Raw genomic sequence first — 57671 nt, forward strand, 5'->3', positions numbered from 1 at the left:
TTGGTGTAACCTTTGGTGTAAATTTCATATTGTTGTTCCAGGAATGTTTTGAATTCCGGGATATCAGACCATTTTTTCTTATTGCTGTTCAACTCATCAAAAAAAGTCGGTTCATTTTTGGCTACAAAATCGGCAAAAGCTGCAGCAGGCCAGATGTTGGCAGCCCAGGCATCTTTGTAAGGCATGAATACGGGAGTAATGCCACTTGCTTTAATTTTTTCACAGAGCGCCAGAAATTCTTCGTAGTTGGTTGGAATCGACAACCCGAATTCTTCAAAGATTTGTTTGTTATACACGACCCCTTGCATTCCCGTATCTTGGCTAACATGGAAACTGTAGAGGTGACCACCAGATGAGAGGACGTCTTTGTTCACGATTCTGCTCGCCCAAGGTTCGTTATCGAGAATCTCGAAGTTACGTTCAAGGTTCAGGTCCGTGACTGCGCTCGCCAGATTATATTGAATAATGTCAGGTGTTTCATCTACAGCCAGTTTGGTTTGCAGTACCGTCGTTGTTTGTTCCGCTGGAATCAGCTGCAAATTCACGCGGATATTCGTTTGTTTTTCGAATGCATCGAGAATGTCCTGCTGGATGAAAGCAGAGTCCTGAGAACTTTTAGAGATGGCCAGCTCCAATGTGACTTTGCCACTCTTGCTGTCCCCGCCAGCAGCTGTGCCGGAATCGGTACCTCCTGATCCACAAGCCGTTAACGAGACCGATAATAAACTGGCCAGAATAATAGAAAGCGCTTTTTTTCTTTTTATTGTTTTCAATGCAAATCCCCCTCTAAAACGTTTGATGAATCCGTTTACAAATCCGATTATAGATTCTTTTATCGCCCCGGTACATGTCTGTGCTTGAACGTTGATGTGTAAAATCCTGAACTTGAAATCGCTATCATTTCATGAAGTACCGTGATACAGTAGGACATAAATCTAAGGGATTTCACATCATGTCAGAACAGGAGGGTAACTCTGAGAATGGCAAAGCTCATACATAAGGCAACTCAATTCAGTTTGCAGACAAAGGTGTTTTTGACATTTCTGGCTCTACTTTTGTTCGTGCTGGGCTGTTTTATCGTGTATGTCAATGTGATCGTTGTCCGCCCGCTCAAACTGAAAACAGAGCAGGATACGCTCGTTACAGCTACGAAGGTAAGAGAGCAAGTTGATCTCTACGTAGAACAACAGAACCAGATGTCACAGCGAATATTATCCAGTAAAAATATATTTGCAGCCATGGACAAGAGCTCCTCAGCGCATAGTAATTATGAAAGGCTGAAACAGATTCGGATCATCAAAGATATCATGTTTCAGGCCATCGGGCCGAGTATGAATATCAAAGACATGTCCATCTACGACAATCACGGGATTCTCCTGACAACATATCTGGGCTCAGGCAACCCTCCCGCAATCCTGAACACCATGATGGAGAGTAGTCAGATCGGACGAGATTGGACGGAAAGTGGTTTTGTTCTGCTGCGTCAAGATGATACGATCTCCTTTGTGCGCACGATCAATGATCAGAACGGCAAGGTGTACGGTTACCTTAGCATCCAGATGGAACAGGCCTATATACAGAACCTAACGGAGGGCATTACCGCTGGTGATGTCTATATTCTGAATACGCAAGGGGAGCAGATGACGGGCTCGGAAGCAGGTGTGACATTTGCCAATTGGACAAAGCCTGCATCAGACGAGGGACTGGATGTGGACAAAAACGACAATTATATCACACATTCCACTTCACCCAGTACAGGTTGGATCACGTATATCATAACGCCCAAAAAATCTGTTCTTGGCTCGATCCATTCGGTTCAGACGATGTCCATTCTGCTGATTACGGCACTGATGCTGGTTTCATTTGTGTATATCTTCCTGTCGACACGTAACCTGCTGCTGCCTATCCGCAAGCTGCGCGGTCAGATCTGGCGCATGAACTACAGCAATATGAATCTGAAGGTGGATGAAACGCCGAAGAATAACGATCTCTTATTGCTGAATGAAGCCTTTCAGGATCTGATGGAGAGGCTGCAACAGTCAATTGACCGGGAAAAATCGGCGCTTCATGAAGAAGTAAAGGCGCGTAATTCGGCGCTGCAAGCCCAGATTGCACCTCATTTTATTCATAATGTTCTATACCTGATCAGTATTGCCGCCCAAGAGGGGAAGACCAAAGTTGTATCGGATATGTGCAAACATCTTTCGGACAGTCTGCGTTATATTGTCTCTTCACCCTACGCGCATGTGACTTTGGCTGAGGAGCTTCAACATACGAGACATTATCTGTCCCTTGTACAACAAAAGTACGAAGAGGATCTGGAGTGGGACATCCGTGCAGACGAGCTGGCGAACGAAATCCGGTTGCCGCGCTTGGTCATTCAGCCATTTGTGGAAAACTGCATTGAACATGCCTTTGCCAACACCGCGCCGCCTTGGCGTATCCAGATTACCGTGAAGCAATATAACGGATTATGGGCTTTGGAGATCAAAGATAACGGTGAGGGCTTTCCACCGGATAAGATCCAGGAGATTTTAACCAATATTCAGGCATCGGGTTCTGGAATGAACCAGACTGCCGATGGTGGGACAGCCCTTGGTAACATGGGAATTATCAACAGTGTCAATCGACTCAAACTAATGTATAACAACCGGCTCTTTATTAATATATTTAACAATCATGCGGAAGAGCAACATGGAGCAACGATTCAAATCATCGGCTCACTGACGAGAGATTTTTACTAGCGAGGAGGGACAGGCGATGTATAACGTTATGATCGTTGAGGATAGCAAACCGATATTACGTAATATTAAAATGCTCTTGGAGACGCTGAGCTTCCCGATTCGTGTAGCGGCTACGGCAACGAATGGAGAAGAAGCCTTGGCAGCGATCAAGCAGTCACCGATTGATCTGCTGTTGACCGATATACGAATGCCGAAAATGGATGGGCTGTCCCTGATTGAGCAAGCCAAAATTGCCAACCCGGATCTGAAGGTCATCTTGATTAGCGGTTATAGCGATTTTGAATACACAAGAAAAGCATTGAACCTGCAAGTGTTTGACTATTTGTTAAAACCTGTCGAGCGAGAGGCGCTTGAAGAAGTCATGGGTCGGGTAATTGACCAACTTGATCAACAGATGTCCAAGGAACTGCTGGATTTGCAGGAAATCATTCATCCCCAATGTGAGACTACGCCGAAACAGGGGGAGGCGTTTCCGCCTTTATTCAGCCAGATGATGATCATTATGAGCAAACAGCCTTTTACCGCAGGGCATGAACGATGGGTGCAGGTGAAACTTGAGGGTATAGTGCAGGATTTTTTTGCATTCCATCCTTGTCGTGTTTACACTAGTCAAACCCCATATCAATTTGTTGCTTTTATCAACAAGAGTGCACTTGAGGTGTACTCTTCCGTACATGAATGTCTTGAGTCGTTGCGACGGCATTTGGTTGCGCATGACATCGATGCGATCATTGGAGGACAACTTCTATTCACTGAGTCTGGTAATCTGCCTGAGCTCTATCACCGCGTGTCGACCATTTTGTCGGAGCAGCAACGGTTGAAACAAGGAATGGTGTTGGATACCGGGAGTCCGGTGTCGATGGCCAGATCCGAGACAGGTTGTCTGGATCCGGTGCAGGAATCTGCTTTTGTACAGATGATACAGGCTCGGCAGAAAGAACGGTTTGCTCTTAAATTATCCGAATTACTGAATCGATGGGCAGAGGAAAATGTACATATGACCGAGGTGGAGCGGTTTATCGGATTGATCGTAGACACGTTTGCTCATCTGTACGAGGAACAAGGGGCGGGCATGAGATTGGGTCTGGAGCTTCGGTCAAGACAATTCGCCCAAGCACAGTCCTATGCCGATTTTTGCCGAGAACTGACGGAATGGACGGAACAGTGCTTCGATATGCTGCAATCCCACGTTAGAAAAAGCAAGGCGATTCTGTTCGAACAGATCGACGATTACGTAAAACTAAATAAATACTCTCAATTATCTATCAACGACATTGCTTTGAAGTTTCACGTTAGCCCGTCGTATGTCAGCAGAGTGATCAAAAATGCAACGCAAATTACGTTTGTTCAGTATTACACCCGGCTTCGCATTCAGGAGGCCTGCAGACTGATGGAAAGTCAACCCGACATGAAGTTTAAGGAAGTATCCGATTTGTTGTCATTTAGCGACCAGCACTATTTCTCGAAGGTGTTCAAAGAGTATACGGGGCTAAGTCCTACGGATTATAAACAACAGATGTCTGGTATAAAGACCCAATCATAGTTAACAAACCCTTTTTATTTATGTTATAATACTAAACAAATACGGCTTGTTACTGAATTCATTCAGGCAATACCTATGTATATACATGCTCAAAGTTTCTTTGGGTGTGCATATATATGGGTTTTTTTGCGTTTACTGGCCGATTAGTTCTACCAAAAATGAATAAAGAGAGGAAGATTGAACTTGAAAAAGGAAAGTGAAAAAAGGTCATTTTATAAGAAAGGAGGAGCCGTTTTACGATTAATGAGTACTCGACTCATTGCAGCTTTCCTTGCGGTACTTATTATCCCCACTGCACTTATCGGATATTTCTCGTATCATAGTGCCAAAGATCAAGTACAACAAAAAATGACAGAGCCCATCAATACAATATTAACGATGACAGGACAACATATTAACAATCTGGTGGGGGAAAAAGCAGCATTATTGAGTTACATAGACAGCATGTATGGTTCCAATCCCAGTCAGGCGAACAACGAAGCAGTACAATTAGGAATCGACCAGTTAGCTGATACATATCCTGATATTCTTGCCATAACCGTAGGCAACGACCAAGGCAGTGTTATATCTTCTCCAGCAATTGAGGATGCAACATATGATCCACGCAGCACAGAATGGTACACCAATGGTATAAGTAACAATGGATCACTCTATTTTTCGAGTATTATGAATGATCCGGCATCCGGGAAGATTTACGTAGAGATTTCAAAAGCTCTTTCAGATGAACATGGTGTAGCAAGTATTAAACTTGATCTGGAGCGATTAGCAAATGAAATATCGCTTGTGGATGTCGGAGGGAATGGAAGTCTGATTGTGGTTGACTCCAATCGAACGATTGCGGCTTGGTCCGGTGCGATTGCAAAAGGTGGAGGAGGAGAGCTCGGCGGAGCACTTATTGAGGGAATTCCAGTCCATCCTAATACGGCTTCAAGTTCCGATGAACCGATGGCATTTTCCCAATTTGTTAGAACGGATCTGGCGTATGATCTGGAAGTGTATAACGGTATTAACGCTTTGACGGGTTGGAATGTCATTGCTTTGATGGGCCATGAAGATTTTATCGCCGCAGCGAAACCCATTATGGTATCGAGTCTAACGGTCATTGTTATATCTGTATTGATTGCCAGTGTAATTATTTTCTTCATTCTGAGATCTTTTATCGTACCTATGCAAAAACTGCGAAAGGCCACCCGTAGCGTAAGCGAAGGGAATCTGTCTGAACGGGTGAATCTGAAAACCGAAAACGAATTTGGTATATTGGCAAATGATTTTGACCAAATGACCATCTCCCTTCAATCGGTGGTTGCTGAACTTCATCAGACGTCATCGTTGTTAAGCCACTCTTCCCAAATGATTCAGGAAAGTACAGAACAAACCACCCAGTCGGTTCAACATGTAGCTGAAACCATGCACCAGACTGCTGAATCAGCTATTGTTGGGGCGGAGAATTCGGAACAAACCGCGAATGCCGTAGAAGAGATGGCGAGAGGCATCAGTACAATTGCAGAATCTGCGAGTGCGATTGTGGATTCGGCTGAAGAGACGGAGCGCGCTGTTGCTAATGGTGGGAAAACGATAAACCAGGTCGGAGAACAAATGGAACATATTCTCGGAGCTGTTGAAGAAACCTCGGCATTGATTAATGAGCTGTCCAGTCTATCCGCTGAAGCCAATCGAATGAATGAAGCGATTGCGGATATCTCTCGGCAAACCAATCTTCTATCACTGAATGCCTCTATTGAAGCATCAAGAGCAGGAGAACACGGAAAAGGTTTTGCTGTTGTTGCAGGCGAAGTACGAACGCTATCGATGCAATCCAAACAAAGTGCGGACGAGATTGGCGCTACCATTGGCAAAATGCTTGATCTGATTGCCAAATCCACGTCTCTTATGAATGATAAAGTTCGTAATCAAGTTGGTGAAGGAATGCGGATCAGCCAAGAAGCTTCAGCAACCATATCAAACATCGAACAATATACAACGCATATCGTGGATCAAATTCAGGACATTTCCGCTGTCTCAGAACAGTTGTCTGCCAGTACGGAAGAAGTCTCGGCTACCGTTGCCGCGATGAGTCACATCTCTAAAGTGTCGGCTGATAGTGCTCAGACAACTTCAGCAGCAGCCCAACAGCAAATGGCGGCGATGCAGGAGATATCAGCATCATCTGCACAGCTATCCAAAACAGCTGAGAATATGCAAGAACTGGTTCGCCGGTTTAAACTCTAGAGTAGATGTATGTAAGTGTATAAGGAAACGTAAATAGCCAAGGCGCTCCCCAAATTGGAGCGCCTTTTTGGGTTTAGAGAGATTGGTGAAATTAGTAAGAATGTGACACCTCATCCCCGAACATATCCTTTTGATTCTTTTTCCGGAAACTTCGAGGTGATTCACCAACCGTTTTGGTAAATAAAATTGTAAAGTAATTGGGGTTATCGTACCCGACCAGTTTGGCAATTTCCCATATTTTTTTGTTGGTTGAGACTAATAATCGGGTGGCTTCACCCATTCTTCGTTGGATCAGGTAATGATAAGGAGAAGTGCCATAGTGATTTTTGTACATATGAATTAAGTAATAAAAATCGATATGAAATTGATCTGCCAATTCTTTGAGTTTAATATTTTGCCGATAGTTGGTATCCAAATAGTCTTTAATGCTCTCAGCAAGGGTATTACTCCCAACGATCTCCCCACTAGGAAGCTGTTGACGGGACTGCCGATCGATGATCAGAAGTATTGCTTTCAGGACATGCCCAGAGATCAACTCGTATCCAGGTTCCCGGATTGAAAATTCATTGAAGAGAGTCTGCATTAACGAATGGAGCTCATCGGAATATCGGTTTGCTCGAATGATCGGATTGTTAGAGGGAGGAATGACCCAATCCTCAAGGGTCTGGGTTCCTTCTGTAAAACGAAAGCCGCAATAAAAGGTGGATAACGGGAATTCAGGATTGGACTTCTCCTCGTGAAGAGTACCCTTGTTATAAATGAGCATGTCCCCTTTTTGAGCCCAGTGTTTGGTGCCGTCAATGGTGAACAATCCTTTGCCTTCAGTTACGTAGATAATCTCATGCAGATCGTCATGTTTATGCGTCGGAAAGCTCCAATGCGGATTGTCGGCCAGTTTTCCTACATAAATAATGGTGCAATCTCGATTTGGATGCAGTTGGCCGAATTCGTGGTGTGTATTCATCTATGTCTTCCCTTCAGAATTAGTAATGAAAGTCTGTGTTGAAATGACAACATATATAATGTTTTGCAATAAAACCACAACAACCTTGATTGTCGCCATGGCGTATCTGACAGTACAATTTCACTATCCAAAATGTAACTATATATCGAAAGTGAAGGGATGGGAAAGCAGAAAATACATGATTACGGATCGTCAAAAGAATTGAAGCGCTTGCAACAATAGAAAGGATTAGTGAGTATTGATTTTATGACTAGAAATAGAGAGAACCTACTTATTTTAACGCTTACGCTCGTTAGTTTTGTACTGGGAACAACCGAGTATGTCATCGTAGGTGTGTTAAAGGAAATTGAAAGTTACATGAAAGTATCCCTTGCTGCCGCGGGGATGCTTGTCTCCGGTTTTGCGATTGCATACGCAGTGGGTACACCATTTGCTGTGGCCTTCTTAGCCAAAATATCCAGAAGAAGTTCCATATTGATTGGATTTGCAATCGTGTTGGCATTAAATCTATTGACCGTGTTCTCAACAACGTTCTCTTCGTTGATGGCCATTCGCATCGTGTCAGCCGTTGCTTGTGGACTTACGATATCGCTTTCGATCTCGATTGTAAGCGACGCAGTGAACCGGGAGCGAAGAGGGGAAGCTATCGCCTGGATTTTGGGCGGATTTTCAATCGCAAATGTGCTAGGTGTTCCGCTCGGTACATTTATCGGACAACATCTGAGCTGGTCCATGACGTTTGTTGTTACGGCATGCATAGGTGTTGTGCCGTTGATGTTCATGTTCCGTATTCTGCCACGCCAAACAACAACGATTGCAGGTTCGTTCAGTGATCAGATGTCTCTATTTGTGAAGCCAAGGATATTGCTGGCCTGTCTGATCCCGGTACTTGGAAACAGCTGTATTTTCGTCGTTTTTACGTACATTACGCCACTCCTCAGTGAGACTATGGGTGTGCCAGTGAAATGGATTAGTGCCGTACTCCTGATCTATGGGGCCTGCAGCATCCTGAGTAACTGGATTGGTGCCAAAATAGCCAAGGGTGACTTCCTGCCCAAGCTAAAGCGGCTTTTCGTCATCCAGGCGATCCTCTTCCTGGGCATGAGTTTTGCCGTTTCCAATCTGTGGCTCGGCTTGGCGTTTCTGTTCCTGATTGGATGTCTGTCATCCTCCATGAGCGCGGCATCCCAGTTATATTTGTTTGATGTGTCAGGATCGATCTCACCGGGGTCCAAAGCATTTGCATCTACACTCCTGCCTGTGGCGGCCAATGTAGGTATAGCGTTAGGCTCCGGCGTTGGAGGAATTGCTGTTAATATGGGTGGTGTCCAGTGGGTTCCTCCAGTTGCTGTGATGCTTGCCTTGCTGGCTTATGTCATTACCCTGATATGCCAGCGTTCCATTCAAGTGAATTCAGACGAAGTAACCACTGTAAAAGCAGCTTAGATGAGATGCTGTTTAAACTAAACGAATGAATGAATATATGGGATTGGAACTACAAACAAAGTCGCTGTTATGCGGCTTTGTTTGTTTTTTTTAGTTTTCCAGCATTCCGGATGAAACGGGTTCGCAGATAATAGAGGTAGGATAATGCAATAATTCAGTGAATTTATATATGAAGAGATCTGATAAAATGAATGAAAAGCTTGGAGGTAAAGCCATGAAAAAGCCCATGATCGGTGTACTGCCTTTGTATGATACGGACAAAAAAAGTTACTGGATGCTTCCTGAATATATGAACGCCATAGAAGGAGCAGGTGGGATTCCAATTATGCTGCCTTTGACAACGGATACCGAGATCATAGCAACGCTGGCTAATCAGTTCGATGGTTTCCTGTTCACCGGGGGACATGATCTCAATCCTGAGCTGTATCATGAGCTTGCAGAGGTTACCTGTGGAGAGTTATGTATTGAACGCGATATGATGGAGTCGATATTATTACAAAAAGTAATTGAGATTGATAAGCCTGCTTTTGGCATATGCCGTGGACTACAACTATTTAACGTTATGTTGGGTGGAACGTTATATCAAGACATTCCGACTAGCCTTCAACTTCATGGGAACAAGATCGTTAATCACAAGCAAAGTCCGCCGTATACGAATCTTGTACATGATGTACATATTGAGGAAAATAATATCCTATACGATATTTTGCAAACAGATACGATAAAAGTGAACAGTTATCACCATCAGGGAATCAAGATGTTATCGGATAAGTTAACTGCTGTGGCAGTCGCTGAAGATGGACTCGTTGAATCCGCGGTAATGCCGAACCGCTCGTTTGTTTTGGCTGTGCAGTGGCATCCAGAGTACAGCTACAAAGTAGATGACTACAGTCAGAAGTTATTTGCGGCGTTTGTTAATGCTGCTAAATCCCCACGCTATAGTACCCATATTGAAGACATAACCGCATAATATGAAAAAGAAAAAAGACCTCCTATTTATAAAAACAGAGGAGGTCTTTGTATTGGTGAATGTAGTCGTAATAGTAATCATGGTATTACCATTACGATTGTTGTGGAATGATTATTTTAATCCAGACTTCGTGTTGGCATGCTCTTCAGCATTCAGGGAAGCAATCAGCTTCTCGCCTTCAACATCCAGGTTTGGCAGAATGCGATCTAGCCATTTCGGAAGTGCCCAAGCTTTGTCTCCGAAAATAGCCATGATGGCTGGAACCAAGCCCATACGGATGATGAAAGCATCAATCAGAATGCCTACCGCCAAGGTGAAACCAATCTGTTTGATCATGACATCATCCGTGAAGATAAATCCTGCAAATACAGAGACCATAATCACTGCTGCGGCAACAACCACGCGACTTACCTGATTGTATCCATGAACGACGGATTCGGTCCCGCGATGACCATGAACATAGGATTCCCGCATGGAGCTGACCAGGAAGACCTGATAGTCCATCGCAAGGCCATACAGAATACCTGTCACGATGATCGGCATAAAGCTAAGCAGCGGACCGCCGGTATCGAAACCAAAGAGCGAATGCAGCCAGCCCCATTGGAATACAGCAGTCGTGATCCCGAATGTAGCGAGGATACTAAGCAGGAAGCCAATCGTTGCTTTGATAGGAACGATGATTGAACGGAATACGAGCAACAGGATAATCAGCGAGAGCAGGATGATGATGCCTACATAAATAGGGAATACCTGCGCCAGTTTGGCTGACATATCAATGTTAACAGCTGTAAGTCCCGTAACTCCAAGTTTCACATCATAGGTCTGTGCGATGCTGGAATCAGCCGCGCGCAGATCAGTGACCAGTGTTTTAGTGAGATTATCGTTAGGACCTGTTTTTGGAATGAGACTGAAAATAGCCAAATCTTCTGTCATACCAAGCGGTGTGACTTGTGCAACGTTATTCTGACCTTGGAGTTCCATCACCAGACCGCCCAAGAGTTCCGGTGTAACTTTTGCGGAAGACTGATTAGGCTCTGCGACCAGAATAAGGGGTCCATTGAATCCTTCTCCGAAGCCTTCGGAGATGGCATCATAACTTTGTCTTGCAGTTGTATCCAGATTCGCTGAGGAAGCTCCAGGGATACCCATTTCCATTTTGGTGATCGGCGTCGCGGCAAAACCAAGAATGACGATGATGGCAATAATGGAAGCCCAACGATTCTTGATAACGAGTTTCACCCATCTGTCCGCGACTCCGTGGTTAGTGGCTTTAGGATGTTTCGCGCTTTTCTCACGAGCTTTGGCGGAACAGATGCGTTCTCCTACCAATCCGAGTAAAGCCGGCAACAGGGTTAAAGCAACGAATACGTTGATGAGTACGGTGGCAGCTGCGACCAAAGCCATCGTAGACAAGAATGTGAGACCGATGACAAGCATACCGCACAGTGCAATAATGACGGTTAATCCGGCAAAAAATACTGCGCTGCCCGATGTACCAATGGCTCTGGCTGTTGCTTCTTTTGCGCTCAAGCCTTGATCAATAATCATTCGACGCTGGCGATTAACAATGAATAGAGCATAGTCGATTCCAACAGCCAATCCAACCATGAGAGCCAGGACGGAAGTGACACTAGGCATTTCAATGAATTTGGAGATGGAGAACGCACCACCAACCCCAATGGCAACTCCGAGCAGTGCAGTGATCAGAGGCAGACCTGCTGCAACAACAGAGCCAAGGGTGATCAGTAATACAATGACAGCAATGACCAATCCGACAATCTCTGCCGAGCCGACCCCAATGGATACCGTTTTGAGCGTTTCGCCGGGCAAGACCGTAATGTTGGTTCCTTGCTCTACCGTCATAACAGATTGAATAACGGAATCAAACACATCTTGGGTTATGGCAGATTGCTCAACTGTAAATTGGAATTGGAACAGTGCAATGCTTCCATCCGAAGAGATCAACATGCCTGGCACTGGAACACCATCCACCATCAAAGGTCCATAAGGTGGAGGAGTGGTTGCTGCAGATTGCGCCATATCGGTAGACTGTGCATTCTGAGCCATCTCAGCGGCAGCACCCGAATTGCCTGCTTCAGCTGCATAGTCCGCAGGATTAATGACTTTGTCTAATCCGTAAACTTCAGTAACACCTTTCATCATGGCAGCCATATTTTCAGGCGTATCCAAACGCTCGTTGTCCGGTGCCTTGAACACAACACTTCCTTGACCGCCGGAAGCGGCTGGCAGTTCTTTTGCCAATTGATCCAGAACCTTCTGTGACTCGGTGCCTTCAATCTTCATTTCAGAACTGATGTGAATACCATTGATGCTGATCATGGAAATGACAATTCCCAGAATTAAAACCCAGCCAATGATGAATGTTGCAGGTTTGCTAAAAGCGGTTTTCCCCATTTTGTATAATAATGTAGACATTTCTCTATTTTACACTCCTCTATGATGAATGTGGATGGTTGGCATGTTCGAACCCTGCCCGCAAATGATTAAACGTAATTTCCAAAAATTGATCGAAGGTTAAAGCACCGGGCTTGGTATCTTCAGTAATGACTTGTCCGGGCAGTAACACGTTGAGTCTTCCATCAATTAATGGCAGTATCGATCCATATAGTGCGTTAATCAGAAGATAAGTATAGATCTCGTCATATTTCCCGTTAGATAAGTCTAATAAGGTATCTTGTGCCTGCGTTTGCATCCGGTGCATGGCTCCAAGATAATGTGGTTCTAACACGGGATAGGTCTGAGATAGTGATACTAGTTGATGAAGCCTTCCTAAGAGTTCTGTTGTAAGCTGCATCTTGATCAGGTTATACAGTACGTCAAGCAAAGAGGCATTGTCGGGCATTTGGGTAAGTAACTCTTCGAGTTCGGTTGTATTCTGAACGGATATGGCGCCTCTTGCTACGGCTTCTTCTTTACATGTGAAGTAGTTTGCAAATGTTCTACGTGAACAACCCACCTGATGCACGATATCTTCGACCGTAAAACCATCGAGTCCGTGTTCAAGAGTCAGTTCAAAAGCAGTACCAGCAAGTGCTTTTTCAGTCGCTTCTTTTTTCAAATGTCGCAAGTTTCGTTTAATCATTATTCTCCGCTTATGCGTTCACCTCCAATACCAATGAATATGGTTTAATACATTTTAAGAAGAGCAGACTTACTAAATATGCACTTTGTGAGGTTTATCATAACAATTAGTTGCCCATTGTGCAAATTTACTCATTGTGCAATTTTATAACGCATCTATACTGCGAATCAATACTTCAACTCCTGAGGAATGAATGTTAAAATCAGAGAAAAACTTGGGGCGATGACGGGACATGAGTAGTCGTAAACAAAGTTTATTGGAAACAGCACTTGCACTATTTTTAGAGCATAACTATGCAAATACAACAATCCAGATGATCCTGGATCAATCAGGTGTTTCCAAAGGCACATTCTACAAATTTTTCAGTTCCAAAGAAGACTGTTTATATTCGATTATTGATCAGCGTATGCAAGAGGATGTTTTCATTCGTAAAGAACTTGAACAAAACCACTATACATCGGATTATGATTTGCTCGTAGATCAGATTGCGATTCCTATGTCTGTGCCTAATAAAGAGCGAGTATGGGAATTATATTGGACGGGTTTTTATTCCGGGGAGATCAACTCAGCCAAACTGGCTACATTTCACCTAAAATGGCTGTCCACACGCTTGATTCAGGTATACGGGAACGACATTAGCCTATATGCCAACGAAGGGGCAATATTGTGCTACGGCATATTACATCAGATTGCCAACACATCAAGAAGTCTAAATACGCAAAAACCGGTATGGAGCGAAGTGGTTCCAAAAGTACTAACGTACATTGAAGTGATCCTGAGAACAATGCACCAGAGAAATGAACATATTTTCGACTTTCAGTCTCTCTATTTCCTGAATGCCGATCAGCGTAACCATGATATGGGTCTGGACATTGATAATGTATTGATCGAATTGGATGAGTTCAACAACCGTGTTCAAAAATCCAGGGAATCTGCATCATTGAAGCAACTTTCGAAGGGGCTTTTAGCGCTATTACAGGATCAAGAGGATCTAAATATTCCTGTTATCGAAGTGGTGCTTCAAGCGTTTCACAAAGAGTACAAATCCAGTGCGTTTCAATCTGAAGCCAATAGACTGACCGAAGCCTGTTGGTGGTACTTGGAACTGGTGAAGTAACGTAATTAATATGGGGGTTGGCTCATAGCCGACCTCTTTTTTGTTTTTTTTTTGTTTGTAGTTATTATTAATATACTATTAGTATATTAATAAATTGTTGTTATAACAGTTGTTTTGTACTGTTTAAACTATGATATTTGAAATTAAATATACGAGTAGTATATAATCGGAATGAACATATATTTCCATAGATTTGAAGCACTTCACTTCGAAAGGAAGATTTATATGAATAATTCGAATAACCAGACCTCAGAAAAAGTAGAATTTAATTTGTTTAGCGAAGAAAATAGTAAAGATCCATTTGCCATGTTTGCACAGATGCGTGCCAAAGGTTCCGTTGTCCCTATTCCTAATCCAATGGGTGGAGCAGGGCAAACCTGGATTGTAACTCGGATGGACGTTGCCATGGAAGTGCTGAAAGATCACTCTCGATTTACGGTAGATATGAACGCTATTGATCGTGGCAATGATATTCGAAAGAATCTCTCAGACGAGCTTGGTTCATCGGAACCCCAGACTTTTTTTACCGGAAAGTCGATGCTCTTTGTTGATGAACCGGATCATCGTAGACTCCGTAGCCTGGTTTCCAAAGCGTTCACTCCAAGATATATGGAAAGCCTGCGTCCACGCGTCCAGGAAATTGCCGATGAGTTGATTGACCAATTCGAAGGAAAAGGAGAGATGGATCTTGTCAAAGACTATGCCTATCCTTTCCCAATCAACGTTATTTCCGAGATGTTGGGTATACCTCAGGAAGACCGACCTCAGATCCATGTATGGTCTGAAGCCATTGCAAAAGGTCTTGGTTTTGGTAAACAAGACCCTGCAGTAGCGCAGCACTTGCGATCATTCGCAGAGTACACCTCACAGCTTGTGGCGAACAAACGAATAGAACCTTCAGATGACCTCATCAGTCAATTGATTGCGATTGAGGAGGAGGGAGATCGACTGAATGAAGATGAATTAATATCCATGATTACGTTATTAATATTTGCTGGACATGAGACAACTTCCAATCTAATTGCAACCGGTTCTTATCTTCTTCTGACACATCCTGAACAACTGGAACAACTGAAACAAGATCTGAATCTGGTTCCTTCTGCAGTGGAGGAGTTGCTACGATATAACGGCCCCGCGACTTCTTCAGGTCCTCGTTATGCAACACAGGACACGGAGTTGGATGGACAATTGATTCAAAAGGGAGATGTTGTGATTCCCCTTCTGAAATCAGCGAATAGGGACGAGCAGCAGTTCACCGATCCGGAAGAATTGGATATTGAACGCAAAATAAAACGGCATTTGGCCTTTGGACACGGCATCCATATGTGTCTTGGCGCTCCACTTGCTCGGGTGGAAGGGGACGTAGCGTTTACTACGCTTTTACGTCGGCTACCCGATCTTCAGCTCCGTGTTCCTCAGGAAGAGATTCAATGGCACTCCGCTTTGTCTTCACAGGGATTGGCATCGTTGCCCGTAAAATTCTAATCGTTTATATAAATGTGACTCACTTGAGTATGACGAATTGTCGTCATACTCTTTATTTATAATGATGATAGAATGGGATGAACAAGAAGCATTCCAATGGCGTGAACATGCTTAATGCAAAACATAAAATTGAGTACATAAATTTTGTTGTTGAGGTACACATTATGAATAAAGATGAATTTTTAATGCATAAGCGGCACATGATCAATTAGCGGGAATTGCTGGCAGCAACATTATGATCACGTATGAAGAAGTAATTGAGAAAAGTCCTCAAAAGCCTGAAATAGTGGGGGAATTACTGGGCGCAGAAGGCGTGAAAGTATTCGAAGGATATCATTTTTAATCTTGGTCCTCGTTCGGACAAAAAAATAAAATTTTTAATTATTGCTTGATTTTTTTTTCAACGTCTGATAGTGTAAGACCTGTGATTTTGGGAAGTTTATTTATCAATATGAATTAGAGCTTTCCAGCAGATAATTTTGACCACTTCACCAGGAAGTTAAGGCCATACGGACAGCCGGGTCAAACGCCGATTGGCAACTTACGTTGCTTTATTGATTGAGTTCAAAGCTCAAATTTTATAAGTTGGTTACTTTACAACCAGTGCAATTGCACATCAACTTGTGAAACGGTCAATAAGAGTGGTAAAGGCGAATTATTTGCTATATAGACTCTGATCCAATATTGATATACATGAAGGAGCTTTCCGCCAAAGGAGTTCTTGTGAACTTTTTTGGTCATGGAGACTTCACGTCTTTTTTATGATGTATATCGATAAGCAAGTGTGATGATGCGCGATTGCGGGCATTTTTCACCTTGCTTTTTTTGTTGTCTTGTTGTCATCGTATTAAACCAATTAAAAAAAATACATATTGGGATAGGAGAATGTAAAATGGGAAAAGCACTAATCATCGGCGCCGGCGGCGTTGCTTCCGTGGCAGTACACAAATGCGTTCAAAACAGCGAAGTTTTTGAGGAAATCTGCATCGCGAGTCGTACAAAATCCAAATGTGATGAACTCAAAGCCAAGCTGGACGGCGGAAAAACAAAAATTACTACAGCACAAGTTGATGCTGACAATGTTGACGAACTGATCGCTTTGATCAACGAAGTTAAACCGGATATCGTTATGAACCTTGCTTTGCCGTATCAAGATCTGACTATTATGGATGCTTGTCTTGCAACTAAAACAAATTACATGGACACCGCTAACTATGAGCCACATGATACAGCGAAGTTTGAATACAGCTGGCAATGGGATTACAAAGAGCGTTTTGAACAAGCAGGCATCACTGCATTGCTCGGTAGTGGATTTGACCCAGGCGTAACTGGCGTATTCTCCGCTTATGCCCTGAAGCACTACTTTGACGAAATTGAATACATCGATATTCTGGACTGCAATGGCGGCGACCATGGCTATCCGTTTGCAACCAACTTCAACCCTGAGATCAACATTCGCGAAGTATCTGCGAACGGAAAATATTGGGAGAATGGTGAATGGATCGAGACGAAGCCAATGGAAATCAAACGTGTCTACGACTTCAAAGAAGTTGGCGAGAAAGACATGTACCTGTTGTACCATGAGGAACTGGAATCTTTGGCAAAAAATATGCCAGGTCTGAAACGTATCCGTTTCTTCATGACATTTGGTCAAAGCTACCTGACTCACTTGAAAGCTCTTGAAAATGTAGGCATGACTTCAATCGAGCCTATTGAATATGAAGGTAAACAAATTATTCCACTGCAATTCCTGAAAGCAGTACTGCCTGATCCGGCATCCCTTGGACCACGTACTGTAGGTAAAACAAACATTGGTTGTATCTTCAAAGGTAAAAAAGACGGTCAAGACAAAACATATTATGTATACAATATCTGTGATCACCAAGAGTGTTACAAAGAAGTGGGTTCCCAAGCGATCTCTTACACAACAGGCGTTCCAGCTATGATTGGTGCAGCAATGGTCATGACAGGCAAATGGAACAAACCAGGCGTATACAATGTAGAAGAGTTCAACCCAGATCCATTCATGGAAGAGTTGAACAAATGGGGCCTCCCATGGGTAGAAGACTTCAACCCGGTACTCGTTGATGAGCTGCCAGAAGAAGTTAAAGAATCGGAGCTTGTTCGTTAAAATGCGGTTCGAGCAATTACCGACACCATGTTTTGTTGTTGACGAGGCGCTAATCGAGAGAAACCTGAAAATCCTGAACGGTGTTATGCAGCGTACAGGTGCCAAAATCGTACTTGCTCAAAAAGCATTCTCCATGACTGCGATGTATCCGCTGATTGGAGAATACCTGAGCGGTGCAACGGCGAGTGGTTTGTATGAAGCGCGTTTGGGCCATGAGGAAATGGGCAAAGAGAATCATGTCTTTGCTCCAGCATACCGTGCAGAAGAGATCGACGAGATTCTCTCCATCTGCGACCATATTATTTTCAATTCTTTTTCACAGCTTGCAAAATTCAAGGATAAGGCGCTTCAGGCTGGCCGTAAGGTCGGCTTGCGCGTCAATCCAGAATGCTCTACCCAAGAAGGACACGAGATCTACGATCCGTGTTCTCCGGGTTCACGTTTTGGCGCGAAACTTGAGGATTTCGATGCAAACATGTTGGAAGGTGTCTCCGGATTACACTTCCACACGCTGTGTCAGCAAAATTCCGACGATCTGGAGACTACGTTGAACGCAGTTGTCGAGAAGTTTGGACAATGGTTGCCGCAAATGGAATGGATCAACTTCGGTGGTGGACACCATATCACACGTGAAGATTATGATATTCCAAGACTGGAAGCATGCATCAAGCGTATGCAGAACGACTATGGCCTGGAAGTATATCTGGAGCCTGGAGAAGCTGTTGCGCTGAACGCAGGTTATCTGGTGACCTCTGTGCTGGACTTCCATAAAAACGGTATGGACATCGCTATTCTGGATACTTCAGCTACGTGCCATATGCCGGATGTGCTGGAAATGCCATATCGTCCGCCGCTGATCGGTTCGGGAGAAGTAGGCGAGAAAGCCCATCTGTATCGTCTTGGTGGACAAACATGTCTGTCTGGTGACGTAATTGGGGATTATTCATTCGATCAGCCTCTACAAGAAGGCGACCGTCTGGTATTCGAGGACATGGCGATTTACTCCATGGTGAAAACCAATACGTTCAACGGCATGCCGCTTCCAGCGATTGCTGTTAAAAGAAAAGACGGCGATTGCGAAGTTGTTCGCGAATTCGGATATCAGGATTTCAAAATGAGGCTGGCATAATACTTCATTATATAGTAAGCATTAATATAGAATTGAAAATAGGGAACCTGGAGACAGGTTCCCTTTTTAACGTTAACTGAAGTTTAACGATTAGATTTAATGATGTTTATCAGTGAGGTTAGGTGAATGTTTACCGGTAATGAGCCGACTTAGCTTCGACTTCAGTTTTCGGGTTAATTTTGTGGTTTTGAGGCTGCTCTCGCAGCATACGGAAAGATCGGTTCTCTTAGTTCAAAGTCATACGTCAACCCATCCACAATGCCGACTACACTCTCACTGTCATACAACTCCAGCAAAAATCCAGCCATTTGTTCCGCCGTATGGAATTTGGTAACTCTGCCTTCATATTCAAACTCATCTACATTAAAGGAATGTTTCGCAAATTCCGTCTCCGTTGCAGCCGGGGCGAGAACTTTGGCTTGCATTGCTGCGTTCTTGCCTTTCAACTCTTGCGCAAGTCCTTCCGTAAAGGCACTTACATAGAACTTGGTCGCACAGTAGGTTACTGCATCGGCTACAATCGTATATCCACCACCAGAGGAGATATTAATGATCTGTGTGCCATCAACATCTGCATAATCACGTACATACAGGGAAGAAAGAATCGTAAGAGCTTCTATATTAAGATGAAGCATCTGTTCAATCTTGGGTAGATGTTGTTCGCCAACGGATGCGAAATTCCCGAATCCTGCGTTGTTAATCCACGTCTCAATGGCATAAGGCTGAAGACTTTCATAGAATTCATGTACATTAGCGGCAATGGACAGATCCACTGTACGAATGACAACATCCAGATCAGGATTGATTTCAGCTACTTTTGCTTTTAATTTGTTCAATTCATCGGTTCTGCGTGCTGCCAGGATCATATTTTTGCCACGGGCTGCAAAAGCTAAAGCTGCTTCATATCCAATGCCCGAACTGGCACCGGTAATCACTGTGTATTTCATGGGAATTCCTCCTGGATCTGATTTCATTTTTTATTGTGGTGTGACCACGAGTTGATTATACTGATTAGAGCTTACTCTAAGTCAAGCGTGAAAATGAAGGGGAGGGTCAACCATGCATACCATTGGCGAAGTGGCAGAATTACTCCATATCAGTGCACATACGTTACGTTATTATGAGAAGGAACAGATTGTAACCCCTCTCCGAGATGCGAGTGGAGACAGGCGATACAACGAGTCACACCTGAAATGGCTGCAATTTGTAATTAAATTAAAAGAGACTCAGATGCCCATTGCTACCATTAAGAAGTATGCATCCTTGTTTCAGGAAGGGGAGCATACGGCGGCGGATCGTTTGAAGCTGCTGGAGGAGCATAAGGAGTCGATTCAAAAACAGATGCACATACTTCACACAGCAGATGAGATGCTTGAGCATAAAATTTCGTCGTATCGAACGTTCATCGGACAATGATGTAACACACACCAATGACGTCTATTGCCAAAACAGTGATTTGTATTATAGACTATTTTTTATCGGTTGTTCATCAAGGGGGAAATGCAATGCATCAAATCAGAAAACAAAAGTCAAACAAGTTAAAGATCCTCTCCAAAGTATTATTGATTATCATTGGGGGATTTATAACGGCATATGGTCTCGAAGCCATATTGATTCCGAATAATGTCTCAGATGGTGGTGTCACAGGTCTGAGTATCGTAGGATCACAGCTGTTCGGATTACCACTGGGGATGCTCATCGGGATTATTAACATTCCATTTGTGTGGCTCGGGTACAAGCAAATCGGAAAAAGTTTTGCGTTATATTCGATCATCGGTATTGCTTCACTCGCAATCAGCACCAGTCTGATGCACCATGTACCAACCATCATTGAAGGTGATACCTTGCTCGTTACCGTTGTCGGCGGGATTATCATTGGTTTTGGTATGGGACTTGCATTACGTAATGGCGGAGCATTGGATGGCATAGATATGCTGGCAGTACTTCTTTCGCGAAAAGTACCTTTTGGAACCAGTGATCTCATTCTGTTCCTCAACATGTTTGTCTTTATTGTCGTTTCTACCGTGTTTGGCCTGCAAGGCGCGATCTTGTCAGGACTTGCGTATTTTATTGCTTCTAAAGTAATACATATTGTTGAAGAGGGCTTGAGCGGCTCCAAAACGTTTAAAATTATTACGAATCAACCTGAGATTATGGTTGAAACCATTCGGGACCGCTTAGGCCGTGGAGCAACGTATACCGAGGCTTACGGTGGCTACTCGAATGAGCAATTCAAGGAAATTACTTGTGTCATTAACCGGATGGAAGAGAGTAAAATTAAAGATATCATTCACGAAATTGACCCAACTGCCTTTGTAGTTGTATACGATGTAGCTGAAGTAAGAGGCGGCAATTTCAAAAAGAAAGATATTCACTGATACGAAAAACAAAATGAACTTAAACGTGTTAGTCAACCAGGAACTTCTGGTTGGCTTTTTTGTTTGTTCACAGCTAACTTGGAGTTTTAAAAAGCGGATTTCCTTGTTAATTTAATACGAATATTTAAATTTGCAAATGAAATAAAGATGGTTTATTATTATATCAAATGATACAATAAACTATCATTATTTCAAATTAAGTGTTGATCACAAAACAACAACATGAATGCAGAAGAGGAGAATGTTTTATGGCGTGGTTATTTCTTATTCTTGGAGGAATCTTAGAGATAGGTTGGGCATTAGGTTTGTCATTCTCCGATGGTTTTTCGAAAATCGAGATCGTAATCCCCACGGTTATTTTAATGATTGGCAGCTTTTACTTCTTTGCAAAATCCACTAAAATACTTCCTGTATCAACCGCTTATGCGGTGTTTACCGGACTTGGTTCATTTGGAACCGCAATTGTGGGAATGATTTTTTTGGGGGACTCCGTAAGTGCAGTTAAAATCGCGCTGGTCATGATATTAATCAGTTGCATCATCGGTCTGAAATTTGTATCCAATGAACCTAAACAAAAGGCAGGTGTATAGATATGAGTTGGTTTTTCTTAATCTTGGCTGGTTTATTTGAAGTTGGCGGTGTAATATTTCTGAAACTTTCAGATGGATTTACCAAATTGAAACATACATTTACGTTCGCTCTGTTTTTGGGATTAAGTTTTATTTTTCTTTCCCTGTCTTTGAGAGAGATACCAATCAGCATTGGTTATGGAATCTGGACAGGTATCGGGGCATCGGGCAGTGTACTATTAGGAATGTATGTATTCAAAGAGCCCAAAAATGCTAAGAAATTGGCTATCGTTAGTGGGATCATCGTCAGTATTGTGGGATTGAAACTAGTCTCTTAACTGTATAAATTAGCTACACTAACAACGGAACGATATCCATCTCATCTATATTCATGCATAAGTACAGCTCTCTTGTGGAAAACTTCTATAGTGCGAATACAATGCATGATTTCATGTATGGGAGGTTAGCATAGTGACAAAACAGGATCCGCAAGAGCTTTTGAAGCAAAAACATGAACTGGATGAACAAAAAAGACAGTTCACTAATTTTTCGCGGAATATTTCAGGTCATGGTGAGGTTGAAGCTGGTCAAGAGTTCAGTGTTGACCGGGTATCAGATGATCAAAACCGTATGAAATCGGTTGAGAACAAACGCGGCGAAGCCTAAAACGTTACAACATAAGCCGATCCTTTCCTGGATCGGCTTATTCGTGCGCAGCAGTGTGATAAACAAAGAATATGTATTGTAATTGCACATAGAAGAGTATATAGGTGGTGGTCAATCGTTGGAAAAGGTCGTATATTATTAATATGTCGATTGTGGGATTGAATATGGACCACATCGCAAAATGATAAACGATCTTACATAGAAGGACGGGAAAAAATGGATTTTAAACCGCTTGCTTCATTTATCGACCGCATTACATCCTGGCGTGTACCGTGGGCAGAGGTACTGGTTATGCATCGAAATGATACCGTTTTCCATTATCGTAATGGATACGCCAATCTGGAAGAGAAAACACCTATCGGTGATGGAGCGATCTTCAATCTATATTCCATGACCAAAATTATGACCTGCGTGGCAGGGCTGCAACTGGTGGAGAAAGGGGCAATGCTGTTAAGTGATCCCTTGTCTGATTATCTGCCAGAGTATGCTGAGATGACGGTAAAGAAAACGATGCCGAACGGGGAGATCCGACTGGAAAAGGCGACAAGAGCCATTACAGTACGTGATTTGTTCACCATGACTGCCGGGTTCTCGTATGACGTTGGTTGTCCAAGCATTCAAGAAGCTGTAAAAAGCACCGATGGAACATTGCCAACACGTGATTTCGCGAGAGCGCTTGCCAAGGAACCGTTGTTGTTTGAACCAGGGACACACTGGAATTACAGCATGTGTCATGATGTGCTGGGAGCCTTGGTGGAAGTGGTAAGTGGCAAACGCTTTGGTACGTATCTAGGGGACGAAATCACCGGACCACTTGGCATGAACGACACAGCATTCAATCTGAACGATGAGCAGCAGAAGCGCCTGATTCCACAGTATGCTTACAATGATGAGCTTGAAAAGGCTGTACGTTTGGACGGCAATGGATTCCGTGTGGGTACGGAGCTGGAAAGCGGCGGTGCAGGGTTGTTATCAACCGTTAGCGATTATGCACGTTTTCTGAACGCGCTTACTGGGCATGGTACGAGTCCCGAAGGTGTGCGCATTCTGTCACAAGCTTCAGTAGAACTGATGCGAACGGATCACCTGAACGAGATGACTCGTGCTGATTATTCGTGGGATCATATGTATGGATACGGCTATGGACTGGGTGTTCGCACACATATCTCCAAAGCAGGAAGCGGCTCACTGAGTCCAATTGGCGAATTTGGATGGAGTGGCGCTGCTGGTTGTATGGCTATTATGGATCCGGATTCAGAGCTTACAGTTATGTATGCACAGCACCTGCTGAATAGTCAGGAACCATACGTTCAACGACGCTTACGTAATGTGGTTTACTCCTGTCTGTAAATGATATCGTATTCGAAGTTTAAGAGCCGCTAAATAGCGGCTTTTTTATGTTACATGAGTCGAAATCTATTCATTAGATTGTTATTTCTTTATTAGAAACGGTATGTTATCATTCTTAGGAAAATAGTACTAGTAGGAGGATATGCTTATTGAACATGAACCTATATTCATTACATAGTTTGATCAAGGTTACACGCTAGCAAGTACCTGTTTGATTGTTGAGATTGTACACGACTTAAAATTAGAAAAGAACTGTTAGATTTTTATTTTTTTACTCAAAGGAGATTCAATCATGATACACCCTAAACACAACGCAAAATGGGCTTCTCTGGCCCTACTGACTTTAATCGGCTATGTTCTGAGCGCATTGCTTATGCTACCACTCAATGCTGCTGCCAAAGGAGAGCAAATCTCAGCCAAAGAGCTCCAAAGTATGAGTCGGCTTTCATTTACGCTTCGTGATGCCAAGCAAACGGCTTATACCGTTTATATTTTCGCTTATGATGAACAGAAGACCACGCTGACCGAAGAAAATGGTTGGACCAACAATAAAAAAGGCGACAAGAGTTATTCAGGCACGTATCGTGCAGCCTTGCTGAAAAAAGGTGCAGCATACGGAACTGTTCAGGCAGCAAAATTGGATCTGAATACGATTATTTTGCCTCAAACCTGGAACTTCGTTGTGAAAAGCAAAGAGGCCAGTACACCAGACATGCTGATGATCACCGATTGGGGAACTTCTAATTTTAATGAGGTGAAAACGTATATTGTTCGTTCCGGGGAATTGCGCCGTGTAACATATGTCGATAATAAGGGGAAAAAAATCGACGATTCCTACTCTGCAAGCAGAGATGATGGAATCCGTACTCTTTCAGGTGCCCGAGTACAGTTCAAAAATTACAACAACCTTCAATTTGTCTATGGAGTTGATACGTTTAAGCTGAATGTGAACAAATTGGAATTGCGGTTGGAAGATACGCGTAACCTCCGTTCAAAAGCTTGGCCGAACTCGGGTGTTGGTGATCGCGCTTACCTGAAAAGCCTGAAGGAAGCCGCTTTAAAGGGCGTGTTGCCAGGTCGAACGGACGTTAAGATTGGCATGACGCTTCAAAATGCGCAGAAAAAACTTGGGAAACCAACCTCTCGTTCAAACGAGGAATGGGGAGCGTTCTATTATTATTCTAAATTCGGCGTCGGGTTTGATTCATACATGCACGAGCTTACCAACAAATCACGTATTGCCGTTTTTGATTTGTACAATGAAAAGCAAAATCTTTCACCATGGAATGTGAAAATATGGATGGGGAAACCTTCCTCAGAATACTACAATGAAGTCGTTGGTGGTTATGAGATGGTATACCAATTAGGTAATCACGCCATTGTATTTAACTATGAGGAAGAAGAGGACTTGATTGACTTTACGAGTATATATTAAGGTATGACACAGAAGAAACAAAAGTATATCGTATACGAACTTACAAAAAAAGCCGCTGATTGGTCTTACCCCTGTCAAGTAGACAGATGAAAAAAGCTATGCTGCCAGCGCGCATCGATATTCAATCGGTGCGCGCTGTTTGAGTTTGGCTTGAAATCGTCGGTAGTTGTAATGGTACATGTAATCTTCCACGGCTTGTCGAATCTCTGCTTCTGAATTACACTGGTTAAGGTACAGCTTCTCTGTCTTGAGATGCGAAAAGAAGGATTCGATGCATGCGTTATCCAGGCAGGTTGCTTTGCGAGAGTGGCTGCCCTTCACGCCGAATGCTTCTAATCGTGTGTTGTACGCCTGAGACGTGTATTGGAAGCCTTGATCCGAATGGAGCACGGCTTCCGAAACGTCTCTTTTTTGTGTCCATTGTTCCACCGTATCCAATACGAGCTGAACATCGTTCCGTTTAGATAATTGCCAAGCTACAATTTCGTTGTTGAACAAGTCTTGAATGACAGACAGATAAACGAATGTGTTTCCATCCGAAATATAAGTAATATCCGTCACCATTTTTTGCTGGGGTGCTGTGGCATGAAATTTGCGCTTCAGGCGATTCGGATAAATCACAGATGGCGTATAGCTGGACTTCTTCCGCTTCTTACGAATGACCGATTGGATCGATAGTTCCCGCATGATTCGCCATACTTTCTTGTGATTAACGTTCAGACCAGCCTCCCAGAGCGCCGTTGTCATGCGAGGATAACCAAACTCTCGGTTTGCAAAATGAATAGCCATCATGTGTTCTATGATCTCACGATCACGGTCTTGTCTTGCGTCTCGCTGCGGCTGTGTTGCTCGCCATTTGTAATAACTGGAACGGGGTATTCCTGTAATCGATAATAGGCGTGTAATGCTATGCGAGCAGCGCAATTCGTCTATGATATCGTAGTTCTCCCGTTGGCTCAGCGCTTCTCCTTTACTAGATTTGGATACCGCTTTTTTAAATAATCCACCTGTGCTTGAAGGTAGTCACGTTCTTCTTCTACACTGCTAAAGGCAGTACGGGGACGTCCTTTCATTGGATTCGGAACATTGTTTTTTCGCTCATCGAACGCTTCCCCGTTTTTCCACTTTTTCACCCACACCTTCAGTTGTGAACAGTTTCGAATTCCTTCGCGTTCAGCTACCACTTTATAACTTGAAGACCCTTCGACATAGGATCTAACCGCATTCAATTTAAATTCTTCGGTATACGTCTGAAATGTTTGTCCTTTTTTTGCCATAAAAATATCCCCTCCAAGTGTCACTTGAACCCTCATGATAACATGAAGGTTTTTTCAAGTGTCTACTTAAAGGGGATAATACCATGATTAGCGGCTTTTTGTTATCCATGGAAGTGGACGCGTAGTCTATTTCATTGGAGTGTTATTAGAGCTTTGCACAGAACGTACACGATTGACCAAATAAATGCCGACCGATACAAACAACAATGCAGCCAGATTCTTCAGTTCCAGAATCGTTTCCCCCAGGAATAATGCTGATAATAAAGCTCCAAACACAGGGATTAGAAAGTTATAAACAGACACTCTTCCGACCTTGTTGTACTTGAGAAGCATATTCCATAGACAAAATGCGACGGATGACAGTAAGGCCAAGTAGATCAAGTTACTGGTGGATTCCAAGGTGAAATGAGTAACCCGACCGCCGAGTGATAGACCTAACAGCGTAAGTACCAGTCCCCCAACCAACAGGCTGACGCCTGTTATGATCAGAACATCGATCGTAGCGGTGAGACGTTTTGCATAGAGGGCTGTAACGGAAAAAACAAGTGCTGCTATAATCACGAACCCTTCACCTGTGAATGAAAAGGAAAAAGCAAGCAGATCCGTATGGAAGTTTACGATGATTACGCCAACGAATCCGAGCAAGCAGCCAACGATTTTATTTCTGCTTAATTTGTCGTTTTTATAGATGAAATGGGCCAGAACAACACTGAAAAAGGTTGTCGTTGCGTTCATAATGGAGCCTTTGACACCCGTCGTATTGGCTACGCCAACGTAGAAAAACATATATTGCAAACCGGTTTGCAATATACCTAACATGATGAGACCTGTCCACTGAGGTCTGGTTAATTGGAGCTTCTGTTTTCTAACGATACGAGACAGGAGCAAGAGCAGCAAGCCCGCCAGTGTAAATCGATATCCTGCAAATACATACTTGGAAGCAATATCTTCCGGCAGAATGTTAAATGCGATATATCCAAGTTTGATGGATGGGTACGCACTTCCCCATAATAAGCAACACAGGCTTGCCACGAGCATGACAAAAATGGGATCACTAAATTTACTCGGTTTCTCAAGGGTATTTCTCTCTATCACTTTCGATCTTCTCCTCACATTTCATGCACATATGTATGTATGAATCTATTAATATCCTCCCTGACCATATCACATATCGCCAATGTTTTGTAATGAAAATTAATGATATTCCCGGTAGGAAAAAAAAATGAAGCCTTTGCGCAATATTTCATAGGAGATTGCTGATTTTTATGTTGATCTGGGTGCCATCGCTCTGAGTTTTAATCGAGTGGTGGCTTCTTTACGTCTATGAAGTATCGACCTCCCTTACAGGTGAAATCTATGATATAGATGGATTCCACTGCACATTCATATATACTTGGAGAAATTTCCAGATTGAAAACGCTTGTCAAACAGAAAAGAATATGATAATTTAATGTCTGTAACCGGTTACACATAGAGGAGAGCAACTTATGACAACAATTAAAGATGTAGCTCAACTGGCTGGCGTATCTGTTGCCACCGTATCCAGGGTCATTAACGATAGAGGTTATGTTCATGCGGACACACGCAAGAAAGTGGAAGATGCCGTGAAGGCACTTAACTTTTCGCCGAATGAAGTGGCCCGCTCATTATATAAGCGCAAGTCCAAACTGATTGGCCTGTTGTTGCCGGATATCGCCAACCCTTACTTTCCACAATTGGCCCGCGGCGTAGAGGACCGGATGCAGGAACAGGATTACAGACTGATATTCGGAAATAGTGATGAGGATGAACGGAAGGAGCAGGATTACATCCAGACGTTTATCCAGAACAACGTGGTCGGTGTGATCTCTTCAACGAACTATCCTCATTCTTCAATATATGAAAAACTGAAGATTCCCGTTGTGTTTCTGGATAGAACATCATTGGATCGTCCATCCGTGTATGCGGATGGCAGGGAAGGTGGAAGACTAGCTGCAAGGGAGATCATCAAACGCGGCAGTCGCCGGATCACAGTTATGCAGGGACCGTCACAGATCAGACCCGCTCAAGATCGTTTTGAAGGAGCGATTGAAGTCATCCGTGATGCTGGGTTAGACTACAAGGTAATCCAGACGACCTCATTTTCAATTAACGAGGCAGGTGTATGGGCTGAAGAATTATTCAGAAAGTATGCGGACACAGACGGGGTCATTGCCAGCAACGACATCGCAGCCATGGCCGTACTGCATGAGGCATCACGAATCGGAAGAAAGGTTCCTGATGACGTACAAGTGATTGGTTTCGATGACATTCCGATGAGCAGACTGTTATCGCCGGCATTGTCCACCATCCATCAGCCAGCATACGAGATGGGAAGAGAAGCGGCGGGATTACTTATCCAGCTTGTGGAACAAGCTGCAATAGAGAATAAAAACATACAGTTGCCCGTAAGCTTCATCGAACGGGGCACTACGAGAAAGGTGAGATCAGATGGCTAAAATATGTGTAATAGGAAGCAGTTCGATGGATCTGGTTGTTACTTCGTCAAGACGGCCGGGAGCGGGGGAAACCGTTCTTGGCGATAGCTTCAAAACGGTTCCTGGTGGCAAAGGAGCCAATCAGGCTGTTGCTGCTGCACGACTGGGTGCCGAGGTTGCGATGATCGGCCGGGTAGGCGACGATGTTTTTGGCAAAGATATTTTAGAGAACTTTAGAACAAATGCTGTAAATACGCAAAATGTGAAACCGGTTACACATTTAGAAAGTGGAACGGCTCATATCATTCTGGCAGAAGGTGATAATAGTATCGTAGTGGTTGAAGCGGCCAATCGAGAAGTCACTCCTGCATATGTCGATGAAGCAGCTGAAGTGATCCGCGATGCAGATATCGTACTAATTCAGCAGGAAATTCCGGAGGAAACGGTTGTGCATGTAAGTACATTATGTGCAGAATTCGGAACACCGCTGCTGCTTAATCCCGCACCGGCGAGAACATTACCGCAAGAAGTGATCGACAATGCAGCATATATCACGCCGAACGAGCATGAATGCGAGATTTTATTTCAGGGTATGAGTCCTGCACAGGCGTTGCGTCAATATCCAAACAAGTTGTTCATCACGGAGGGCAGTAAAGGTGTACGTTACTTTGATGGTACTGAGGAAATTTTAGTCCCAACTTATAAAGTTGAGGCTGTCGATACTACTGGGGCAGGGGATACGTTCAACGCCGCATTTGCAGTTGCTTTGGCTGAAGGAAAAGCATTGCAAGAGAGTATACGCTTCGCCAATCGGGCTGCATCGTTGTCCGTCACCAAGTTCGGAGCGCAGGGCGGCATGCCGACGCGTGATGAAGTAGAGGAGAGCTTGTAATGAAAAGAAATGGCATGTTGAATAGTCACATTTCCAAGATTTTGTCTGACTTGGGCCATACGGACATGATTGCGATTGCGGATGCAGGTCTGCCGGTACCGGACGGGGTAGTCAAAATCGATCTGGCTCTCAAACTGGGAACACCAAGTTTTCGCGAAGTGGTGGAAGCGATCACTGAAGATATGATCATTGAGAAAGTCATTGTGGCTGAAGAGATTTGCGAAGGCAATCCCGTAGCTATGCAATTCATCACAGAGAAATTCGGGGTAGAAGCAATTGATGCTTCCGTCAGCCATGAACAATTCAAAGCATTAACTCGGCAGGTGAAAGCGGTCATCCGCACAGGTGAAGCCACACCCTATGCCAATTGCATTTTACAATCGGGAGTCCATTTCGGTTAAAAGGAGGTTGCGTAATGCACATTCAGATGCAAGACATTCATAAAGCGTTTGGAACGAATCAGGTGCTGAGCGGAGTGGATTTTGAACTAAAGGATGGTGAAGTTCATGCCCTGATGGGGGAGAATGGAGCCGGCAAATCCACACTGATGAATATTCTGATTGGTCTTCATCAGCGTGATCAGGGAACCATTACCATAGACGGAGAAGAAAACTATTTTGCAAGTCCGAAGGAAGCCGAGAAACTGGGTCTCACATTCATACATCAGGAGCTGAATGTATGGCCTGAAATGACGGTGCTGGATAATCTCTTTATTGGTAAGGAACTGACATCATCGTTCGGATTGCTCAATACAAGACAAATGAAAGCGCTTGCCAAAGAACAGTTCGCCAAGCTTTCCGTAGACATACCACTGGAACGTCCTGCGGGAGAGTGCTCTGTCGGGCAGCAACAGATGATCGAGATTGCCAAAGCGCTAATGACAGATGCCAAGGTCATCATTATGGATGAGCCAACAGCAGCACTTACGGAGCGTGAGATCCAGAAGCTGTTTGGTGTAATCAGCTCGCTGAAGAAGGAAGGCGTATCCATCGTCTATATTTCTCACCGAATGGAGGAGATATTCACGATCTGTGACCGGATTACCATCATGCGTGACGGAAGAACGGTAGACACACAAGCTATTCCGCAGACAAGCTTTGATGAAGTGGTGCGGAAAATGGTAGGTCGTGAACTTACCGAGCGTTATCCTGTCCGGAATCCTTCTTATGGTGAAGTTGTCCTCGAAGTAAGGAATGCAAGTAGCAAAGGTCTATTCGAGAATATTAACTTCACCGTGAGAGCGGGGGAAATACTCGGTTTTTCAGGACTGATGGGTTCTGGACGAACAGAGATCATGAGAACCATCTTTGGTTTGGATACGTTGGATAGCGGTGAAATCTTCATCCGCGGCAAAAAAGCGAACATTCGTAAACCGGCAGATGCAGTGAAACATGGAATCGGGTTTATTACAGAAGACCGCAAGGATGAAGGGCTGGTATTAGACTTCTCTATTCGCGAGAATATGGCGTTGCCAAATCTGTTCAGTTTCTCAAGCAAAGGTTTCATCTCAACTTCAAAAGAACAAGACTTCGTAGATACACTGATTAAACGTCTACAGATCAAAACGCAATCCTCCGAGACGGCGGCAAGGAATCTATCCGGGGGTAACCAGCAGAAGGTGGTTATCGCGAAATGGGTTGGTATCGGACCAAGCGTACTTATCCTGGATGAACCTACCCGCGGAGTGGATGTCGGGGCGAAGCGCGAAATCTATGAATTGATGAATGAACTGACTGACCGCGGCGTTGCAATCATCATGGTATCGTCGGAGCTGCCTGAAGTGCTTGGCATGAGCGACCGGATCGCGGTTGTGCATGAGGGACACATCAGTGGCGAGGTTGCAAGGGAAGTAGCAACACAAGAACACATTATGACATTGGCCACAGGGGGACAGTGATATGACAACAATGCAGGAAAACAAAACGGCTAAAAGCGGATTCCGTTTCTCAAACGTGATACAAAAATTGGGACCGCTGCTTGGCTTAATCATTCTTATTCTCATCGTATCGGTGTTGAATCCAAGTTTCTTGGAACCGCTCAATATCTTGAATTTATTGCGTCAAGTCTCGATTAATGCGCTGATTGCCTTTGGTATGACGTTTGTTATCCTGACGGGTGGAATTGATCTGTCGGTCGGCTCAATCCTGGCTTTATCCAGTGCTTTTGTAGCAAACATGATGTTGTCTGGTCTCGATCCGATCTTGTCCATCATTATTGGTGTAGCACTCGGTGGTGTCATGGGTATGGTGAACGGACTGATGATTACCAAAGGTAAAATGGCTCCGTTTATCGCTACATTGGCTACCATGACCATATTCAGGGGACTGACATTGGTGTACACCAATGGTAATCCAATTACAGGGCTCGGGGATAACCTGTTGTTCCAACTGTTTGGCCGCGGTTACCTGCTGGGCATTCCGGTACCTGCAATCACGATGCTGATTACCTTCATGATTCTGTGGATTGTTTTGCATAAAACGGCTTTTGGTCGTAAAACGTACGCCATCGGCGGTAATGAGAAAGCTTCCATTATCTCGGGTATCAAAGTTAATCGCGTGAAAATTATGATCTACTCCCTGACAGGTATGCTCGCTGCTCTGGCAGGTGCAATTCTGACATCGCGTTTGAATTCAGCGCAACCAACGGCAGGTACATCCTACGAGCTGGATGCAATCGCAGCAGTTGTATTGGGTGGTACAAGTCTTGCTGGAGGACGCGGACGCATCGTTGGTACACTGATCGGTGTTCTGATTATCGGCGTGTTGAATAATGGATTGAACTTGCTTGAAGTAAACTCATTTTATCAAATGGTTGTAAAAGGTATCGTCATTGCCATTGCCGTCCTGCTGGACCGCAAAAAAACAGCATAAGGAGAGAAGCGAATATGAAAAAGTGGACTGTAACACTCATAAGTATGCTGATGATCATCGTTCTGGCCGGGTGCTCTCTGGAGCCACCGGAATGGGCGAAACCTAACCCAAACAAAAGTAACGGACAGAAGAAAATAGGTTTGTCGATATCTACACTAAACAATCCATTCTTTGTATCACTGAAGGATGGGGTCATGGCTGAAGCCAAAAAACAGGGAATACAGGTCATCGTGGTGGATGCGCAGAACGATTCGGCCAAACAAACCAATGATGTGGATGATCTCATTCAGCAAGGTGTTAGTGCACTTCTGATTAACCCCGCGGACTCTGCAGCGATCTCCACAGCGGTTCAATCCGCTAATAGTGTGGGCATTCCTGTGATCACGCTGGATCGCTCCGCAGATAAAGGCGAAGTGGCGGCACTAGTGGCATCTGATAACGTTAAAGGTGGACGCATGGCAGCTGAATATTTTGTGGAACAACTGGGTGAGGGAGCAAAAGTCATTGAACTTGAAGGTGTGCCTGGTGCTTCCGCAACAAGAGAACGGGGTAAAGGTTTCCATGAAGTGGCTGACAAGCAACTTGATGTGGTTTCCAAACAATCTGCTGATTTTGATCGGTCCAAAGGATTAAATGTCATGGAGAACTTGCTACAGGGTAATCCTGACGTGCAAGCGGTATTTGCCCATAATGACGAGATGGCACTTGGTGCAATTGAAGCGATTCAAAGCTCAGGTAAAGACATTCCGGTCATCGGATTCGATGGTAATGATGATGCAATCAAATCCATTCAGGATGGGAAATTGACGGCAACAGTCGCTCAGCAGCCTATACTGATTGGCCAACTGGCGCTGCAAGCAGCTCTGGATGTGCTCAGTGGCAAGCAGGTGGAGTCATCGATTCCCGCTGAATTGAAGCTGGTAACGAAGGAAAATGTGAATGAGTAAATCATCATAAAACATGTATCTTCTTGGACATGAACATAGAACTAAACCAAGCCGCTAATTTAGCGGCTTTTTCATTTTGGAAGAAGCGTGCGGGCATCACATCAATCAGATTATTGACTTTTTAAAAGCATATTAAAGGTGCCCCAATTGTATTAATATCCACTTTGTCTTTTTGGAGTGCTCCAAAAGAGCATTTTTGGATATGTATATCCAATCCATCCGTTGCTATACTAGCATGACGTTCTACACAGTCTTCACAATACATAAGGAGGAGCTAATCTCATTGATTCATTCCTGTTCGGAATAGAAAGAAGGTGGCTGACATGAAACATCTAGTAGAAGAAAATCTTCAAGCTGTAAGACAGCAAATGGCATTGGCCTGCCAGGCTTCAGGTCGCAACATAGAGGACATCAAGTTGTTGCTCGCGACCAAAACGGTACCGCTAGAGAAATTACAAATAGCTATTCAAGCAGGTGAGGTCTTGTTTGGAGAAAACAAAGCTCAAGAACTCCGAGACAAATTCCCACTCATGGAACAAAGCAAGCAGGTGGAATGGCATTTTATCGGACATCTGCAAACAAATAAAGTAAAGGACGTAGTTAAATATGTTACTCTCATCCATTCCGTAGATCGTCTGAAACTGGGTCAAGCGTTACATAACCAGCTTCTCAAAGAGAATAAGAGCTTAGACATTCTTGTGCAAATTAATACGTCCTACGAAGAAAGTAAATTTGGTGCCTCTCCAGAAACAGCCGTTGAGCTTGTAGAACAGTTGTCTCAATTCGAGACATTAAACGTGAAAGGTTTAATGACCATTGGAAAACTGAATGCGACAAACGAAGAAACACGACATTGTTTTCGATTGTTAAACCAGATCCGTACACAGATTAAAGAGAAAAATATTCCACGCGTAGAAATGGATATTTTATCGATGGGTATGTCTGGTGACTTCCAAGTCGCCATTGAAGAAGGAGCTACAATGATACGTGTAGGGACAAGTGTATTTGGTCAACGCTATTTACCGGACGAGTATTACTGGAATGAAAACACACGCATCGATGATTAAGTGAGAGGTAGTGTTAAATATGAAGACAGCATCCCCTTCGTTACGTGGCCGTGATTTGATATCGCCGGTGATCGCCGCTTTAATATCCGTAATTGTTAATTACGGGGGTACGTTTATCCTTGTTTTTCAAGCTGCAAAAGTCGCTGGTTTAAGCCCGGAAATGACCGCTTCCTGGATTTGGTCCATCTCGATTGGGGTAGGAGTAACAGGAATTTGGCTCAGTTATCGATATAAGGAACCGATTATTACAGCCTGGTCTACACCGGGTGTGGCGTTTCTCGTTTCAGCATTAGCGGTAACCCCTTATCCAGAAGCTATTGGCGCTTACATGATTTCAGCAGTCGGATTTATTATTTTAGGTTTGTCAGGCATGTTTGAACGTTTCGTTCGACTTATTCCCCCAGGCATCGCCTCCGGATTGTTAGCTGGTATTTTGCTACAGTTTGGTATTTCGGCCTTTGGAGGGGCGAAGGTAGATCCTTTGCTTGTGATTGTACTGTTTGCAGGCTATATCGTGCTAAGAAGGTTTACTTCCCGTTACGCCATTGTTGGCATATTGGCAATCGGTTTGATTTATTTGATATGCATGGGGAAAACAGACTTCAGTACAATCCAATTGGCTGTAGCATCGCCTGTATTTGTTGTTCCAGCGTTTTCGTTAAACGCCTTACTTGGCGTTGCGCTACCGCTGTTCATTATTACCTTGACAGGGCAGTATATGCCCGGAATGCTTGTTCTGCGTAATGATGGATTCAAGACAAGTGCCAATCCTATTTTAGCTGTAACAGGTTTGGGTTCGCTTCTTGCAGCCCCATTCGGATCACATGCTTTTAATGTGGCAGCTATTACAGCAGCGATTTGTACAGGAAAGGATGCACATGAGGATTCAACCAAACGTTATATTGCAGGTATTGCTTGTGGTGTTTTTTATATTTTTGTCGGCATTTTTGGCGTAACATTGGCTGCTCTGTTTTTGATTCTTCCTGCTACCTTTATTGCAACATTAGCGGGATTAGCCTTACTTGGAACGATCGGTGGCAGTCTTGCCAATGCATTAACGGACCCTAAGGGACGTGAAACTGCATTGATTACGTTTTTGGCGACAGCAGCGAATGTGACTTTGCTTGGTGTGGGTGGTGCATTTTGGGGACTGTTTGCAGGAATGATGGCACATCTACTGATGAATAGTAAATTTCCCAAAAAACAACTTGGAACGAATAAATAACCGTAATATTGAGAGGAAGATGTTCATGAAACATTTGGAGAAGCAAGATAAAGTAATAGGAATGGCTGTCCAGCAAGAGCTTGGAAGGCAGCGGGATAAGATAGAACTGATTGCATCAGAGAATTTTGTAAGTCAAGCTGTGATGGAAGCAACAGGTTCGGTATTGACCAATAAATATGCGGAGGGGTATCCGGGCAGAAGATATTATGGCGGGTGTGAGCATGTCGATACAGTCGAAGAGATAGCAAATAGCCGCCTTAAAGCACTTTTTGGCGCTGAACATGCGAATGTGCAGCCTCACTCCGGTTCTCAGGCCAACATGGCAGTATATTTTGCCTCGGTTGAGGTTGGGGACACAATACTTGGCATGAATCTATCCCAGGGTGGTCATCTAACCCACGGAAGTACTGTTAATTTTTCAGGTAGGTTTTACAATTTTGTTTCATATGGTGTCGATGCACAGACGGGCCGCATTGACTTTGACGAAGTACGTAAACTTGCTTATAAGTATCGTCCACGCATGATTGTTGCAGGTGGAAGTGCATACCCGCGGACCATTGAGTTTGAATTATTTGCCCAGATTGCCGCCGAAGTGGGAGCTCTTTTCTTTGTAGATATGGCGCATATAGCAGGAATTGTTGCGGCAGGTTTGCATCCTAACCCGGTACCACATGCCCATTTTGTTTCAACCACCACACACAAGACCTTACGAGGACCACGAGGGGGAGCCATTTTGTGCCGGGAGTCCTGGGCAAAGGCGATAGACAAAGCTGTATTCCCGGGGACTCAGGGCGGGCCATTCATGCACGTTATCGCGGGGAAAGCGGTGGCATTAGGCGAGGCATTGCAGTCCGAGTTCACAACATATATTGAAGGTGTTCTGAATAACGCCAACGTATTGGCAGAAACTTTAATGAATGAAGGACTTACCCTTGTATCGGGAGGAACAGATAATCATATCGTGTTGGTTGACTTACGAACTATGGGCCTTACAGGCAAAGAAGCCGAAGCTTTACTGGATGAAGTAGGGATTACGGCGAATAAAAATGCAATCCCTCACGATACGGCAAGTCCTTTGGTTACAAGCGGTATTCGTTTTGGAACTCCGGCTATGACTTCAAGAGGGCTTGGAGCCAGGGAAATGAAAGAAATCGCTCAGCTGATAGGGCTTGCTTTTAAAAATCCAAAAAACTCGGATGTGAAAAATCAAATATTAGGTAGTGTCCGTGAAATCACTTCGCAATTTCCTCTATATGAAGGGCTTAAATAGCTCAACAGCAGACACAAATAGAGCCTGCAATTGTTCCTAATGGATAACAATTGCAGGCTCGTAATGTGCTTGTTTATATTGAAACTTACTTTTTTGAACGAAGAGATATACCTTAATTGAGATTTAGGAGACGCCCTAGTAGGATATACCTACACGAGACTGTACATACTCATCAGACATTAATTGCTGATAAGCAAACTCCGCAGTATCGATTACAGATATAGAAGTTCCACCGTCAGGCAAATAGTCGCGCTCAACCCGGTACTTACCAAGAGATTCTCCATCAAATAAGTAGGTAGGACACACGATGGTCCATTCTAACTCTGAAGCCTTCAGAATGTTGTACATCTCCAGATGCTCTTCAGCTGCTCGCGTGGACTTACGTTTGGACTCAGGGGATTGAAAACGAAGCAAGCCAGGATCCGTTCGACTTTCCAATATTCCTGCTGTACCAACGGTAATGATTCTTTTGATACGCTCCTGAGCCATAGCCTCAACAATATGTCCCATGGATTGCGATAATGTAGTTGTTCCATCGGTACTTAAGGAACTAACAACGAGATCCACACCCTGTATGGCGTGATGAATATCCTCTTTGACTAAAGCGTTTCCTTGATGTAGAACGAAATTGTCATCGTTGATTTGTACCTTTTCCGGGCTTCTAACCAGTGCAGTTACATGATGATTGGAACGTAGGGCATTAGAGACGAAATGACTTCCAACCCGTCCGGTGGCTCCTAACAGTAAAATTTTCATTACAAAAAACATCCTTTCGAATCCGATTGGAGCGCATGTTCTCCATCATAATACAATCTTTGCAAGCCGATGTATGCCTTCCTCAATCTGCTCCTCATCCACTTTTGCAAAACCTAATATCCATCCTTTTCGATGACTCTCCAAGCAATATCTACTAAGCGGATACACGCGTACACCTTGATCAAGGGCAGCATTCGTCAGCGCTTCTTCGTCAAATGACGTTTCAGATTCTAGAAGCATATGTAATCCCGTTTCCACACCACTTAATGTAAATCGTGAGCCTAGCCCAGAAGCAACAATGGCTTTGGTCATGACTTCGTGTCTGCGTCGATATATGTTCCGAACTCTTCTCATATGGCGCATAAAATGACCACGCTCAATAAAATGAGTTAGCGTTAATTGTTCCATAATCGGCAGATGACGATAGGTTAATTCATGAACTTGGGTAAGGCGATCGATGGCTATTTTGGGACCGATGATAGCCGATAGACGAATACCAGGTGCAACCATTTTGGAAAAACTCATCATATAAAGCGTATTCTGAGGTTGCTGACTGAATATAGTTGGAAGCGGATCTCCACGGTACCTAAATTCGCTATCGTAATCATCCTCAACAATCCAATATCGATGATGAGCTGCCAAGTGCATCAATTGTTGCCTGCGAGGCTCCGACATAATAACGCCAACTGCGCATTGATGAGAAGGTGTGACAAATACGAGTTTTGTCTGTGGGTGAATATGATCTACACATAATCCATACTCATCGACTGGAACGGGATCGACTTGCATCCGGCGGTATTTCATCGCCATCCAAGCAGCAGGGAAGCCGGGATCTTCTACGGAAACTCTGTCTCCCTCACTTAAAAGTGCCTGGGCAATTAAATCAATGCTATGTTGTGCACCTGAGGTTAACAAGATTTGATCAACATCGATATGAATGCCTCGTTCAAGTGACAAATAACGCTGAATCTGTTCTCTTAACGCCAGTAAACCTCTGGCATCGCCATAAGCCCAAAGATCCAGATTGGGTTCAGTGGAAGCTTGCAAAAAGGATTGCCTCCAGGCTTTTGTAAAACTCTCATCTAAATAAGGCTCGTGGGGATTAAAATCAATTTCTATTTTGCGATTGTCCCTATTGCCAAACCAACTATGCAGATGACCAATCGATTCGTTCAGTGCAGGCAGTTCGGGCGGAATAGGCCCTTGCATCGTGACGCCTTCTGATGAACGAGGTACATATGTCCAATCACTAACCCTTGTCCCGGCCCGACGGGAAGTTACCGTATACCCTCGACTGAATAATTCCTCGTACACAATCTGTATGGTTGACCGTGAAACACCAATTAATTGAGCAAGTTCGCGTGAGGGGAGTAGCAATTCGCCTGGTTGCCATTTCCCGGTTGTGATATTATGAATCGCTTGATCCAAAAGTTGCTGCCAGATCGGGCGATGGTCATTCCGATTAACTTTTAGCATTGCTTCAACTCCATTACTCATGCTGAATTATGGTTTGCATTTATTTATGTACTTAGTCATGTTATTGGCACTCCATTGATTGATATACCATTATAGCAAAAGTTTAATTTGCAAACAAAACAAAGCTGTACTACAGCGATTTTTACTGTGTGTCCAACCTATTTGGGTTGATCCTGCTTGGTTCATACTCGATTCATATTCAAGCCACAGACAGTTCATCTTCTTCGGTTACACTACGGGAGTACGAACACAGAGATTCCTAATCCATAGACTAGACAGGAGAAGATGAGATTGACACGAAAGAAACGAACGTCTATCGCCGCCATAACTTTGGTGTTTGCAATGATGTCCCCAATGTCGGCGATGGCCACACCCGCTACCAGTAACGGTAGTAGCCCTACGTATGATCTAACTAAAAAGGCAGTAAGCGCAAAGGCCAAGGTACTCACTGAATCATACGCTACGACAAGTGTGCAGTACGCACTGATGGATGAGGGCGAGATTGTGATCTCCGGTCAGGCAGGCAAAAATGATCTGAAAAACAATATTCCCCTTTCTTCAGACACCATGTATGGCATAGGTTCAACCAGCAAGATGATGCTCACAACCGCCGTAATGAAGCTAGTGGACCAAGGCAAAATCGATCTTGATGAGCCTGTCGTGAAGTATATTTCAGATTTTAAAATGAAAGACAAGCGTTACCAACAGATTACACCACGTATGCTACTGAATCATTCATCCGGACTTCTCGGAACGTCAAGTAACAGTGCAATACTGTTTGGAGATAATGATACCTATGCGCATGATACGTTACTGGAACAATTGGCGACGCAACATCTGAAAGCCGATCCTGGCGCATACTCGGTGTATAGTAATGACGGTTTTACATTAGCTGAAATTTTGGTTGAGCGGGTCAGCGGCATGAGCTTCACAACTTTCATGCACCGGTACATAACCGAACCTCTTGGTATGGCGCATACCAAAACACCGCAAGATATTGTGGACTTTAGCCAGATGGCAGCAACATACGCCCCTTCGCATGAGGAACAACTCCCGTTAGAGACTACAAATATGATTGCCTCGGGAGGCATCTATTCCACCGCTGAAGATCTGGTTCAGTTCTCGAAAATCTTTACAGGTGAGGTTGAAGGTGTTCTTTCGGAGGAGTCCGTAGAGGCCATGGAGCAAGAAGAATACAAGAGAGGCATGTGGCCGGAAGAAGGCGATTCGTCTATTGGTTACGGCCTCGGCTGGGACAGCGTGAACTTGTTTCCTTTTAATGATTACGGCATCCAGGCAGTAAGCAAAGGTGGCAATACAATAACCTATCATTCCTCCTTAATTGTGTTACCGGATTATAATATGGCTGCTGCCGTAACCTCTTCGGGTGGTCATAGCTCAACGGATCAATTGCTGGCAACTGAGCTGTTGCTTGGTGCGCTTGAGGAGAAGAATATCATTCCTGAGCGTAAACCGGAGAAGTCACATGATGCACCAGTGAAAACAAACATGCCGAAGGAACTTACACAGCACACAGGCATGTACGCGGGTGGGGCAAACATGTTAATGAAGATGGACGTAACAGATGATGGGCAATTAACGCTATCTAATCTGTCGTCTCCTAACAGTCCTGATCAGACCTATACGTACAACGCTGATGGCTCATTTGTTAATGATGCGGCTACGGAAAAGCTGAAGTTCGTTCAGGAAATCAACGGGAACACATATTTGTGGTCTCGCTCGTATCAGTCTGTTCCTGGGCTTGGGCAAGTTGCTTCCTCTGAATATAAGGCAGAAAAGCTTGAAACCAATGAATTGTCGGAAGAAGTAAAGGCCGCATGGCTGAAACGGGAAGGCAAAGCCTACGTGTTGGTCAATGAAAAATACACATCAACACTGTACAACGCAGCGATGCCGATGATTCCCATTCATACTTTTAATGAGCTACCGGGTTATGTCTACACGAATAAAATCGTTGGAGCTAACCAAGCTGTGAACCAATTGCAAATTCCTGGATTAGCAGGCCGTGACACGATGGAGTTTAATTTCTATGAGGAAAATGGCGTGGAATATGTTACAGCTGGAGGCAACGTTTATGCTGCTCAAGACGTCATCAAACCGATCTATGCAGGAAAACAATCGAAGACAACGATTCAGGCAAATGGTCATGCCACATGGTATTCGATTCCAGCATCAGCTGCAGGTAAGAAAATGAAGGTCAAGATGTCTGCAAACAGCGCATTTGCTGTATATAACCAAGCTGGCATAGGCATTAATCATACAGTGGTCAGTGGACAAAACGAAATTGTGTTGCCTGAGAACGGAACTATTGTATTCGCGGGTGAAGCTGGTTCGAAGTTCGAGATTGTATTGACAACCAGAGCAAATTAATAGATTATAAAAAACTGTACAATAAAAAGTCGCGGAAATCGCGGCTTTTTTTGAGTCTTAAATTTTAAATAATACGTTTTAAAGTAAATGTACCTTTTTTCAGATTCACAATGTAATATTGGGTTTCGCGAAGCTTACCTAAAGGGTAAGTATTAAAAGGGCTTTTACTGGTTGGAAAAAATGATGGAGGAAAATGTTGCAAGTGGAGAGGCAAAGCATTGATTGTTAATATACAGTAAATAATAACAATCAAATGGGCAGAAGATCGACAAAAAGCATAACCGTAATACCGATTCCAAAGAAAATAATGATTATTCGGACAATACCGAGACGGGGAGGACACATGAAAACAACGAAGATCTCATTTTTTATACTTTCACTGATGCTGCTCCTGGTGAGCGGTCTATCAGGATGGGTAGGGAACGCTGCTGCAGCCTCCGATTCCGGTAAAACCTATGTTATCGGAACTGATGTCACATTTGCTCCATTCGAATATGAAGATGAGAATGGTGATTTTGTTGGTATCGACATGGATTTGCTGGATGCCATCGCCAAAGATCAAAATTTCAAATATCAAATCAAATCCCTGGGATTTAACGCAGCTGTACAGGCACTTGAGGCGAATCAAGTCGATGGTGTAATCGCAGGGATGAGTATTACGGATGAGCGAAAAGCAAAATTTGACTTCTCAGAGCCATATTATGATTCAGGCGTTGTTATGGGGATTAGTTCCAATAATGATACCATTAAAAGTTACGAAGATCTTCGTGGTAAAAAGGTGGCTGTAAAAACGGGAACAGAAGGGTACAGCTTTGCTGAGTCCATCGCCTCAAAATATGGCTTTACCGTTGTCCCATTCGATGAATCATATCAAATGTATGATGATGTGAAGACCGGTAATTCGGTGGCCTGTTTTGAAGATGAACCCGTTCTAAGGTATGGGGTAAAGCAGAATAATGGTTTAAAAATCGTTACTGCCAAAGAAGACGGGGCTTCCTACGGATTTGCGGTAAGTAAGGGTAAAAATCAGGAACTCCTGGAGATGTTCAATGCTGGTCTTGTGAATATCAAAGCTAACGGTGAGTACAAGCGCATTATCGAAGAATATGTTGGAGAGAATGCCCAAGTCGCAAATCTGGGGCGTTGGGAACTAATTCAGAAATCTCTTCCTGCACTTTTTAAAGGTCTGGGAAAAACACTTTTATACACGATTGTGTCCCTGTTCTTCGCGTTTATCATCGGTCTGATTTTCGGATTTATGAAGGTGGGACAGAACAAATTCCTTCGTGGTGTTGCCACCGTATTTGTGGATATCTTCCGCGGTATTCCGCTGATTGTCCTGGCATTCTTTATCTATTTCGGGATTCCACAGGCGATGGGCTTCACGATGCCATTGTTCCTGGCGGCCATTCTGACACTTAGTCTGAATGCAGGGGCGTACGTAACCGAGATTATCCGAGGCGGGATTCAATCGATTGATCGTGGTCAGATGGAAGCTGCCCGTTCATTGGGCCTTCCTTATCGCAAAGCGATGATAAAGATCGTTATTCCGCAGGCGGTACGTGTTATGATTCCTTCTTTCATTAACCAGATGGTTATCACGTTGAAGGATACGTCAATCTTGTCCGTTATTGGTCTCGTAGAGTTGACACAATCGGGTAAAATTGTTATTGCAAGAACGTTCTCCTCTTTTGACATTTGGTTAACGGTTGCGGTTATGTATCTGATTGTTATCATCACATTGACCAAAATTGCTGATTATCTGGAGGTGAAGGTTCGTCGTGGCTAAAATAAAAGTTGAAGGTTTGAAGAAAAGTTTCGGCTCGAATCAGGTCCTAAAGGGAATTGATGTGGCGGTCAACGAAGGAGAAGTTGTCTGTGTCATCGGGCCTTCCGGTTCGGGAAAAAGTACATTCTTGCGCTGTATCAACCAATTGGAAGATATCACAGCTGGTCGAGTTATTGTAGATAATCAGGATCTCAATGATCCTAAAACCAACATTAATAAAGCGCGTGAAAATATTGGCATGGTATTTCAACATTTTAACTTATTCCCTCATTTTAACGTATTGAAAAATATAATGTTTGCGCCAAGAGAATTAGGGGTTTTAAACGCAGAAGAGGCTCGAAAAACAGGTCTTAGCCTTCTGGATCGTGTCGGGTTGTCTGATAAAGCGGCTAGTTTTCCCAGTCAACTCTCGGGGGGGCAAAAACAACGGGTTGCTATCGCTCGTGCGCTTGCTATGAACCCGGATGTGATGTTATTTGATGAACCGACTTCGGCGCTTGACCCAGAGATGGTAGGCGAAGTTCTGGGTGTAATGAAAGATCTTGCGAGCGAGGGTATGACGATGATCATTGTTACCCATGAGATGGGTTTTGCCCGTGAAGTAGCTGATCGTGTGATCTTCATGGACGGGGGTTATATTGTCGAGCAGGGCACTCCTGAAGAGATATTTGGAAATCCGAAGAATGAACGGACGATCAGCTTTTTGGAGAAGGTACTCTAGAACTGAATCGAGAATGAACACATTAAAAGTCGCTATTTGAGCGGCTTTTTTTGTTATATTTATGAGGTGATTTAATAGAAAGTCCGATCAAACTAAGCCTAGAAAGCGAGGTCAGTACTCCATGGGAAATGTGTCACAAGAAGATCAACTGCAATCCATCAAAGCTTTTCAATCAACCATCCGAAAATCGGAAAATGCCTTAGTGAATATGACTCAGAAAAGTAATAACACGACATTGCTACAGAAACGTCTCCAAGCTCTATACATCGGCCTAGCAGTTCTGGAAAAACACTGGAACCAGAAGCCTCATCAATACTCCAAGGAAGATATAACAGAAGCCGGCCTTGTCTTGATTGGATTGTTTCCATCCCTTGAGAACATGTATGCCAAGTCCAAAGAAGGTAGCCCGCAAAAGACTCTTCTGGAAAGAAGAATTAAAGCATTTCATCTGGCCGTTCAAGCCATGGATACATACTGAAATGCTTATGCAATGCATTTTTAATGACTTGAAATGAGAGAGAGGTCTGTCTAATGAACGACAGACCTCTCTTTTTCTTTGGCAAGCCTAGGAAAACTGATAGAGACGCACACCATGCGCAGGTACAGTAGTAACTAAGGAATTCTCTGTTAATTGAGCTGCTTCTTGGCTCCACAATTCGGTGCCTTCGGTAATGCTGGACAATCCAACCTCATCAATGGACAGATCCACAGGTAGAGTTTTCTCACCGATGTTAAATACAGCGACGTAAGAGGAGCCATCCGCATGCTGGGCAGTCCACACAATAAGATCGTCTTTGCGTAAGGCTTCTCTGGCTCCGTAACTCTCGCGATGCATTCGCAGAACCTCACGATTGGTCAACAGGGATAGTGTCCAGTCATCGTTATCTCGCAGTTCACCACCAAAGATGAGCGGGGAACGGAAGATGCTCCACAGTGACATCATCGTCAACTGCTCGTCAGGTGTGAACCGAGTCCAGCGATCTGCTCCACCACCGTCCACAGAACGGATACCGATATGACCCAAAGGCAACATATCACAGTCTGGCCAGCAGCCTGCTTGGGGAACGCCCTGCCACGTCCGGCAGCGGTCGAACATATCCAATAACAGCGGCCACAGATCCCAGAAATCGTCCGTGACACGCCACATGTTGGCATGTTCAGCCAAGAATTCTGAGTATTCCACCGGAGCAGGGCCAGGAGAGAGACTTAGTACCATGGGCCGACCAGAGCGCTCAATCGCTTTGGATATCATTGCGATCTCTGGCTGATGGGTGTCATAGAGCCTTGAAGCAGCAATATCGTCTACCTTGACCAAGTCAACGCCCCATTGTGCATACAGTTCAAACAGCGAATCGTAGTAGTCCTGAGCACCTTCTTTTGAGCTATCGACACCATACATATCTGTATTCCACGGACAGATGGAATTCGGATGAGCAATATCGCGCGCAGTGGCGGTTGTGCCCAGGATCGGAGTAGCGGCATGTGCAGCTTGACGTGGAATACCGCGCATGATGTGAATGCCAAATTGCAGCCCAAGACTATGAACGTAGTCGGCTAATGGCTTAAATCCCTGTCCACCTGCAGCGGAGGGAAACCGATTCTCGGCAGGCATAAGCCGCGAATATTCATCCATGATGAGTGGAACGAACGGACGATATTGCGAAGAATTGGCCAAAGGCTCGTACCATTGAATGTCGACCGTAATGTAACTCCAGCCGAAGTCTTTAAGATGTTCTGCCATGTACTCGGCGTTGCCACGAATTTCGTCTTCCGTAACGGCCGCGCCGTAACAATCCCAGCTGTTCCAGCCAAGCGGTGGAGTTGATGCTGCAAGCGTATGATTCATGGGAATGCTCCTTTATGGATTAATTATTGCTCTCGCTCAATTCATCATAATAAAGGATTTTATTAATATCTACAGTAATGTTGAGTGTGGAATAGCAAAATATTGCGGTTAGTCGAAGAACAATTTACGGTACACAAGGCTTTCTCCGCCACTACGAAATTCACCTGGCGTAACGCCGGTTATGCTGCGAAAGGCTTTGATAAAATAACTTCCGCTGGAATACCCGACTTGCTCGGCGATGACTTCAATGCTAAGCGTAGTTCCGCGCAGCAGTTCCATTGCTTTTTCTGTACGTACACGAGTCAGATAAGCACCTGGGGTCAAACCTGTACTGGAGGAAAAGTGACGTATAAAGTGATATTTGGAAAGGGAAACATGCTCCGCAAGGTGATCGATACTGATCATTTTGGAGTAGTTGTTTTCTATGTATTCAACGGCTATTTGAATGTTTTCAGACCAATTCTCCCTGTTGCGCAATGTCGTTTTCTGTAATCGAGTCAACTCTGTCATGAACTGATATACGCTGGATGATGCGATCAGAGGATCAGTGATTCTGCCTGTTGCCGCATCTGTCACGATCATCCGCAACAGTCGAATGGGTGTACAATCAGCGGGTAAATAGGGAACTTCTCCAGCTTCCCGAAGGAACTTTCGCCAATGGGGCAGAATAAGAGTGGGCCTGAACAGCAGGAACAGAAACTCCCAAGGTTCTTTTGATGCTGAATGGTAGTAATAGCGATGAGCTCCCGGAATTTCGGCCAAAAAAGCTTGTCCTGCGCTAACATGATGAATGCGATTATTCGACTCAAACACACCTTCACCCGAGATTGTATATTGGAATAACAGGAGGGGCCCGTCCGAACGTTCGAGTCCATCCCAATGATAAGAAGGATCGGTTATTGAATCACATCCAGCCGCATACAGTACACATAGTTGGAGCTCCTTGTCTTCCGCGAATCGAAACCCATAGGTTCCTCTAGGGATATTCATATCAGCTCTCCTTGTTGCCCTGATGTTTTACTGCGCTCCGCGAATGAAAATATCTACTAGCTTTTGGCCCAATGAAAGATTGGAACCATATTTATGCAGGTTATCTTCCCGATTACCCATTAACATCAATGTCGAGAAGGTCTCTGCCAGGAAAAACGGATCGTCCGTCCGTATTCTGTTTTCATCCATTGCCCGTTGGAAATGGGAGGCTAACACTTCGTGAATCTGATGCTCGGCGTTGCGTATATCCTGAATTTGAGCTGGTTCAAGAAAAGGTTCAGCTTCTCTGAGCATGGTTTCAATCTCCGCATGTGGATTACCCAGTCTGGCCTCTGCCAGACGAACAAGCCCCGACTCCAGATTCTCGGCTTGATCAAGGATATGCGAGGTTAACCGGCTCACATTCTGTAACATTGTTGTAAAGGCAACCTTAAAAAGCTCTGGTTTGCTGGTGAAATGATAATAAATGGTTGGTTTCGACACGCTACATGTTTTGCCAATTTGCTGAAGCGTGACTGTTTCGTAGCCATACTCCATGAATAACTGTGAAGCAGTTTGAATAATGGTTTGCTGAATTGAGATATCGTCGTTGCCATGTTTGGGTCTTCCAGGCAATCGTTTGGGTGATTTTTCTGTCATTGAATTTCCCTCCATGAATATATTATGACAAATAACGATAGTTAGCAAAATCATCTTGTAATTATACTTACCGGTAAGTATAATTATGTAGAGTTAAAAAAGACATATCATTATCCTCATACTAAGGTGGTTTTAAGGTTGAAAACTGCACAACGTACTAACAAATGGAAAAAAATAATTATGTGGACTATCTTGTCCATCGTTATTATTGTGGCCGGCGTTTTCGTATATCTTAATTCGGTAACGTATAGTCCCTCTGAGCGAGCTGAAACTGCGATGACAAGTGATGCTCAGGTTAATGTAGCCAAGATTAAGGACGGTTACCGATTTGAACCCGTGGGTACAGAGATAACCCAACCGAATATTATTTTTTATCCAGGCGGTCTGGTTAAACCTGAAAGTTATTCTCCGCTTGCCAGAGAAATGGCAGAACAGGGTCACCGCGTATACATTGCGAACATGCCAATAAACTTGGCGATTTTCGGTCAGAACAAGGCTGATTCCTTTATCGAGGAACATCCTGACGAAGCGTTTGTTATTGGTGGCCATTCGTTGGGAGGGTCATTTGCATCACGGTATGCGGCCGAGCACAATGAGAAGTTGGAAGGCGTCTTTTTCCTGGCTTCTTATGCAGATGAAGGAGGTAGCTTGAAGAATACGGACTTGTCTATCTTACAGATTACAGGCTCGGATGACGGAGTGCTTAACAGGGAAGACTGGGAGAATGCCAAAGCAAATCTTCCGGAAGACACGACATATGTGAGTATTGAGGGTGGAAATCACGGTCAATTTGGCTCATATGGCATGCAAAAAGGAGATAATCAACCTGCAATTACAGAAGAAAAGCAGTTGGAAGAGGTAGTTATAGCCCTAGAGAACTGGATGGGTAAATTAAAATAATGTATTAATGAATGTATGGAATGGTAATGATCGTGGTACGATTTAAGTCGCTATTTTAGCGGCTTTTTTTGTTGAATGATAAGCATATGCATCAATGGAGCAGAGCAGGCTTAGCTGTTCTTACCAATTGGATTTGTCTCAATGATTGGTTTACAGAATTGCTTTAATTACTACAAATCGTTAACATTAGAAGCATTGTCATCGAAATAGCACCAAAACGGAAGACAGCAAGAGCAAGAACATCAAAAGGAGAAAAGATTATGTTTTTCAGAAAATTTGCTTACACGTTAGTGATCATCCTCGCTGCATTATTGTTCTCGGGTTGTACGTCAGAGTCTTTGCGTGATCTTGGATCACCTCAAGTTTCGGAGGATATGGGATTTGATGAGGTTGCCGACTATATCTCGGAGCATAATGAACTCCCACCAAATTACATTACCAAGAAAGAGGCAAGAGATCTGGGATGGGAACCAAGCGAAGGTAACCTGCGAGAAGTTGCTCCAGGCAAAAGCATCGGCGGCGACGTGTTCAGGAACCGGGAAGGATTACTCCCCAACAAAAAAGGCCGGATCTGGTACGAAGCCGATATAAATTACTCTGGAGGACGGCGCGGAAGCGACCGAATTCTATACTCCAATGACGGTCTAATCTACCAGACGACAGATCATTACAAGTCATTTGAACAGTTAAAATAAATGGAGGAAATGATATGAGCATCATTCAGATTAACGGAAACGACTTTCATAGCAAGGAAGAGCTTCATCAAATTTTGCAGAACCAGTTGGAGTTAGACGAGAGCTATGGAGGCAATTTGGACGCTCTATGGGATGTCTTGACTGGGGCTGTAAGCATGCCGATTACTTTTCAATGGATTGGGTTCGAGAAAAGTAAAGAAATTCTTGGAGAGTACGCTGATCAAGTCATGGAATTGTTGCGGGAAGTTGAAGCAGAAATCCAAGGATTTACGTTGGAATTATATTATTGAAAAGTAGTTTGGCTTTATGAGGCGATGGGCAACCATCGCTTTTTTGGTCTTCACATTTTTACTGAGACACATGTCTATATCATGCTATTTTCATGGCTTAATAATCAAGGTTGGGGTGATTAGACTTCCTTATACTTTAAACATGGAATAGGGTAGGCAGGGTTGTAATCGTTTACTAACGGTTGAATATGTAAGCGTATACTATTTCAAAGCGAACCATCGTATTGTCTGGATTGGTTATTACAACTAACATCATTTAGGGGGCAAAAAAATAATGAGAGCCGTATCAAAAGTGCTAGGAGCATGTCTCGTAACAAGTGTTATGTTAGTTTCCGCCGGTTGCGGAAATGCTGCAGAGAATTCCGAATCAAATACGAGTGACCCCAACAGCCCGATCACATTTACCTTCTTCGGCGCAGATGCAAGTCCCAACTGGAACAAAATGCAGGATGCTGTAGGGAAAAAAATTACGGAAGAAACCGGTGTAAGCATTGATGCAGAATTCGATATTTCGAGCGGAGGCGGAAACGACCGCATTTCCCTAATGGCTGCCAGCGGTGATTATCCGGATTTGATTTTCCCCAAAGGTAACTTGACCAGACTCGTTGATGCGGGGGCAATGATTGATTTGACGGATCTGATCGAAGAACACGCCCCCAACTTGAAAAAGATCTACGGTGAGCACTTCAATCGGTTGAAATACAGCAATGACGATCCTTCAATCTATTGGATTCCAACGAATGGTGCAATCGATCAGGTCAGCTTTGATGCGACGAATGGTACTGCCATTCAACATCGTGTAGTCAAGGAACTCGGGTATCCTGAGATCAAAACCTTAAACGATTTCGAAAATGTGCTACGTGAATATTACGAGAAACATCCGACCACAGATGATGGGCAACCCACAATTCCGCTGACGCTTAGTGCAGATGGATGGCGGCGAATGATCACTGTTACTGATCCCGCTGTCATGTCTACTGGAGGACCTGGAGATGGTGAATATTTCATCAATCCGGATACCTACGAAGCTGTTCTGCATTACAAACGTCCCGAGGAGAAGGAATATTTCCGGTGGTTGAACAAGATGTACAATGAAGGATTGCTGGACAAGGACAGTTTTGTTCAGAAGGATGACCAGTATAAGTCCAAAATCGCCAGTGGTCGCGTGTTATCCTTGCTTGATCCAAGCTGGGGATTCAGTGATGCGGAAAATGCTTTGAAAAGCGCAGGAAAAGACGATATGACCTACGGATTCTATCCGGTCACGCTAGATGACAGTTTTCAGCGGAAAGACTTCCAGAATATCGGCTTTGATGGTTATGGCATTGGCATAACAGTCGATTGTGAAGATCCTGTCCGGGCTATTAAATTTTTGGACTGGATGTCTTCAGAAGAAGGGCAAGTATTGAGAAACTGGGGCGTTGAAGGCGAGCAATATAATGTGGAAGACGGTGTTCGCACCATCCCGGCCGATGTACAGGAACGTAAAAACAAAGACAATAACACATTCACCAAAGAAACCGGAGTAGGCTTGTATTACATTTTTGGTGCTCACTACGGGGATGGCGTCAAAGATTCAACGGATAACTACTATACAACCAATTATCCTGAACAGATTCAGCAAAGTTATTCTGATGAGGAAAAAGAAGCTTTGAAAGGTTATGGCATCACCACATGGAAGGATTTGTTCCCTTCCGAAGAGGAGTTTCCGGTGAAAGAGTGGGGCGCGGCTTACAATATGCCGATTCCTTCGGATAGCGGGGATTATAACGTTGTGTATCAGAAAACGCAGGATATTATTCAGAAACGGATCGCCGAAGCGATTACATCCTCTCCAAGTGCCTTTGAAGGCATATATGACAATATGATTGCCGAACTTGATAATGCAGGTGCAGTAGCCATGGAACAGCAGTATACGGAGTGGATTAAAGATCGCGTTCGATTGTGGACGGGTAAAGAGATCAATTAACTGGCGTATAATCACAGTAATGCATTGTTTGCAGATCCGAAGTATATCCAAAACTAAAAAACATCGAGCCATGCAGGATGGCTTGATGTTTTTTAGTTTACATTGAATGAGCTCATCATTATTTTGGCAAAGCTTCAATTACATCACGTCTTTGTTTGATATATTTACCGGGGGAGATGCCGACCATTTTGGTAAAACTGCGAATAAAATTGGCATAGTCACTAAAGCCCGATTGAAAGCATGCATCCGTTATACTTAATCCTTCAGACAGGTGGAATTTGGCCCGTTCAATACGACGACCCAAAATGTAGGAACGGATGGTTAATCCAGTATGTTTCTTGAACTGGCGGCTGATATAAGTACTGTTCATGTAGAACACTTCGGCAAGTTTGCGAAGCGTAATATCTTGATTTAGATGTGTTTCAATATAATCCATGGTTTCACGAACCAGTTCAGGCATAATGTCATTGGGAACAAAGGAATTGTTATGAAACCAGACGTTAATCATGACCAACAATTGGGCTACGGCTGCATTTATTTTGATATCGGTGCCATAAGCATCAGAAGCAAGCAATCCTTCCAGTTCGTTCGTACATTGCAGCATCTGCTTCAAGTTATCGTCGTCTAAATGTACGATGTTGCCTGTTCCTTTGGGGCGATGATCAAAACATGACGATAGATTGGTTGATGGTGTGGAAAGCTGAAATAGATATGTTTTTTTGAGATTGATTGTAATTCGCTCATACTCAGATTCATCCAGAATAAAGGCTCGGTGCATCTCCTCGGGTGACATCACAAGCAGATCGCCAGGTTGCACATGGTAACATCGATTTTCTACATAAAAGTGAACGTTGCCACGAAGAAACAGGTAGATCTCGTATGCATTATGGCGATGATAGATCGTTTCCAGCTTATACGTCGTTACGCTATGTAGATATAAGAGCTCAGGCTGGATGGGATCATAAAAACACTCAGAGGATCCACTCATGAAGTACCTCCTGTCATTTCACGCAATAAATAGAGCGGTTAACGCAATGAAATTGTACTCAGCTTACCTTAAAATGTAATCATCCTATCATGATACCTTTTGTATTGCAAACGCTTTCTCGGAAAAAGGCATAACTAAAAACAATTATAGGGGGATTCTTTTGATGAATCATCATTCTACACCACATGCTGGTGAGCAAAAGCAAGACCAAGCTGCCAATCTGGAGCGTATTCCAGGGGAGATTGGAAAGCTTCGTCCCAACGGTAACCCTCTGGTGGCCCACAAATTTGGAGCCGATCCCTATGCTTTGGTATTTAACAATCGAGTCTACTTATATATGACTAGTGATAAGCTGGAATATGATAAGGACGGTCTTCCTCAGAAAAACAGCTACAGTTCAATCAACCGGATTACGGTCATTTCTTCGGATGACTTAATCAACTGGACCGATCATGGAGAGATCAGAGTTGCTGGACCTCAAGGCGCAGCAACATGGGCTTCGCAATCCTGGGCCCCGGCAGCTGCTCATCGAATCTTGGATGGCAAGGACTGTTTCTTTCTTTATTTCGCCAACAATGCCAGTGGAATTGGTGTATTGTCTGCACCAACACCTGTAGGTCCATGGATAGACCCTATAGGAAAAGCACTTATTACAAGAGAGACGCCGGGAGTGGAGGAAGTAACCTGGCTATTCGATCCGGCTGTCATTGTAGATGATGATCATCAGGCCTACATATATTTCGGTGGTGGTATTCCACAGGGGAAAGCAGAAAGACCGGATACGGCAAGAGTGATGCGATTGGGAGACGATATGATCAGCGTTGTTGGCAGAGCGAAGGTTATTCAGGCGCCTTATATGTTTGAAGATTCAGGGATACATAAATATAATAATAGTTACTATTTTACGTATTGTTCCAATTTTATTGAGGGTGATCGGCCAGATGACAGCCCACCACCTGGTGAGATTGCATATATGACCAGTGTTCAGCCAATGGGGCCATGGACATATCAGGGTACGCTACTCCAGAATCCAGGACACTTTTTTGATATTGGCGGCAACAATCACCATGCTATATTTCAACTATCGGATCAATGGTACATTGCCTATCATGCCCAGACATTATGCCAAGCCATGGATATTCCCGAAGGTTACCGTTCAACACATCTAAATCGTGTCGAACATGATGAGGCCACGGGTAAGATCAAGAAGGTACATGCAGATTATCAAGGCGTAGATCAAATCAAGTGCTTCGATCCCTATGGGCGGGTAAGCGGTTCAACGATTGGATGGAGTAGCGGAGTATCAACAGAGCAATATCTTGACTCTGGTGAGATGTCTGCATCAGATTCGAATATGATTTCCGCTAAACTGCAAAATGACAGCTGGATAGCTATATCGAAGGTGGACTTTGAAAGTGAAGGACCCACAACCTTCACAGCCACGATTGCGAATCAAGGAACCGAAGGCACGTTGGAACTTCGACTTGATCGTGCAGACGGACTGTTAATTGGAGAAATCATTGTTCCACCTGCAACCGAATCCCATCAATGGATGAAACTAACAACTAATGTTACGGGTGCGAAAGGTGTGCAAGACTTGTATATTAAGCTTAGAAGTTCAACAGACAGCTCAACCATCCTTTTAAGAGAATGGAAGTTTAACAGACAAAATGAGGTGTAATTAAAGCATGTATCCGAATCCGATTATTTGGGCCGATTACCCGGATCTTGACGTTATTCGTGTAGAAGACACATATTATATGGTCAGTACAACCATGCATATGATGCCGGGATGTGTCATTCTGCGTTCATATGACCTGATCCATTGGGAAGTAGCCACATATGTATACGACACATTGGACGATACACCTGCACAACGGCTGGTGGATGGTCATCACGTTTATAGTAAAGGCATGTGGGCTGCATCACTCCGCTATCATCAAGGGATGTTCTATGTGATCTTTGTTGCGAATGATACCCGTAAGACATACTTGTATACGTCGACCTCCATCTCGGGAGTGTGGAAGAAGCAGATCGTGGAAGGGTTTTATCATGATTGCTCCATATTTTTTGACGATGATGAACGAGTCTATCTCGTATACGGTAATACCGAGATCTATCTGACCGAATTAAGCTCTGATCTGTCCGGGCCCAAACCTGGTGGAGTACATCGCTTGATTGTAAAAGACGAGCAGCCTCATCACCTTGGTTATGAAGGAGCACATTTTTACAAGATCAATGGTAAATATATTGTGTTCCTGATTCATATCACGAAAGCTTCCGGACGGAGAACACAGGCGTTTTATATGGCTGACTCTCTGGAAGATGTCTTCACTGGTGGAGAAGTATTTAATGACGATATGGATTATTTCAATTCAGGTGTTGCTCAGGGCGGTATCGTGGATACGCCGGATGGAGACTGGTATGCAATGCTGTTTCAGGATCATGGGGCTGTTGGCCGGGTTCCTGTTTTGGTTCCGCTACACTTTGATCAAGGTATACCGGTCTTTGCAAGCAAAGCGCCGAAACAGATTGATATCCCGAGCACGAGACCAGAGCACCGTTATAACCCGTTAGTGGGTAGCGACAGTTTCAATTATGAACCCGAGGAAGATGGAAACATCCGCCTCCGTGATTTTTGGCAATGGAATCATACACCTAATCATGAACTTTGGTCCGTTACAGAGAAACCGGGAGTGTATCGTGTTCGAACGGGACAGATCAGCCGAAATCTGACGTTTGCGGTCAACACACTAACCCAGCGTTCAATGGGGCCCGCTTGCGAAGTAATAGTTACGCTTGACGGCAGTCGTCTGAATGATGGGGATTATGCCGGGTTGTGCTTTTTGATCGGTTCGTACGGTATGATCGCTCTCACGAAGCAGGATAGCAAGTTTTACTTGGTCATGCATGCCAGAGATAGTGAGGATTCCACCATATTTGGCAATCTGATCGATCAGAAGCCAGCCACAGAACATGAACGTATCCCGGTATCAGATCCAGTAGTTAAACTAAAAGCGTTCGGAAATTTTGAGAACAATCTGGATGAGTGCTCTTTTGCCTATTTCGATGGGGTTGAATGGAGAGATATAGGTATTGTCCACAAAATGATATATAAACTGGATCATTTTATGGGTTGTCGAACGGGGTTGTTTGTATATTCAACTGAAATAGCTGGAGGAACAGCTGACTTTTCGAATTTTGAATATCGCGTGATTAATCCTGTTGAGTAACAATGAAAATACGTAAAAGCCGCCCAACGGCGGCTTTTCGTATTCAATGAGTACAAGTTGTTGTACAATGATATGGATTAAAGTTGACAGAGAGAAGAGAGTTGTTCAAACCGAACTGGGGGCATGTCGTCATGTATAAGAGATGTCTGGACATAACAAGATGGACCTTCATTCTGTTCCTTGCTGTATCCATACCAGCAGGTCATACCGAAGGTAATAGCAAACAACATCATCCGCAGCAAGATGGGCAGCAGATTCAACTTCCCGCTACGTTTGAGAGGTATTCTCCTCCCATCGTGGTCTCTTTTGTCAGGGAAACGGGAGATGACCTTGAGCGCATGATTAGTCAGTTACCTGGTGAGACGATACTGGATAATCGCTGGACTCGTTTGTACGAGAAAGAGCTAGGTATTCAAATTCACTATGACTGGACTGCTAAGGGAGATGTATACAATCAGAAGTTGGGTGTATCCCTCGCTGCAGGACGTTTTCCAGATGTAGTGAAAGTTAATCCATATCAACTTAGACAACTGAGCAACGCTGGAATGATCGAAGATTTAACCCATGTGTACCAAGAGTATGCTTCCCCACTTACAAAGAGCATATTGGAGGCGGAGGGAAGAGGTGCATTTGATGCGGCAACCATTGATGGCAAACTCATGGCTATTCCCGAATCATCTTCCTCCATTGAGACAGCGCAGTACCTGTGGATTAGAACCGATTGGTTGGAGCAACTGGGGCTACGGCCACCTGAAACGATGGAAGAGCTTCTCCAGGTTTCGAAAGCGTTTACAGAGGGAGACCCCGACGGGAACGGAGAGCATGATACGTACGGACTTGCGCTAACGAACCATCTATGGGATCCAGTTATGGGAGCTGCAGGGTTCATGTCCGGCTATGGTGCCTACCCTAATATATGGGTTAAAGATGCAGAAGGAAACCTCACTTATGGAGGTATACAGCCTGAAGTTCGGGAGGCTCTGAAAGTACTGCAAACGTTGTATCGTGAAGGCCAACTTGATCCGGATTTCGGTTATAAAAGTGGGAACAAGGCGTTTCGTCTAGTTCAAGATGGAAAAATAGGGATGCTTTACGGCGAACAGTGGACATCCTTTATGCTTCAGAGCACCCGTGATACAGATACAGATATAGATGTAGAATGGCAGGCATATCCGATTGTTGCCAAGTCGGACCGGAGCCTGTTCGTACCGCTACGTTCCAACACTGGGCAATATTTTGCTGTAAAAAAGGGATTCTTTAATCCGGAAGTTGTTGTAAAGCTCATGAATCTGCATCTGGACATCAACTGGGGGGATCAGGCACAGTATGAAACATACTACAATGACGACTCTCGAGCTGTGTGGATGCTTTCACCGGTAACTCCTTTTCCCGGTAATAAAAATATAGATGCATACAAACAAATTCGGGATGCCAGAAGTACAGGAGACTTCTCGGCTCTGCAGAATGAAGCTCTCGCCATTCACAAACGCATTGTGGCCTATGAATTGGAAAATGTAGAGAGCGGCTGGGGTTGGAAACAAACCTATGGGCCTTCGGGTGCTTTTAGCATTGCAGATTCTTACGAGAAGAACGGCCAACTTCTCTATGATCAATTCACGGGCGGAATTACGGACACAATGGTTGATCGACAAATTATTCTTCGGGATCTTCAGCTTGAAGCCTATATGAACATTATTCTAGGCAGGTCGATAGATGAGTTTGATC

Annotated in this window: 48 protein-coding genes and 1 pseudogene (2 of these 49 cut by a window edge); 36 read left to right on the top strand and 13 right to left on the bottom strand. The window is 44.0% G+C overall.

Going from position 1 to position 57671, the window contains the following annotated elements:
- A protein-coding gene (locus NST33_RS14365; RefSeq protein WP_221819374.1) for an ABC transporter substrate-binding protein crosses the window boundary here: on the bottom strand, window positions 1–773 show its 5' portion. 541 nt of this gene lie to the left of the window's left edge; only the first 773 of its 1314 coding nucleotides appear in the window; the start codon lies at window positions 771–773; its stop codon lies off the left edge, out of view.
- A gap of 207 nt (window positions 774–980) precedes the next feature.
- On the opposite strand from NST33_RS14365, the gene NST33_RS14370 reads away from it, so the two are divergent.
- The 3 genes from NST33_RS14370 (at window position 981) to NST33_RS14380 (ending at window position 6516) form a co-directional block, all read left to right on the top strand.
- The gene (locus NST33_RS14370; protein WP_221819373.1) at window positions 981–2744 is read left to right on the top strand and encodes a histidine kinase; all 1764 of its coding nucleotides are present in this window, start codon (window positions 981–983) and stop codon (window positions 2742–2744) included.
- A 16-nt stretch (window positions 2745–2760) separates the two neighbouring features.
- A complete protein-coding gene (locus NST33_RS14375; RefSeq protein ID WP_221819372.1) occupies window positions 2761–4287 on the top strand; it encodes a response regulator in 1527 nt (508 codons plus the stop codon).
- Window positions 4288–4530: 243 nt separating this feature from the next.
- Window positions 4531–6516 carry a methyl-accepting chemotaxis protein gene (locus NST33_RS14380; protein ID WP_339308426.1) on the top strand — a complete coding sequence of 662 codons (1986 nt, stop codon included), beginning with the start codon at window positions 4531–4533 and terminating at the stop codon, window positions 6514–6516.
- A 91-nt stretch (window positions 6517–6607) separates the two neighbouring features.
- Here the strand turns inward: NST33_RS14380 and NST33_RS14385 are convergent, their stop codons facing one another.
- The gene (locus NST33_RS14385) at window positions 6608–7480 is read right to left on the bottom strand and encodes an AraC family transcriptional regulator (protein WP_221819371.1); all 873 of its coding nucleotides are present in this window, start codon (window positions 7478–7480) and stop codon (window positions 6608–6610) included.
- A gap of 246 nt (window positions 7481–7726) precedes the next feature.
- Between NST33_RS14385 and NST33_RS14390 the strand changes: the two genes are divergently transcribed.
- Together NST33_RS14390 and NST33_RS14395 are read left to right on the top strand one after the other, a co-directional pair.
- A complete protein-coding gene (locus NST33_RS14390) occupies window positions 7727–8926 on the top strand; it encodes an MFS transporter (protein ID WP_221819370.1) in 1200 nt (399 codons plus the stop codon).
- A 214-nt stretch (window positions 8927–9140) separates the two neighbouring features.
- On the top strand, window positions 9141–9896 hold the full coding sequence (locus NST33_RS14395) for a gamma-glutamyl-gamma-aminobutyrate hydrolase family protein (RefSeq protein ID WP_221819369.1): 756 nt from the start codon (window positions 9141–9143) through the stop codon (window positions 9894–9896).
- 111 nt (window positions 9897–10007) lie between these two features.
- On the opposite strand, the gene NST33_RS14400 is transcribed toward NST33_RS14395, so the two are convergent.
- Both NST33_RS14400 and NST33_RS14405 read right to left on the bottom strand, forming a co-directional pair.
- Window positions 10008–12332, bottom strand: coding sequence for an MMPL family transporter (locus NST33_RS14400; protein WP_221819368.1), 2325 nt, complete (start codon window positions 12330–12332; stop codon window positions 10008–10010).
- A 19-nt stretch (window positions 12333–12351) separates the two neighbouring features.
- Window positions 12352–12975 carry a TetR/AcrR family transcriptional regulator gene (locus tag NST33_RS14405; protein ID WP_260632622.1) on the bottom strand — a complete coding sequence of 208 codons (624 nt, stop codon included), beginning with the start codon at window positions 12973–12975 and terminating at the stop codon, window positions 12352–12354.
- A gap of 256 nt (window positions 12976–13231) precedes the next feature.
- Here NST33_RS14405 and NST33_RS14410 point away from each other — a divergent pair, with 256 nt between their 5' ends.
- The 4 genes from NST33_RS14410 (at window position 13232) to nspC (ending at window position 18861) form a co-directional block, all read left to right on the top strand.
- The gene (locus NST33_RS14410) at window positions 13232–14116 is read left to right on the top strand and encodes a TetR/AcrR family transcriptional regulator (protein ID WP_221819366.1); all 885 of its coding nucleotides are present in this window, start codon (window positions 13232–13234) and stop codon (window positions 14114–14116) included.
- Window positions 14117–14341: 225 nt separating this feature from the next.
- Window positions 14342–15601 carry a cytochrome P450 gene (locus NST33_RS14415; protein WP_221819365.1) on the top strand — a complete coding sequence of 420 codons (1260 nt, stop codon included), beginning with the start codon at window positions 14342–14344 and terminating at the stop codon, window positions 15599–15601.
- An 892-nt stretch (window positions 15602–16493) separates the two neighbouring features.
- Complete coding sequence (locus NST33_RS14420) at window positions 16494–17732, top strand: saccharopine dehydrogenase family protein (RefSeq protein WP_211083176.1); 1239 nt, start codon at window positions 16494–16496, stop codon at window positions 17730–17732.
- Between the two features lies 1 nt (window position 17733).
- The gene (gene nspC / locus NST33_RS14425; RefSeq protein WP_221819364.1) at window positions 17734–18861 is read left to right on the top strand and encodes a carboxynorspermidine decarboxylase; all 1128 of its coding nucleotides are present in this window, start codon (window positions 17734–17736) and stop codon (window positions 18859–18861) included.
- Between the two features lie 173 nt (window positions 18862–19034).
- Here the strand turns inward: nspC and NST33_RS14430 are convergent, their stop codons facing one another.
- Window positions 19035–19808, bottom strand: a complete 774-nt coding sequence (locus tag NST33_RS14430) for an SDR family NAD(P)-dependent oxidoreductase (RefSeq protein ID WP_339308430.1) — start codon at window positions 19806–19808, stop codon at window positions 19035–19037.
- Window positions 19809–19920: 112 nt separating this feature from the next.
- Here NST33_RS14430 and NST33_RS14435 point away from each other — a divergent pair, with 112 nt between their 5' ends.
- The 7 genes from NST33_RS14435 (at window position 19921) to NST33_RS14465 (ending at window position 25259) form a co-directional block, all read left to right on the top strand.
- Window positions 19921–20277, top strand: a complete 357-nt coding sequence (locus NST33_RS14435) for a MerR family transcriptional regulator (protein ID WP_339308432.1) — start codon at window positions 19921–19923, stop codon at window positions 20275–20277.
- Between the two features lie 89 nt (window positions 20278–20366).
- Window positions 20367–21239: a YitT family protein gene (locus NST33_RS14440; protein WP_221819361.1), complete on the top strand. Its 873-nt coding sequence runs from the start codon at window positions 20367–20369 to the stop codon at window positions 21237–21239.
- Window positions 21240–21487: 248 nt separating this feature from the next.
- Window positions 21488–21829, top strand: coding sequence for a multidrug efflux SMR transporter (locus tag NST33_RS14445; RefSeq protein WP_339308434.1), 342 nt, complete (start codon window positions 21488–21490; stop codon window positions 21827–21829).
- Between the two features lie 2 nt (window positions 21830–21831).
- The gene (locus tag NST33_RS14450; RefSeq protein WP_076212062.1) at window positions 21832–22146 is read left to right on the top strand and encodes a multidrug efflux SMR transporter; all 315 of its coding nucleotides are present in this window, start codon (window positions 21832–21834) and stop codon (window positions 22144–22146) included.
- 133 nt (window positions 22147–22279) lie between these two features.
- A complete protein-coding gene (locus NST33_RS14455) occupies window positions 22280–22474 on the top strand; it encodes a hypothetical protein (protein WP_221819359.1) in 195 nt (64 codons plus the stop codon).
- 216 nt (window positions 22475–22690) lie between these two features.
- A complete protein-coding gene (locus tag NST33_RS14460; RefSeq protein WP_221819358.1) occupies window positions 22691–23824 on the top strand; it encodes a serine hydrolase domain-containing protein in 1134 nt (377 codons plus the stop codon).
- A gap of 292 nt (window positions 23825–24116) precedes the next feature.
- Window positions 24117–25259 (top strand): DUF4309 domain-containing protein, encoded by a 1143-nt coding sequence (locus tag NST33_RS14465; protein WP_339308437.1) that lies wholly within the window; start codon window positions 24117–24119, stop codon window positions 25257–25259.
- A gap of 96 nt (window positions 25260–25355) precedes the next feature.
- Here the strand turns inward: NST33_RS14465 and NST33_RS14470 are convergent.
- Together NST33_RS14470 and NST33_RS14475 are read right to left on the bottom strand one after the other, a co-directional pair.
- A pseudogene (locus tag NST33_RS14470) lies at window positions 25356–26536 on the bottom strand (IS3 family transposase).
- A gap of 126 nt (window positions 26537–26662) precedes the next feature.
- Complete coding sequence (locus NST33_RS14475; RefSeq protein WP_339308439.1) at window positions 26663–27631, bottom strand: DMT family transporter; 969 nt, start codon at window positions 27629–27631, stop codon at window positions 26663–26665.
- A gap of 392 nt (window positions 27632–28023) precedes the next feature.
- On the opposite strand from NST33_RS14475, the gene NST33_RS14480 reads away from it, so the two are divergent.
- The 9 genes from NST33_RS14480 to glyA all read left to right on the top strand — a co-directional run bounded on the left by NST33_RS14480 (window position 28024) and on the right by glyA (window position 37263).
- Complete coding sequence (locus NST33_RS14480; protein WP_221821046.1) at window positions 28024–29013, top strand: LacI family DNA-binding transcriptional regulator; 990 nt, start codon at window positions 28024–28026, stop codon at window positions 29011–29013.
- Complete coding sequence (gene rbsK / locus NST33_RS14485) at window positions 29006–29884, top strand: ribokinase (protein ID WP_339308441.1); 879 nt, start codon at window positions 29006–29008, stop codon at window positions 29882–29884. Before NST33_RS14480 ends, rbsK begins: the two co-directional genes overlap by 8 nt.
- Window positions 29884–30285 (top strand): D-ribose pyranase, encoded by a 402-nt coding sequence (rbsD, locus tag NST33_RS14490; RefSeq protein ID WP_339308443.1) that lies wholly within the window; start codon window positions 29884–29886, stop codon window positions 30283–30285. The genes rbsK and rbsD overlap by 1 nt, the downstream gene beginning before the upstream one ends.
- 14 nt (window positions 30286–30299) lie before the next feature.
- Complete coding sequence (locus tag NST33_RS14495) at window positions 30300–31781, top strand: sugar ABC transporter ATP-binding protein (RefSeq protein ID WP_036615975.1); 1482 nt, start codon at window positions 30300–30302, stop codon at window positions 31779–31781.
- Between the two features lies 1 nt (window position 31782).
- Window positions 31783–32754, top strand: a complete 972-nt coding sequence (rbsC, locus tag NST33_RS14500; RefSeq protein WP_036615973.1) for a ribose ABC transporter permease — start codon at window positions 31783–31785, stop codon at window positions 32752–32754.
- A gap of 14 nt (window positions 32755–32768) precedes the next feature.
- Window positions 32769–33701, top strand: coding sequence for a ribose ABC transporter substrate-binding protein RbsB (rbsB, locus tag NST33_RS14505; protein ID WP_036615972.1), 933 nt, complete (start codon window positions 32769–32771; stop codon window positions 33699–33701).
- Between the two features lie 323 nt (window positions 33702–34024).
- Window positions 34025–34768 (top strand): YggS family pyridoxal phosphate-dependent enzyme, encoded by a 744-nt coding sequence (locus tag NST33_RS14510; protein WP_339308445.1) that lies wholly within the window; start codon window positions 34025–34027, stop codon window positions 34766–34768.
- Between the two features lie 19 nt (window positions 34769–34787).
- On the top strand, window positions 34788–35993 hold the full coding sequence (locus NST33_RS14515; RefSeq protein WP_101313745.1) for a benzoate/H(+) symporter BenE family transporter: 1206 nt from the start codon (window positions 34788–34790) through the stop codon (window positions 35991–35993).
- 25 nt (window positions 35994–36018) lie between these two features.
- Window positions 36019–37263, top strand: a complete 1245-nt coding sequence (glyA, locus tag NST33_RS14520) for a serine hydroxymethyltransferase (protein ID WP_339308447.1) — start codon at window positions 36019–36021, stop codon at window positions 37261–37263.
- A gap of 135 nt (window positions 37264–37398) precedes the next feature.
- On the opposite strand, the gene NST33_RS14525 is transcribed toward glyA, so the two are convergent.
- Complete coding sequence (locus NST33_RS14525) at window positions 37399–38019, bottom strand: SDR family oxidoreductase (protein WP_339308449.1); 621 nt, start codon at window positions 38017–38019, stop codon at window positions 37399–37401.
- A 45-nt stretch (window positions 38020–38064) separates the two neighbouring features.
- On the bottom strand, window positions 38065–39495 hold the full coding sequence (locus tag NST33_RS14530) for a PLP-dependent aminotransferase family protein (protein ID WP_221821060.1): 1431 nt from the start codon (window positions 39493–39495) through the stop codon (window positions 38065–38067).
- Window positions 39496–39780: 285 nt separating this feature from the next.
- On the opposite strand from NST33_RS14530, the gene NST33_RS14535 reads away from it, so the two are divergent.
- From NST33_RS14535 to NST33_RS14550, 4 genes are all read left to right on the top strand, one after another.
- Complete coding sequence (locus NST33_RS14535; RefSeq protein ID WP_221821062.1) at window positions 39781–41886, top strand: serine hydrolase domain-containing protein; 2106 nt, start codon at window positions 39781–39783, stop codon at window positions 41884–41886.
- A gap of 343 nt (window positions 41887–42229) precedes the next feature.
- Complete coding sequence (locus NST33_RS14540; protein WP_221821064.1) at window positions 42230–43675, top strand: amino acid ABC transporter substrate-binding protein/permease; 1446 nt, start codon at window positions 42230–42232, stop codon at window positions 43673–43675.
- Window positions 43668–44396, top strand: a complete 729-nt coding sequence (locus NST33_RS14545; protein WP_221821066.1) for an amino acid ABC transporter ATP-binding protein — start codon at window positions 43668–43670, stop codon at window positions 44394–44396. The genes NST33_RS14540 and NST33_RS14545 overlap by 8 nt, the downstream gene beginning before the upstream one ends.
- 121 nt (window positions 44397–44517) lie before the next feature.
- Window positions 44518–44874 (top strand): hypothetical protein, encoded by a 357-nt coding sequence (locus NST33_RS14550; RefSeq protein WP_221821067.1) that lies wholly within the window; start codon window positions 44518–44520, stop codon window positions 44872–44874.
- Between the two features lie 87 nt (window positions 44875–44961).
- On the opposite strand, the gene NST33_RS14555 is transcribed toward NST33_RS14550, so the two are convergent.
- The 3 genes from NST33_RS14555 to NST33_RS14565 all read right to left on the bottom strand — a co-directional run bounded on the left by NST33_RS14555 (window position 44962) and on the right by NST33_RS14565 (window position 47871).
- Window positions 44962–46242: a glycoside hydrolase family 27 protein gene (locus NST33_RS14555; RefSeq protein ID WP_339308452.1), complete on the bottom strand. Its 1281-nt coding sequence runs from the start codon at window positions 46240–46242 to the stop codon at window positions 44962–44964.
- 108 nt (window positions 46243–46350) lie between these two features.
- A complete protein-coding gene (locus NST33_RS14560; RefSeq protein WP_339308454.1) occupies window positions 46351–47232 on the bottom strand; it encodes an AraC family transcriptional regulator in 882 nt (293 codons plus the stop codon).
- A gap of 27 nt (window positions 47233–47259) precedes the next feature.
- Window positions 47260–47871, bottom strand: coding sequence for a TetR/AcrR family transcriptional regulator (locus NST33_RS14565; RefSeq protein WP_221821072.1), 612 nt, complete (start codon window positions 47869–47871; stop codon window positions 47260–47262).
- 138 nt (window positions 47872–48009) lie between these two features.
- Between NST33_RS14565 and NST33_RS14570 the strand changes: the two genes are divergently transcribed.
- The 4 genes from NST33_RS14570 (at window position 48010) to NST33_RS14585 (ending at window position 51725) form a co-directional block, all read left to right on the top strand.
- Complete coding sequence (locus tag NST33_RS14570) at window positions 48010–48771, top strand: alpha/beta hydrolase (protein WP_339308456.1); 762 nt, start codon at window positions 48010–48012, stop codon at window positions 48769–48771.
- A 260-nt stretch (window positions 48772–49031) separates the two neighbouring features.
- A complete protein-coding gene (locus tag NST33_RS14575) occupies window positions 49032–49466 on the top strand; it encodes a ribonuclease domain-containing protein (protein WP_036615937.1) in 435 nt (144 codons plus the stop codon).
- A 14-nt stretch (window positions 49467–49480) separates the two neighbouring features.
- On the top strand, window positions 49481–49756 hold the full coding sequence (locus tag NST33_RS14580) for a barstar family protein (protein WP_221821074.1): 276 nt from the start codon (window positions 49481–49483) through the stop codon (window positions 49754–49756).
- A gap of 274 nt (window positions 49757–50030) precedes the next feature.
- Complete coding sequence (locus tag NST33_RS14585) at window positions 50031–51725, top strand: ABC transporter substrate-binding protein (protein ID WP_339185096.1); 1695 nt, start codon at window positions 50031–50033, stop codon at window positions 51723–51725.
- 118 nt (window positions 51726–51843) lie between these two features.
- On the opposite strand, the gene NST33_RS14590 is transcribed toward NST33_RS14585, so the two are convergent.
- Window positions 51844–52713, bottom strand: a complete 870-nt coding sequence (locus NST33_RS14590) for an AraC family transcriptional regulator (RefSeq protein WP_339308459.1) — start codon at window positions 52711–52713, stop codon at window positions 51844–51846.
- Window positions 52714–52876: 163 nt separating this feature from the next.
- Here NST33_RS14590 and NST33_RS14595 point away from each other — a divergent pair, with 163 nt between their 5' ends.
- The 3 genes from NST33_RS14595 to NST33_RS14605 all read left to right on the top strand — a co-directional run.
- Window positions 52877–54394, top strand: coding sequence for a glycoside hydrolase family 43 protein (locus tag NST33_RS14595; RefSeq protein WP_339308460.1), 1518 nt, complete (start codon window positions 52877–52879; stop codon window positions 54392–54394).
- Between the two features lie 7 nt (window positions 54395–54401).
- The gene (locus NST33_RS14600) at window positions 54402–55946 is read left to right on the top strand and encodes a glycoside hydrolase 43 family protein (RefSeq protein ID WP_339308462.1); all 1545 of its coding nucleotides are present in this window, start codon (window positions 54402–54404) and stop codon (window positions 55944–55946) included.
- Window positions 55947–56029: 83 nt separating this feature from the next.
- Window positions 56030–57671 carry the 5' portion of an extracellular solute-binding protein gene (locus NST33_RS14605; RefSeq protein ID WP_339308464.1) on the top strand. 92 nt of this gene lie beyond the right edge of the window, so the window shows 1642 of its 1734 coding nt (coding positions 1–1642); its start codon is at window positions 56030–56032; the stop codon falls past the right edge of the window.

This window comes from Paenibacillus sp. FSL L8-0435, from assembly GCF_037965655.1.
Lineage (GTDB): Bacteria > Bacillota > Bacilli > Paenibacillales > Paenibacillaceae > Paenibacillus.

Coding starts and splice junctions, on each gene's coding strand:
- NST33_RS14380 (WP_339308426.1), top strand. CDS start 4,531: ATGAGTACTCGACTCATTGCAGCTTTCCTTGCGGTACTTATTATCCCC.
- NST33_RS14585 (WP_339185096.1), top strand. CDS start 50,031: ATGAGAGCCGTATCAAAAGTGCTAGGAGCATGTCTCGTAACAAGTGTT.
- rbsK (WP_339308441.1), top strand. CDS start 29,006: ATGGCTAAAATATGTGTAATAGGAAGCAGTTCGATGGATCTGGTTGTT.
- rbsB (WP_036615972.1), top strand. CDS start 32,769: ATGAAAAAGTGGACTGTAACACTCATAAGTATGCTGATGATCATCGTT.
- NST33_RS14530 (WP_221821060.1), bottom strand. CDS start 39,495: ATGCTAAAAGTTAATCGGAATGACCATCGCCCGATCTGGCAGCAACTT.
- NST33_RS14395 (WP_221819369.1), top strand. CDS start 9,141: ATGAAAAAGCCCATGATCGGTGTACTGCCTTTGTATGATACGGACAAA.
- NST33_RS14375 (WP_221819372.1), top strand. CDS start 2,761: ATGTATAACGTTATGATCGTTGAGGATAGCAAACCGATATTACGTAAT.
- NST33_RS14390 (WP_221819370.1), top strand. CDS start 7,727: ATGACTAGAAATAGAGAGAACCTACTTATTTTAACGCTTACGCTCGTT.
- NST33_RS14555 (WP_339308452.1), bottom strand. CDS start 46,242: ATGAATCATACGCTTGCAGCATCAACTCCACCGCTTGGCTGGAACAGC.
- NST33_RS14495 (WP_036615975.1), top strand. CDS start 30,300: ATGCACATTCAGATGCAAGACATTCATAAAGCGTTTGGAACGAATCAG.
- NST33_RS14385 (WP_221819371.1), bottom strand. CDS start 7,480: ATGAATACACACCACGAATTCGGCCAACTGCATCCAAATCGAGATTGC.
- NST33_RS14600 (WP_339308462.1), top strand. CDS start 54,402: ATGTATCCGAATCCGATTATTTGGGCCGATTACCCGGATCTTGACGTT.
- NST33_RS14420 (WP_211083176.1), top strand. CDS start 16,494: ATGGGAAAAGCACTAATCATCGGCGCCGGCGGCGTTGCTTCCGTGGCA.
- NST33_RS14410 (WP_221819366.1), top strand. CDS start 13,232: ATGAGTAGTCGTAAACAAAGTTTATTGGAAACAGCACTTGCACTATTT.
- NST33_RS14430 (WP_339308430.1), bottom strand. CDS start 19,808: ATGAAATACACAGTGATTACCGGTGCCAGTTCGGGCATTGGATATGAA.
- rbsC (WP_036615973.1), top strand. CDS start 31,783: ATGACAACAATGCAGGAAAACAAAACGGCTAAAAGCGGATTCCGTTTC.
- NST33_RS14565 (WP_221821072.1), bottom strand. CDS start 47,871: ATGACAGAAAAATCACCCAAACGATTGCCTGGAAGACCCAAACATGGC.
- NST33_RS14435 (WP_339308432.1), top strand. CDS start 19,921: ATGCATACCATTGGCGAAGTGGCAGAATTACTCCATATCAGTGCACAT.
- NST33_RS14575 (WP_036615937.1), top strand. CDS start 49,032: ATGTTTTTCAGAAAATTTGCTTACACGTTAGTGATCATCCTCGCTGCA.
- NST33_RS14415 (WP_221819365.1), top strand. CDS start 14,342: ATGAATAATTCGAATAACCAGACCTCAGAAAAAGTAGAATTTAATTTG.
- NST33_RS14460 (WP_221819358.1), top strand. CDS start 22,691: ATGGATTTTAAACCGCTTGCTTCATTTATCGACCGCATTACATCCTGG.
- NST33_RS14480 (WP_221821046.1), top strand. CDS start 28,024: ATGACAACAATTAAAGATGTAGCTCAACTGGCTGGCGTATCTGTTGCC.
- nspC (WP_221819364.1), top strand. CDS start 17,734: ATGCGGTTCGAGCAATTACCGACACCATGTTTTGTTGTTGACGAGGCG.
- rbsD (WP_339308443.1), top strand. CDS start 29,884: ATGAAAAGAAATGGCATGTTGAATAGTCACATTTCCAAGATTTTGTCT.
- NST33_RS14515 (WP_101313745.1), top strand. CDS start 34,788: ATGAAGACAGCATCCCCTTCGTTACGTGGCCGTGATTTGATATCGCCG.
- NST33_RS14445 (WP_339308434.1), top strand. CDS start 21,488: ATGGCGTGGTTATTTCTTATTCTTGGAGGAATCTTAGAGATAGGTTGG.
- NST33_RS14560 (WP_339308454.1), bottom strand. CDS start 47,232: ATGAATATCCCTAGAGGAACCTATGGGTTTCGATTCGCGGAAGACAAG.
- NST33_RS14525 (WP_339308449.1), bottom strand. CDS start 38,019: ATGAAAATTTTACTGTTAGGAGCCACCGGACGGGTTGGAAGTCATTTC.
- NST33_RS14590 (WP_339308459.1), bottom strand. CDS start 52,713: ATGAGTGGATCCTCTGAGTGTTTTTATGATCCCATCCAGCCTGAGCTC.
- NST33_RS14595 (WP_339308460.1), top strand. CDS start 52,877: ATGAATCATCATTCTACACCACATGCTGGTGAGCAAAAGCAAGACCAA.
- NST33_RS14580 (WP_221821074.1), top strand. CDS start 49,481: ATGAGCATCATTCAGATTAACGGAAACGACTTTCATAGCAAGGAAGAG.
- NST33_RS14550 (WP_221821067.1), top strand. CDS start 44,518: ATGGGAAATGTGTCACAAGAAGATCAACTGCAATCCATCAAAGCTTTT.
- NST33_RS14540 (WP_221821064.1), top strand. CDS start 42,230: ATGAAAACAACGAAGATCTCATTTTTTATACTTTCACTGATGCTGCTC.
- NST33_RS14370 (WP_221819373.1), top strand. CDS start 981: ATGGCAAAGCTCATACATAAGGCAACTCAATTCAGTTTGCAGACAAAG.
- NST33_RS14465 (WP_339308437.1), top strand. CDS start 24,117: ATGATACACCCTAAACACAACGCAAAATGGGCTTCTCTGGCCCTACTG.
- NST33_RS14510 (WP_339308445.1), top strand. CDS start 34,025: ATGAAACATCTAGTAGAAGAAAATCTTCAAGCTGTAAGACAGCAAATG.
- NST33_RS14450 (WP_076212062.1), top strand. CDS start 21,832: ATGAGTTGGTTTTTCTTAATCTTGGCTGGTTTATTTGAAGTTGGCGGT.
- NST33_RS14440 (WP_221819361.1), top strand. CDS start 20,367: ATGCATCAAATCAGAAAACAAAAGTCAAACAAGTTAAAGATCCTCTCC.
- glyA (WP_339308447.1), top strand. CDS start 36,019: ATGAAACATTTGGAGAAGCAAGATAAAGTAATAGGAATGGCTGTCCAG.
- NST33_RS14535 (WP_221821062.1), top strand. CDS start 39,781: ATGAGATTGACACGAAAGAAACGAACGTCTATCGCCGCCATAACTTTG.
- NST33_RS14400 (WP_221819368.1), bottom strand. CDS start 12,332: ATGTCTACATTATTATACAAAATGGGGAAAACCGCTTTTAGCAAACCT.